Raw genomic sequence first — 48,552 nt, 5'->3', positions numbered from 1 at the left:
GCCCCAGCCTGCGCCGCCACCGCCCCCAGCCTGCGCCGCGCCCCGCGTCCAACCCACCCCGCCCTACCGCAGTATCGCCGCCCCCAGGGCGCCCAAGGTGATCGTGCAGGTGACCGCGGCCGCGGCCGCCCGCGGGGACAGGGCGGGCGGCCGGGGCGCGGGCATGGCCCGGATGCGGCGGTGGGCCAGGGCCAGGAAGGCCAGCCAGGTCAGCACCACCAGGGCCAAGGCCACCAGCGAGACCGGGCCGCCACCGCCGTACAGCGTCTGCCGACCCGCGAGCGACGCGGTCACCGCGCACGCCAGCGTCGTACGCCGCCACGCCAGCCGCGTCCGCTCCGGCTGGAGGCCGGGATCCCGGTCCCGGTCCCGGTCCCGCGTTCGGGACCCGTCGGTCCCTTTCCCGTCCGGCATCGCCTCACACCTCCCGGTTCACCCGCCCCACCCGAAGGCGGCCACGATCACCATCAGCAGTGCGACCACCGCGACCGCGAGCCCCAGCACGATCGGGAAGCGGGACGTCGGCAGGTCCTCGCCGCGCCGCATGGCCCGCTCGCAGCGGACCCAGTGGCTGATGGCCCGCAGGGCGCACAGCGCACCGCCCACCAGCAGGAGGAACGCCAGCGCGAGCCGCACCGGGCGGGCCGTGTCCGAGAGGAACTGGTCGACCGCGAATCCGCCGCCCACCAGCGCCATCGCGGTGCGCAGCCACGCCAAGAAGGTCCGTTCGTTGGCGAGCGAGAAGCGGTAGTCGGGGGTGCTTCCCTCCTCCCACAGCCGCTCGGGCACGAACCACAGCCGGATGTCCGCAACCGCTGAGCGGCGGCCACCGCCACCCGACTCGGTACGACCGGAAGGTTCCGACGGGCCGGAAGGTTCCGGGGGACCGGAAGGATCCGTCACCCTTCGACCTTCTCACGGCGCCACTCCGCCAGCCGCCGGTACGCCTCCCACCCGTCCGGCACCCACTCCCACTCCGGCAGCCGCCGCGTCAGCTCCTCCTCGGTGAGGAACGCGTGCCAGGCGACCTCCTCGGCCTGCGGATCGACCGGCAGCTCGCAGCGCACCTCGTAGATCCGGCTCCACCAGGTGTGCTCGGGCGTTTCGTAGAGGAACGAGAACCGCGGTACGGGCGCGGGCAGCCCCCGCACCCCCAGCTCCTCCTCCGCCTCGCGCAGCGCGGCCTCGTCATAGCCCTCGCCCGCGCCGACGACCCCGCCGACGAACATGTCGTACAGCGAGGGGAAGACCAGCTTCTCGGCGGTGCGGCGGTGGACGAAGATCCGGTCCTGGGCGTCCCGCGCCTGGATGAAGACGCAGCGGTGGCGGAGTCGGTGGGCCATGGCGTCTCCGCGGCGGGCCTGGCCCACCACGCGATCGCGCTCGTCCACGATGTCCAGCAGTTCGTCGGCGGAAAGCGGCTCCTGATCAGGCATACCGCCATACAAGCAGATCGGGGGCGCGGTCAGCGCCGGTGGCCGCCGCCGTAGCCGTAGCCATTGCCGTTGCCATGGCCGCCGCCGTAGCCGTGGCCGCTTCCGCCGCCGTTCCCGTTTCCGTACCCGGCGCCGTAGCCGCCTCCCTGCCCCTGCCCCTGCCCCTGCCCTTGCCCTTGCCCCTGCCCTTGGCCTTGCCGGTACGGCCCGGAGCCGCCGTCCTGGCCGCGCTGTCTTGCCTGCTGCTCGGCCCAGCTGTCGAACGCCTCCACCGCGTCCTGCCAGTCGTCGTACTGCCCCGGCCCCCGGGACGACGAGCCCGGCCAGGACGGGGTGGAGCGGCCCTCACCGGACGAGGACACCGCGGGCTTGTCCGGCGCGGAGTCGCCCGCCGGGGCCTGGGCCGTGGGCCGGGCGGCGGCCGGTGGCTGCGGCTCGGGCTTCTCGGTGCGGGCACCGCGCAGCGGGGTCTCGCCCTTCGCCGCCTCCGCGTACGGAACGGCACGGCCCTCGGGCTCGTCCGGCACGGCCGTCGAGCTGTCGTGGCCGGAGGCGGCCGTCGCCTGGCGGGCGTCCTTGCCCATGAGCATGAAGAGCGCGGTGGCCGCGCCGGTGGCCGACAGCAGGATCGCCCCGGCGGCCGCCTTGCGCCGGTGGTCCACCGGGCGGCGGCGGGCGTGCCGGGGCCCGATCACCTCGCCGCGGAGCACCTGAGCCTCGTCCGCGGGCGGCCCCGCTGCGAGGGGCTGTGGGCCGGGCGTGATGAGCGTCGGGTTCACCACACGACGTTCGACATCGGGCCTCGGCCCTGGGTGCTCAACGGAGCGGTCAGCCATGGTCGATGATGATGCCCGTTTGGCCGAACCCTGTCCAATGTCGGTGAACGAATGTGACCTTTTGTTCCACGCCCAGGTTGCGCGGCGGGAGTTGGCCCTCCGGCCAGATGGGCCGACGGTGGCCGGGGACCGCTCCCACACCCCGGGTTGACGCCGTACTGGCCGGTAGGCAGGATCGCGGACATGACGCCGTCGGCACACCGTCGGCACACCGGCAGCGCACCGGCGGCGGGCGTCGGCGGGCTCACGAGAACGGGACACCACACCATGGCGTACGACGCGGACGTGATCGTGATCGGCGCGGGCCTCGCGGGCCTCGCGGCCACCGCCGAACTGGCCGACGCCGGCCGCAAGGTGATCCTGCTCGACCAGGAGCCCGAGCAGTCGCTCGGCGGCCAGGCCCACTGGTCCTTCGGCGGCCTCTTCCTCGTCAATTCGCCCGAGCAGCGCCGGCTGCGCATCCGCGACAGCCATGAACTCGCCTGGCAGGACTGGCTGGGCACGGCCGGGTTCGACCGCGAGGAGGACCACTGGCCGCGCCGCTGGGCCGAGGCGTACGTGGACTTCGCGGCGGGCGAGAAGCGGTCCTGGCTGCACGCCCAGGGGCTGCGGCTGTTCCCGCTGGTCGGCTGGGCCGAGCGCGGCGGCTACGACGCGACGGGACACGGCAACTCCGTGCCCCGCTTCCACATTACCTGGGGCACCGGGCCCGGAATCGTCGCCCCCTTCGAGCGGCGGGTGCGGGCGGCCGTCGCCCGCGGCCTGGTCGAGCTGCGCTTCCGGCACCGGGTGACGGGCCTCGCCCGCAGCGCGGGCACGGTCGACACCGTCACCGGCGACGTCCTCGAGCCCAGCCGGGCCGAGCGCGGCACCTCCAGCAGCCGCGAGGTCACCGGCGCCTTCGAACTGCGCGCCCAAGCCGTGATCGTCACCTCCGGCGGCATCGGCGGCAACCACGACCTCGTCCGCGCCAACTGGCCCGAACGGCTCGGCTCCCCGCCCGAACGGATGATCTCCGGGGTCCCGGCCCATGTGGACGGCCATATGCTCGGCATCGCCGAGGGGGCCGGTGGACGGATCATCAACCGCGACCGGATGTGGCACTACACCGAGGGCATCCAGAACTGGAACCCCATCTGGCCCCGGCACGGCATCCGCATCCTGCCCGGCCCGTCGTCCCTGTGGTTCGACGCGCGCGGCAAGCGGTTGCCGGTGCCGCTGTTCCCCGGCTTCGACACCCTCGGCACCCTCGAGCACATCATGCGGACCGGCCATGACCACACCTGGTTCGTGCTCACCCGCAAGATCATCGAGAAGGAGTTCGCGCTCTCGGGCTCGGAGCAGAACCCGGACCTGACCGGCAAGAACGTCCGCGATGTGATCGGCCGCGGGCGGGCCGGGGTGCCGGGCCCGGTCCAGGCGTTCATGGACCACGGCGCGGACTTCATCGTCGAGCGCTCGCTGCCCGCGCTGGTCCGGCGGATGAACGGGCTCACCAAGGAGCCGCTCATCGACGAGGCCGAGCTGCGCCGGGAGATCGTCGCCCGTGACCGCGAGATCGCCAACCCCTACACCAAGGACCTCCAGGTCACCGCCCTGCGCGGAACCCGCAAGTACATCGCCGACCGGCTCATCCGCACCGCCGCCCCGCACCGCGTCCTCGACCCCAAGGCGGGCCCGCTGATCGCCGTACGGCTGCACATCCTGACCCGTAAGACGCTCGGCGGCCTGGAGACCGACCTCTCCTCCCGCGTCCTGACCGAGGGCGGCGACCCGCTGCCCGGCGTCTACGCGGCCGGGGAGGCGGCGGGCTTCGGCGGCGGGGGAGTGCACGGCTACCGCTCGCTGGAGGGCACCTTCCTGGGCGGCTGCCTCTTCTCGGGGCGCACGGCGGGCCGCGCGGCGGCCGAGGCGGTGGGATAGACGGCGGCGCGGTGGACAGAGACGCGCATCGACGTGCGGCTACGCACCGGGGCAGGGGCGGGGAACAGCCCGCCGTACGCGCCACACCCGCCGGACGCCGCTGACCCCCGCGCCCCGGCGGCACGCGGCGGGGCACGGACCCGGAGTCTTACCGAAGTCTGACGAATACCGGCGGGAGATGGCGCACCGCGCCCGCCCGGTGCTCTCATTCACACCATGGACCCCAACACCGGTGCCGGACCCGACGGCCACGGCGCGCCCGTCGGCCGGCGCCTCGTCCTCGGCATGCTCGGCCTCGGCGCGGGCGCGATGGCCGCCGCCCCCTGGCTCCAGGGCAAGCTGGAGACCGCCCTGGGCGCGGTGGCCGACAAGGACCCGACGGGGGTGACCGGACTCCTCCCCAACGGCGGCGGGTTCCGCTACTACTCCGTCACCTCCTCCGTGCCCCACAAGGACGCCGACAGCTACCGCCTCACCGTCGACGGCCTCGTCGACAAGCCCGGCGCGTACCGCCTCGCCGAGCTGCGGGCGCTGCCGCAGACCCGGCTGGTGCGCGACGTCCAGTGCGTCACCGGCTGGCGGGTGCCCGAGACGCCGTTCGAGGGGGTGCGGCTGTCGGCGCTGCTCGACGCCGCGGGGGTGCGCCGAGGGGCCAAGGCCGTCCGCTTCACCTGCTTCGACGGCGCGTACAGCGAGAGCCTGACCCTCGATCAGGCGCGCCGCCCCGATGTACTGGTCACGCTGAAGCTGCGGGACGAACCGCTCGGCCACTCCCACGGTGGCCCGGTGCGGCTGTATGTGGCGCCGATGTACTTCTACAAGTCGGCGAAGTGGCTCTCCGGCATCACCGTCACCGATGAGGTGCGGCCCGGCTATTGGGAGGAGCGGGGCTATGACGTCGACGCCTGGGTCGGCAGGTCGAACGGACGCGACGATGACCCCACCGACTGAGCGGACCACGGTCCCTCCGCCCCGGGGCGACGACGGGGACGGCGGCTCCCGGGTGCTCCGGTTCAGCCCCGCCGAGCGCTGGGTCCACCGCACCACGGCCCTGCTGCTGGGCGCGTGTGTGATCAGCGCGGCCTGTCTCTATCTGCCCGCGCTCGCCGAACTCGTCGGCCGCCGCGCGCTCGTCGTCACCGTCCACGAGTGGACCGGCGTCCTGACGCCGCTCCCGGCCCTGCTCGGCCTCGTCTCCCGCGCCTTCCGCGCCGATCTCACCCGCCTCAACCGCTTCGGCCCGCACGACCGCCGCTGGCTGCGCGCGGCGCTGCGGCGCGACCACCGGGCCCAGGAGCGTCCGGCGGGGAAGTTCAACGCCGGGCAGAAGCTGTACGCGGGGTACATCGCGGGCGCGGTGCTGGTGATGGCGGGCACCGGGCTGCTGATGTGGTTCACCGGTCTGGCCCCGCTGGTGTGGCGCACCAGCGCCACCTTCGTCCACGACTGGCTGGCGCTGGCCGTCGGCATCGTCCTGCTCGGCCACATCGGCAAGGCGCTCGCGGATCCGGAGGCCCGGCGCGGGATGCGCACGGGCCGGGTCGAGCGGGCGTGGGCGGCCCGGGAGCACTCCCTGTGGCGTACGGACGAGGACGCGCGGGAGCGCTGATTCCGCGCCCCCGCCGCCCTTGCCGCCACAACCGGGGCTCCGCAGGGCCCGACGCGACCCGGCCGTCGCTCACAGCGCACAGACCGGCGCCTTCTCCTTGTCCTTCGGCGTCACGCGGGGGCTGGCCGCGTCGCGCGCCGTCGGCACCGCGCCATGCGTCGGACGCCTGCGGTCGCGGTGCAGCAGCCCCGCCGACCAGATCGCCACCGGGGCCAGACACAGGGCCAGCGCGAGCACCGCCCAGATCCGCATCACCGCATGGGTGTGCCCCAGGAAGAACGAGCCGGCCAGCGAGCAGCCGAACACCCCCGCCCACAGCAGGTGGATGCGGAACGTGGCGATCCGGTCGGGGCTGGACGAGTCGCCCTTGGGCGTGACCACGAACCGGCTGGTGCGCCGCAGCACCGCGTCGCACAGCGACTTGGCGTAGATCGGGGCGGACAGCGCCGAGAGCAGCATCCCGGCGAGACCGCCGGAGCCCTCCGGCTCGTGCGGGGAGACGTTGTGCCGCCGGTTCCAGACGTACAGCCCGATCTGCAGCACCGCCGCGTCGCTGTAGAGCATCATCCACAACTCGGCCGGGATGTGGATCCCCGCGGCGCCCAGCATCAGGAACAGCGCGCAGGACAGCGCGGAGAGCAGCCAGTTGACCGCGGTCATCGGGTAGTACGCGATCATCAGCGTGTAGTTGAGCAGCTTGCCGGGCGACAGGGTGAACGGGCCCTTCCAGAACTGCTTGAGCACGGTCTCGTAGGTGCCGCGGCTCCACCGCATCTGCTGGGTGAAGAAGTCCGTCCAGGTGCTCGGCCCCTCGCCGACCGCGAGCACATCGGGGGTGTAGACCGAGCGCCACTTCCTCCCGGTCGCCGGGTTGCGGTGGCGGTGCAGCTCGAAACCGGTGGCCATGTCCTCGGTGATCGAGTCGTACAGCCCGCCGATCGAGCGCAGCGCGCTGATCCGCACCGCGTTGTTGGTGCCCACGAACATCGGGCCGCCATAGGCGTTTCCGGCCCGCTGGATCAGCGCGTGGAAAAGGAACTGCTGGCTTTCGGCGGCCTTGGTGACCGGGGTGTCGTAATTCCCGTAGACCTGCGGGCCGACCACGAAGGCGATATCCGGATCCCGGAAGTAACCCAGCATGCGCTCCAGGAAGTTGGGCAGCGGCACATGGTCGGTGTCCACACACGCCATGAACTCATACCCGTCGCCGTGCTCATCCAGCCAGGCGTTGTAATTCCCGTGCTTGGTCCTCGCCCGGAAGGCGCCCTTCGGCTGGTTCCACTTCTCGATGCCCTTGCGGGAGAAGTGCCGCACGCCCAGCCGTTCGCACAGCGCCTTGACCTCGTCGTCGTCCCCCTCGTCGAGCAGCCAGACGTCCAGCGGCCCGGTGTGCCGGATCCGCACCGCGCCCTCCAGCGTGGCCCGGACCATCGCGATCGGCTCCTTGCCGGGCACAAAGCTGGTCAGGAACGCCACGCGGGTCCCCGGCTGCGCCACCACCGGCACCGGATCCCGCGCCACCAGCGTGGCATGGGCGTTGGAGACGACCGTGAACAGGCGAAACCCCTCGATCAGCGCGATCGAGACCAGCATCGCCAGGTCCGCCGCCCGCTGCCACCCCGGCGCATAGCCGCGCTCCACCCAGTGGCCGGGCTGCAGCAGCCACACCAGCAGCACCGCCGAGCACACCGGCGCCGCGCACAGCAGCAGCGCGGCCCGGAACCGGTGCGGCTCCTGCGCCAGCAGGCTGCGGCAGCGCACCCGGTAGGGGCGGTCCGCGGGGGCCTTGGTCAGCGGGCCCGCCAATTCGCTGTACCGCTTGTAGTCGTACACCGGGGCGGGATGGTCGTGCGGAACGCGGGAATGCGACGCGGTACGCGCGGGCGGCGGCCCGGCTACGGCGCGTGCGGAGGTTTTCCGGGGGGAATCTCTGACGGGGGTCGGTGCAGACATCTGGGCACTCCCGCGGGGCTGGCTCGAACCGAATGTCGCGCCGCGATGACCCATACGGGCGATATTCATCAGGTCATCGCGCGAGATGAGAAGGTAACAATCCCATGGGGCAGGAGCGCGCACATCGGATATTCGGCGCGCCTTTGTTGACGGCCCGTAAGGCATCCACCCCGACGGCGCAGCGGCGCGCGTCTTACGTGATTTACATCCCGCCGTCTGGCAGGGTCGGCACCGATCGAAGCCCATCGGAATACGGAGGATGGGGCGCAGTCGCCCGATGAGAGTCCTGCACATCATCTCCCGCCTCGGGGCCGGAGGAGCCGAACAGCAACTGCGGCTGCTGCTGCGCCATATGCCGGTGCGCTGTGACGTCATCGCCCTCTCGGGCCCCGGCGCCACCGCGCACGGCATCCGCGCGGACGGCGTTCCGGTCATCCAGCTGCCCCTGGACGGCGGGCGCGAGCGGCAGCTCACCACCGTGCCCAGGCTGGTGCGGCTCATCCGGTCCGGCGGCTACGACCTGGTGCACACCCATCTGTACCGGGCGGCTGTGCTCGGCCGGATCGCCGCCCGGCTGGCCGGGGTGGGTGCGGTCATCGCCACCGAACACAGCCTGGGCGAACGGCGGATCGACGGCCGCCCGCTCACCGCCGCCCTCCGCGCCCGCTATCTCGCCGCCGAGCGGCTGGGCTCGGCCACCGTCGCCGTCTCGGCCGCCGTGGCCGACCGGCTGCGCGACTGGGGCGTGCCCAACCGCCGGATCCATCTGGTGCCCAACGGGATCGACGCCCGCCACTTCCGCTTCGAGCCGACCGCCCGGGCGGCCGCCCGCGCCCGGCTCGGCATCCCCGACCGGGCCTTCGTGGTGGGCGGGGTGGGGCGCCTGGTGGCGGACAAGCGGTTCGACACGGCGGTACGGGCCGTCGCCGGGGTGCCGGACGCCCGGCTGCTGCTGGTCGGCGAGGGCCCCGAACGCCCCGCCCTGGAGGACCTGGCCGCCCGGCTCGGCGTGGCCGACCGGGTCCGGCTGCTGGGGGAGCGCGAGGGCGCGGTGGGCCCGGCCGACGACCGGCCCGCGGGGCTGCCCGCGCTGCTGGCCGCCATGGACGTCCTGGTCTCGCCGTCCGCCGAGGAGGCGTTCGGCCTCGCGGCGCTCGAGGGGCTGGCGGCCGGGCTGCCGGTGCTGCACACCGTCTGCCCCGCCCTCGACGAACTCCCCCACGGCGCCGCGCCCGCCGCCCGCCGCATCGCCCCCGGCCCGGCCGCCCTCACCGCCGCCCTGCGCGCCCAGGCCGCCCAGGGCCCCCTGCGCTTCCCGGTCCCGGACGCCGTGGACCGCTACGACATCACCCGCGGCGCCCGCCGCCTGATGGACCTCTACGACCGCACCACCACCTGCGGCCCGGACGGCTGCCTACGGGTGCCCCCCGCCAACCGCATGCCCCGCCGCGGCGCCCCCGCGGGCTGAGACGGCCGGGGCGAAGGGACATCAGCCGCGCGGTGTCTGCCCTTCGCGGGGTGGTCGGCCTTCACGGGGCGTCAGGGGAGTGGCTGTTCGGTCCAGATGCACTTGCCGGTGGGGGTGTAGCGGGTGCCCCAGCGGTGGGAGAGGGCCGAGACCAGTTGGAGGCCGCGGCCGCCCTCGTCGGTTTCCGAGGCGTGGCGGATCCGGGGGGTGGTCAGCGAGCCGTCGGTCACCTCGCAGATCAGGCCCTCGCCGCGCAGCAACCGTAGCTCTATCGGGCCCCTGCCGTGCCGGATCGCATTGGCGACCAGCTCGCTGACCAGCAGCTCCGCGGTGGGGGTGAGCGGAGCCAGCTCCCAGTGGATCAGCTGGTCCCGGACGTGATCGCGTGCCTCGCCCGCGGCGATCGGCCCCTCGGACAGCGGCCACGCGGCGATGTCGCCGGGGGCGAGCGTATGGGTGCGGGCGATGAGCAGGGCCGCGTCATCGGCGGTGAGCTGCTTCTCCGGCAGCAACTCGGCCAGCACCGCGTCGCACAGCCGCTCCAGCGACGCGTCCTCAGCTCTGTCTCCGGCCCGCCGGGCGTGCTCCGGGCCGGGGGCGCGGGCCGCGCTGGACAGCGCGCTCGCCAGCTGACACAGCCCGCGGTCGATGTCCCGGTCGGCGGATTCCACCAGACCGTCGGTGTACAGCACCAGCAGACTGCCCTCCTCCAGGCTCACCTCGGTGGTCTCGAACGGCGGCCGGGCAGCGCCCAGCGGTGGATCGGGGCAGCTCCAGGCGAAGCGGACCGGGTGGCCGGGGCGTACGACGGCCGGTGGCGGATGTCCGGCGCTGGAGAAGACGCAGGTGGCGGCGACCGGGTCGTACACGGCGTACAGGCAGGTCGCGTAGAGGTTGTCCCCGAGGTCGCTCACCACGTCGTTGAGCCGGGTGAGCAACTCGGCGGGCGGGAACTCCAATTCGGCCAGGGTGTTCACGGCGGTGCGCAGCTGGCCCATGGTGGCCGCCTCGGACAGCCCGTGACCCATCACATCGCCGATGACCAGGGCCACCCGGGCGCCGGACAGCGGGATCACGTCGTACCAGTCACCGCCCACGTCGATGCCCTCGCTGGCGGGCAGATAGCGGGCGGCGGTGGCGACCGAGGCCAGCGACGGCAGGGCACGGGGCAGCAGCCCCCGCTGGAGTTCCTTGGCCCGGTTGTGCTCCATGTCGTACAGCCGGGCGCGCTCGATGGCCTGCCCCATTAGCCCGCTGAGCGCGGTGAGCAGGGCCCGCTCCTCCGCGTCGAGGCGGCGCGGCTCGGCGAAGGCGATCACCGAGCAGCCGATGTTCCGGCCGGAGACGATCAGTGGCAGAAAGGCCCAGGCCTGCTTCCGCGCCGCGGCGGGCCGTCCCTCCATGCGGGGATAGCGCGCGGTGTACTCCTCGACCGACTCGATGAAGGCCGGTGCCCCGGTCCGGTACACCTCCGAGACCGGCGACACCTCATGGATCGAGTACCCGTCGATCGACTCCAGGAAGGTCTGCGGATAGCCGACGGCCCCGGCGATCCGGATCACGTCGCCCTCGATGAGCTGCACCACCACCCCCGAGGCGCCGAACGGCGGCAGCACCCGGTCGGCGATGGCGTTCACCACGTCGCACATCGTCAGCGCCTGGGCGAGGGCGTCGGTCAGTTCGCCGATCCGCGCGGTGCGCTCGGCGGCCGTGTGCTCGGCCGCGGCCCGCTCCGCCTCCCGCGCCCGGCTCGCGGTGATATCGGCGGCGTAGACCGTGAGCCCGTTCGGCACCGGGACCAGCCGCATGGCGTACCAGCGCCGATTGGTGGGCCAGCGCACCTCGAACCCGACCGGGGTGCCGCTCTCGGCGGCCCGCCGGTAGCGGTCCCGCAGGTCCGGCTCGGCCTCGTCGACGCGCAGCCGCGCGAAGGCGTCCCACAGCGTCCGGCCGAGCGTCTTCCGGGCGGCGCCGAGCAGGCGCTCCGCCTCGCCGTTGACGAAGGTGATGCGCCAGTCGCCGTCGACCGCGAAGAACGCGTCGCTCATATGCCAGAGCGCCCGGCACACCTGGTCGTCGGCCAGCGAGGTGCCCGTGTGGCCCAGGCCCAGGCTCCGGTCCCGGTCCTGGTCCTGGTCCCGGTCTTGGTCCTGGTCCTGGTCCTGGTCCTGGTCCTGGTCGGGAGGGGCCTCCCACAGCCGCCGCGCGGCCCACGCCGACAGCGCCTCGACGGCCGCCCACCGCTCCGGTGCGGGCCGTTCGGCCGGGACCACCAGCACCGACAGCGCACCGGTGACCCCGTCCGGAGTGATCAGCGGAACCGCCAGCAGCCCGCTTCCGGCGGGCAGCGCCGGGCCCGCGCCGCCCCCCTCGGCAACGCTCGGCGCCCACACCGGTGCCCCCTGGGCCATCGCGCGGGCCGGGGCGCTGACACCGGCCGGTTCGACCTCCGCCCAGTCCCGGGCCACCGTACGGATCAGCCCGTGCACCGCCGTGAGCAGCAGCGGCCGGGCGCCGGGGCCGCGCAGATGCACCATGCCGCCGAGACCTCCGGTCTCCGTCACGGCGTGGTCGAGCGCGAATCCGAGCAGATCGGGGCCGCTCAGCCCGTCACCCGCCTCGGTGATCACGCGTATCCGTGCGGCGATGGCCTCGTCCGTGCCCATGGGGAAAATTTACTCCCTTGGGGTGGTATTCCAGGATGTGGCGCCGAGGAGGGGAGTCCCGGCACGGATGTCATGCCGTGAATATCCCGGGGTGCTCGCGGACGTACTCCCGCACCCCGGTCGCGGGCCTTCCGGTGATCGTCTCGATGTCGTCCGTCCGGCGGTCGTAGCGGTTCTCCGCGTGCAGCCGCGCCATCGTGGCGAGGTGGTCGGCGAGGTGTCCTGGCAGCCCCAGCGCCTTCAGGTCGTGGTTGACCCAGGCCTCGTAGGAGACGTCCACATAGGCGACCGGGCGGCCGAGCTCCTCGGCCAACTCCTCGGCCAGGGTGGTCATGTCGACCGAGGCCGGGCCGGTCAGGTGGTAGGTCCTGCCGATGTGCGAGGAGGGGTCCGCCAGGATCGTCGCCACCACCGCGGCGACGTCCCGCGCCGCGACCGGGGAGGTGCGCCCGGTGCCGAACGGCAGCCGGATCGTGCCCTCTTCCGCGATGGAGCGGTAGACGAAGGCCGTGAAGAGCGGATTCTCCAGGAAGATGGTGGGCCGCAGATGGGTGACGGGCAGCCCGGACCAGTTGAGCGCCTGCTCGGCCAGCCAGTGCTCCCGCTGCTGCGCGGACTCCGAGGTGCTGGTGAGATCCATCTGGGAGACCGTCATCTGCGACATGTTGACCAGCGCGTCCAGCCGGGCGTAGTCGCGGGCGACCGCCGCCGTGGTCATCGTGGCCTCCAGGTACGCCGGCGAGACGCTCATGCCGAAGTACATCCGCCCGCAGCCGTCCAGCGCGCGGGCCACGTCCGGGGCGCGGGTCAGATCGCCCGCCACCACCGCCGCGCCCGTCGCGCGCAGCGCCTCGGCCCGCTCGTCCTCGCGGTGCACCATGGCGCGCACGGGCAGTCCGCGGCGGCGCAGCTTCTCCACCACGGTACGGCCCACGGCCCCGACGCCGCCCGCGGCGCCGGTCACCAGGATCGGTGGAGCGGGCATGGCTAGGACACCAACTTGTCGACCGTGATGGGCAGTTCGCGGATCCGGACACCGGTGGCGTGGTACACGGCGTTGGCGATGGCCGCGGCGGTGCCGGTGATGCCCACCTCGCCGAGGCCCTTGGCCCCCATGGGGTTGGTGTACGGATCGGACTCGTCCAGCCAGTGGGCCTCGACCGTGTGCACATCGGCGGCGGAGGCGATGTGGTACTGGGCGAAGTCCTGGTTGACCACATGGCCGAACCGCGGGTCCAGCACGCTGTGTTCGTACAGCGCCATCGAGATCCCCTGGGTCATTCCGCCGATCAGCTGGGAGCGGGCCGTCTTGGGGTTGATCACCCGGCCCACGTCGAACATCCCCAGCAGCCGTGCCACCCGCACCTCACCGGTGTCCTCGTCCACCCGCACCTCGGCGAACTGGGCACCGAAGCTGTGCATCGCATAGCGCTCGGCCTCCGGATTGCCGCCGGGCAGCTCCGCGGTGACCTCCAGACCCTCCGCCGGTGCGATGCCGCCGTGCTCGGCCCGCAGCCGGGCCCGCAGCCGGTCCGCCGCCTCCCAGATCGCGGTGCCCCAGCTGTTGATGCCCGCCGAGAACCCGGCGACCGACGCGGACGGCAGCGCCGTGTCCCCGATCCGCATCTCCACCTGTCTGACCGGGACGCTCAGCGCGTCCGCGGCGATCTGGGTGAGCGCCGTCCAGGTGCCGGTGCCCAGGTCGGCGGCGGCGATCCGCACCGTGTAGTGGCCGTCCCCGGCGAGCCGGATGGTGGCCGCGTTGCCGGGGAAGCGGGGGGAGGGATACGTCGAGGCGGCCACGCCGGTGCCCACCAGCCAGCGCCCCTCGCGCCGGAAACGGGGCGCCGGGTCCCGCCGGTCCCATCCGGCCCGGCGGGCGCCCTCACGCAGACAGCCCGTCAGATGGCGGCTGGAGAACGGCAGCCCGGACTCCGGATGCACCTGGGGCTCATTGCGGATCCGGAACTCCACCGGGTCGATGCCGCAGGCGATCGCCATCTCGTCCATCGCGGACTCCAGCGCGAACATCCCCTGCGCCTCGCCCGGCGCCCGCATGATCGTCGGCACCGGGAGATCCAGCGGGGCCAGCCGGTGGGTGGTGCGCCGGTGCGGCGCCGCGTACATCGTCCGGGAGCAGACGGCCACCTGTTCCGCGTACCCCTTGGCCCTGGCGGTCTGCTCGATCACCTCGTGGGAGAGCGCGGTCAGCCTGCCGTCCCGTCCGGCGCCCAGCCGGATCCGCTGGATCGACGCCGGGCGGTAGCCGACCAGGGCGAACATCTGCTGCCTGGTCAGTGAGAACTTCACCGGCCGCCGGACCATCCGGGCCGCCATCGCGGCGAGCACGGCGTACGCATGGGGGTAGACCTTCGAGCCGAACCCGCCCCCGACATGCGGGGAGATCACCCGCACCCGCCCCGGTTCAAGACCCAGCACCCCGGAGATCAGGGCCTGGCTCATGGTGGCGCCCTGGGTGGAGCAGCGCACGATCAGCTCACCGTCCAGCCAGGTGACCACGGCTGTGTGCGGCTCCATCGGGTTGTTGTGGTACATCGGCGTGGCGTACGTGGCGTTCACCATGGCCGGTGAGAGCGCCAGCGCCGTATCGACGTCCCCCAGCACACTGTCGGCGGGCGAGCCGTCCTGGAGCTCTCCGTCGCCCGAGCCGAACACCGCGGCGTGCACCGGGGAGTAGAGGTCGCCGCGGTCGGCGCGCAGCACCACGTCGGGGGGACGGCTCTCGTAGTCCACGCGGACGAGCCCCGCCGCGCGGCGCGCGGTCTCCAGGCTCTCGGCCACCACCGCCCCGATGAACTGGCCGCGCCAGGCGACCTCGTCGGACTGGAGCACTGCGAGCTCCGGATCCTCGGGCCGGGTCAGGGTGGGGGCGTTGAGGTGGCTGAGCACCGCCAGCACCCCCGGCTCCGCCTCCGCGAGCGCGCTGTCCACTCCGGTGACCCGCCCGGCGGCGATCGTGGACTGGAGCGGATAGAGATAGACGGGCTGGTCGAGGGGCCATTCATAGGCGTAGGTGGCGGTGCCGGTGACCTTCTGCACACCGTCGATGCGGTCCATCGGCATGCCGATGGCACGGGGGCGTGCCGTGACGTCGCTCATCGCACCTCCTCCAGCAGCTCCAGCAGGGTGCCGACCATCGTGTTGCGGGCGAGCGGGATCTTGAAGGCGTTGCCCGCCAGCGGCCGCGCCCCGGCCAGCTCGGCGGCGGCCGCGTCCACGAAGCTCTCCCGCGTGGCGGGCGCGCCGCGCAGCATCGCCTCGGCCGTGGTGGCCCGCCAGGGCTTGTGCGCCACTCCGCCCAGTGCGATCGCTACGTCCCGTACCGCCCCGTCGGTGACCTCCAGCGCGGCGGCGACCGAGACCAGTGCGAAGGCGTACGAGGCGCGGTCGCGCACCTTGCGGTAGCGGGAGCGGGCCGCGGCGTGCGGGGGCGGCAGCTCAACCGCGGTGATCAGCTCACCGTGCTCCAGGACGGTGTCGCGCTCGGGGGTGTCCTCCGGCAGCCGGTGCAGCCCGGTCAGCGGGATCCGCCGCTCGGCGGCCGGGCCGACCACCGTGACCACCGCGTCCAGCGCGGCCAGTGCGACGGCCATGTCGGAGGGGTGGGTGGCCACACAGGCGGGGGAGGCGCCCAGGACCGCCATATCGCGCTGATAGCCCTCCACCGCGGAACAGCCCGAGCCGGGGACGCGCTTGTTGCAGGGGGTGGTGACGTTCTGGAAGTACGGGCAGCGGGTGCGCTGGAGCAGATTGCCGCCGGTGGTGGCGAGGTTGCGCAGCTGGCCCGAGGCGCCAGAGAGCAGTGCCTGGGAGAGCACCGGATAGCGCCGCCGGACCCGCAGGTCGGCGGCGAGATCGCTGTTGGGCACGGCCGCCCCGATCCGCAGGCCCCCGTCGGGCAGCTCCTCGATCCGGTCCGAGGTCAGCCGCCGGACGTCGATCAGCAGCTCCGGGGTCGTCACCTCGAGGCGCATCAGATCGACCAGATTGGTGCCCCCGGCCAGATAGGCCGCGTCGGCCTCGCGCACCAGGGTGGCGACGGCCGCCGGTATCTCGTCGGCGCGTTCGTAGCGAAAGGGCCTCATCGGTGCGCCACCTCCGCGATCGCCGGGACGATGTTCGCGTACGCCGCGCAGCGGCACAGGTTGCCGCTCATCCGCTCGGCGATCTCCTCGTCGTCGAGCACCACATCGGTGGCGCCCGGGTCCCTGCTCACGGCGCTGGGCCAGCCCTTCCCGGCCTCCTGCAGCATGCCGGCCGCCGAGACGATCTGCCCGGGTGTGCAGTAGCCGCACTGGAAGGCGTCATGGGCGATGAACGACCGCTGGAGCGGATGCAGCTCGCCGTCGGTGAGCCCGGCCGCCGTGACGATGTCCGCGCCCTGGTGGGCGACGGCCAGTGCGAGGCAGCCGAGGATGCGGCGGCCGTCGAGCAGCAGGGTGCAGGCGCCGCACTGTCCGTGGTCGCAGCCCTTCTTGGGGCTGGTGTTCCCCAGTCGTTCGCGCAGGGCGTCCAGCAGCGTCGTACGGGTGTCGACGGTGAGGTGGTGCTCGGTCCCGTCCACCCGGAGCTCGATCTCGAGATCCATGATCCCTACCCTTGATCGTCATCCTTCGGAACGTCACGCGGCACCCCCATTCTCGGACATATAGGGACTGATCGCCCGTTCGGCGGTATGGTCACGCCGGGGCGCCGTAGCGATACGGGCCGCGGCCCGTGCCCGGCCGACACCGGTGGACCAGGCCGCGGCCCGGGGCCGGGACCTCCTTCAGGTGTGCTGGATCACGGCTTCCAGATGGGGCAGATAGTGGTCCATGCGGTCCCGCTTGGTGAGCAGATACGGGAGGTTCTCCTTGTGCGGTGTCATCAGCAGCGGCACCTGCTCGCTGACCCGGACGCCGTGCCGCAGCAGCGCGTCCCGCTTCTGGGGGTTGTTGGACAGCAGCCGTACGGAGCGCACCTCGAGGTCGTGCAGCACATCCGCCGCCACCGTGTAGTCACGGGCGTCGGCCGGCAGGCCGAGGGCGAGGTTGGCCTCGACCGTGTCCAGCCCCTCGGACTGCAGCTTCATCGCCTCCAGCTTGGCGAGCAGCCCGATGCCGCGCCCCTCATGGCCTCTCAGATACACCAGCACGCCCCGGCCTTCGGCCACGATCGCCTTCAGCGCGGCGGACAGCTGGTCGCCGCACTCGCAGTGACGGGAGCCGAACGCGTCCCCGGTCAGGCACTCGGAATGCAACCGGGTCAGCGCCTCCTCCCCGCCGACATCGCCGTACACCAGCGCTATTTGTTCATCGCCGCGCACCAGGTCCCGATAGCCGATCGCGAGAAAGTCGCCATGCTTCGTGGCCAGCCGGACATTCACCACTCGTTCGACACCCGAGGTGCGGGTGCCGACATCGAACACGCCATCACTTTCTGTCATGTGCGGATCTTATCTGGAAAACCACCACCCTTGTACAGGAGAATGAGAAAGCCGCAGCAACAAGCTGTCAGGACGCCACATGAAAGGTCCACGATATGAGCGGTTCGGGAACGCACCCGCAGACCGGCATGGTGTTGCCGACGCGGACGACGGAGGAAGTGCGGGCCGACCGGGCCGACGTCGCCGTTCTCCCGGTAGGCAGCTTCGAGCAGCACGGCGCATTTCTCCCGCTGGTGACCGACACGGTCATCGCCTGCACGGTCGCAGCGGAGGTCGCGGCCGCGTATCCGGTGCTCCAGCTGCCCCCGGTGACGGTCTCCTGCTCCCATGAACACGCCGCCTGGCCAGGGACGGTGTCCATTTCGGCGGCCACCCTCTACGCCGTCGTCCGCGATATCGCGGACTCCCTCAGGCGCTCAGGCATACGCGGTCTGATTCTGGTGAACGGACACGGCGGCAATTACGTACTGCGCAACATCGTTCAGGAATCCGCGGGCAGCGGCTTCCGTATGGCGCTATTCCCCGGATCGGCCGACTGGGAGATCGCCAGGACACGCGCCGGAGTGCGCACCCCGGCCAACAGCGATATGCACGCCGGTGAACTGGAGACCTCGATCCTCCTGCATGCGCATCCGGAACTCGTACGGCCCGGTCATGAAACCTCCGACTGGATATCCGACGATCGGAAGCATCTGCTCACTCTCGGTTTGTCCGCCTATACGGAATCCGGGGTCGTCGGCCGTCCCTCCAGGGCGACGGCGGATAAGGGAAAGGAACTGCTGGCCGGGCTCGTCGACTGCTTCGCCGAGTATCTTTCCCTGGTCGGTGCCGAGAAGGAGGCGCGATGACCTTCCTGGAGACGGAAGAGGCATGGGAGCGGCTGCGCCCGGTCCGTACCGGGGCGGACGCGGAGGCCGCCGGTCTGGTCCGGGGCCCGGACGGTCGGTGGCGGTGGAGCGGGGCCGCCTCGCCGGAGGCCCGGCTCCTGGTCGACCGCTACCTCCCGCTGTGCCTGGCCGGGCCGCGGCTGACCATCGCCCAGCTCGGCCAGAGCCTGGACGGCTTCATCGCCACCCGCACCGGCGACGCCGACTACGTCACCGGGGAGGAGGACCGCCGCCATCTCCACCGGCTGCGCGCCCTCGCCGACGCGGTGGTCGTCGGGGCAGGCACCGCCGTCGCGGACGACCCCCAGCTGACCGTGCGCGCCTGCGCGGGCGCCCACCCGGTGCGGGTCGTTCTCGATCCGCGCGGACGGGTGCCGCTGGACCGACGGGTGTTCACCGATGGCTCAGCCCCCACCCTGTGGGTGGTGGGCACCACCGGTGAGCACCGGACGCCGCCGGACGGCGTGGACGTGCTGACGCTCAGCGACCCGGACGCCTTCGCCCCCCACCACCTGGTGCGGGCGCTTCGGCGGCGCGGGCTCGGCCGGATACTCGTCGAGGGCGGCGGGGTCACCGTGTCGCGCTTCCTGCACGCTGCGGCGCTGCACCGGCTCTACGTCACCGTGGCCCCGGTCCTGCTCGGCGACGGAATCCCCGGGCTGCGCTTCGACGGCACGACGGTCATGCGGGACGCGCTCCGCCCGCCCGTCCGCCGCGACACCCTCGGCGAGGACACCCTCTTCGAGCTCGACCTGTCGGCCGCGCGGCCGACCCCACCACTGGACGGCCAGCACCACCACACCGGGGAGGCTCGCGGCGAAGGTGAGCACCCCGTAGACCACGGCGACGGTCAGCCCCTGGCCGGCGCCCAGGCCCGCGGCGCCGAAGGCCCAGGCGGTCACGCCCTCGCGGGGGCCCCAGCCGCCGACGTTCAGCGGCAGGGCCATGGCGATCAGGGCGAGCACCATCAGGGGCACCAGCTCGGTCAGCGGGGCGTCTGACCCCGCCACCCGCGCGGCCAGCACGAACGTCGTCAGATGCCCGGCCAGCACCACCACCGAGGAGAGCACCACCCCCGGCCAGCTGCCCCGGGACAGCAGCCCGCGGCGCGCCTCGAGGAGCGCGCCGCGGACCGCGCCCCGCCGCCGCCCGGCCACCGGCGCCGCACCCCCGCGGCGCCGGACGGCCACCACCGCGAGGAGCGCCAGGACACCCCCCGCGGCCACCGCCCAGGCCGTGGCCGAACCGCCGAGCAGCCGACCGGTGTGCTCCACGGCCACGGAGGGGTGGGCCAGCAGGATCGCCGCCCCCACCGCGATCAGCACCACCTGGCCCGCGACCCGCTCCAGCACCACCGCGCGCACGCCCCGCCCGACGTCCCCCGCGTCCCGCCCGTGCCGCACCGCGCGGTGCACATCGCCCAGCACCCCGCCGGGCAGCGCCGCGTTGAGGAACAGCGCGCGGTAGTAGTCGGCGACGGCCGGGCCCAGCGGCAGCCGGATCCGCAGCCCCCGCGCCACCAGACACCAGCGCCAGGCGCTGAAGACCGTGGTGAGCAGGCCGAGGCCGACCGCCGCCAGCAGGGTGAGCCCGTCGACGGTGCGCAGGCCCTCCACGAAGGCCCCGGTGCCCAGCCGCCACAGCACCACCCCGAGGATCGCGACGCCCGCGGCCGCCCCGAGCCGGGCCCGCAGCGCGGCGGTCACGCGGCCGCCCCCAGGGTCCGGGGCGCGGGCAGCGCCAGCAGATCGTGGTGGTGCACCACCACCCGCAGCGCGCCCGCAGCGGCCGTCGCCAGCCGGCGGTGGAGATACGCCTCGGCGCGCGCGCCGAGCTCCGGCCGGTGCTCCACGGCCGCGCCCACCCAGCCCCGCAGCCACTCGGCCGTCAGCGCGGAGTGCCCGGCGCCCAGCACCCAGGGGCTGGCATGGGTGCGTACCGTCGCGCCGTGCCGGGCGAACGCCTCGGAGGCCACCGCCATCGCGTCGGGGCCCACCAGACCGCCGCGCCGCTGATGGGCGTTGAACGCCCCGGTGATCTCGGCGTCCATCGGGTCGGCCGGGGTGAGCTCGACCCGGCCCACCACGGACAGCGCCAGCAGCGCCGGGCACTCCGCCCCGGCGCAGGCCGCGGCGATCCCGTCCACCTCCTCGGGGGTGAGCACGTCCAGCAGCGCGGACGCCGTCACCAGCGAGGCGCCGTCCAGCGTGGCCGCGGTCAGCCGGGAGAGGTCGCCGCGCGCCGTCGCGATGGTGACGCGGCTGCCGTCACGGGCCGTCCGGGGCATCCGCACCGCCGCCCGGTCCAGCAGCTCGGGGTCGCGGTCGTGCAGGATCCACAGCTGCGGGCCGCCCAGCCGGGGCGCCAGCCAGCGCCCCATGGAGCCGGTGCCGCAGCCCAGGTCGTGGATCACCAGCGGCGGGCCGGACAGCCGGGGGACCAGCGCCTCGAGGAGTTCGGCGGAGCGGGCCGCCGCGTCGGCGCCCTCCCGCAGCTCCAGCCAGTCGGGGGTGTAACGCGGTACGTCGGACGTCTTCACGCGGCCCTCCGCGGTTCGTCTCGGAGCTCTTCCAGCGCACCGGCCAGATTGCGGGTGGTGTTCTGCCACCCGGCCAGCGCGGTGCGCCGCTCGTGCGCGGCGGCGATCAGCCGGCGCCGCGCACCGGGGTCGCCCAGCCAGCGGCGCAGCGCCGCGGTGAGCGCGTCGGGGTCGTCCGGGTCGACGAGGATGCCCGGCACCCTGCCGTCGGGCGCCTGCCCCAGCGCCTCAGGGATCCCGCCGACGGCCGTGGCCAGCACCGGGACCCCCCGGGCCAGCGCCTCGGTCACCGCCATGCCGTAGGTCTCGGCGTACGAGGCGAGCACCATCGCGTCGGCGGAGGCGTACCCGGCGTCCAGCTCGGCGCCGGTCCTCGGGCCGAGCAGATGCACCCGGTCGGCCACGCCCAGCTTCCCGACCAGCTTCCGGAGTCTGGCGGCGTACTCCGGGTCCTGCTCCAGGGACCCCACACAGTCGCACGACCAGGGCAGGTCGCCGATCCGCGCGAGCGATTCGACCAGCCGCAGCTGCCCCTTGCGCGGGGTCACCGAGGCCACGCACAGCAGCCGCGAGCCGTCGCCGCCGGAGGAGGCGAGCGGCGCGATATCGGCGCCGGGCGCCGCCACATGGACCCGGTCGGGGACCAGCCCGTGCAGCTCCACCAGCCGCCCGGCCGCCCAGGCGCTGGTGGCCACCACCGTCCGCACCGCGCGCAGCGTCCGGCCCTCCAGCGCCTTCAGATCCTCGGCCCGGCCGGGGGCCAGCCCCGTCTCGTCGCTCAGCGGCAGATGCACAAGCACCGACAGCCGCAGCCGCTCGGCCTGCGGAACGACGATGTACGGAAGCGCACCGGCCACCAGACCGTCGAGCAGGACGAGTGTGCCGTCCGCCAGCGCGGTCAGCAGCCGGGCCAGCTCGGCGCGGGCGGCCGGGCCCGGCTGGGGCCAGTCGCCCGCGATGGCGTGCTCCTCGACCCGCCAGCCCGAGCCGGGCAGATCCCGGCAGATCCGCCGGTCGTAGACGTTGCCGCCGCTCGGCGCGGCCGGGTCGGCCACACCGCCGGGCATCACGAAGTGCACCGTGCGCGGTGCGGCCCCGCTCATAGGTCACGCTCGTAACTCGCCCAGGCGATGTGCGACTCATGCAGGGTGACGGCGATCCCGGCCAGGCCCCGGGCACCCTCGCCCAGCGCCCCCGAGCGCACCCGCGCCGCGAGGCGGTCGGCGATCACCTTGGCCAGGAATTCGGTGGAGGTGTTGACCCCCTCGAAGTCGGGTTCGTCATCGAGGTTGCGATAGCTGAGCGCGCCGCACACCTCCCCCAGCTCACGGGTGGCCAGGCCGATGTCGACGACGATGTTGTCATCGTCCAGCTCGGCACGGCGGAAGGTGGCGTCCACGAGGAACGTCGCCCCGTGCAACCGCTGCGCGGGTCCGAAGACCTCGCCGCGAAAACTGTGAGCGACCATGATGTGATCGCGAACGGTGATGCTGAACAACGGATGACCCTCCAGATACGGCGCGTCGGGCCCTCGGCCGGGGCACGCCCTCTAGTACGGCCGTCGCGTTCCCCGTGTTCAGCCGGGCGACACCGCGGATTCCGCGTCGTAGCGAACCCGGTGGCACAGCCCCGGGAGCTCGCCCGAGGCCAGCCTGGGAAGCACCTCGGGAAGCTCCTCGAAACCGCACTCGCCGGAGATGAGGGCGTCGAAGGCGGGGTTGGCGAGCAGTTCGAGCGCCAGCGCCATCCGGTCCCCGTAGGAGCGGCGGGTGCCCCGGGCCGGGGACACCGTCCCCACCTGGCTGCTGCGCACCGTCAGCCGCCGGGAGTGGAACGCCTCGCCCAGCGGCAGACCGATCCGCCGGTCCCCGTACCAGCTCAGCTCCAGCACGGTGCCCTCCGGGGCGAGGAGCTCAAGCGAGCGGGCCAGCCCCTGCTCGGTGGCGCTGGCGTGCACCACCAGATCGAGGCCGCCCGCCGCCTCCCCGGGGAGCGCGAAGTCCACCCCGAGCGCCCGCGCGACCTCCGCGCGCGCCGGGTCGGCGTCCACCAGCTGCACCCGTACGGCCGGGAACCGGGACAGCACCGCCGCCACGGAGGCACCCACCATCCCCGCCCCCACCACCGCGATCCGGTCGCCCAGCAGCGGCGCGGCGTCCCACGCGGCGTTCACCGCGGTCTCCACCGTGCCCGCCAGCACCGCGCGCGGCGCGGGCACGCCCTCAGGCACCGGGGTCACCGCGCTCGCCGGGACCACATAGCGGGTCTGATGCGGATACAGACAGAAGACGGTGCGCCCCAGCAGGGCCGCGGGCCCCTCCTCGACCAGACCCACATTGAGATAGCCGTACTTCACCGGCCCCGGGAACTCGCCCTCCTGGAACGGCGCGCGCATCGCGGTGTGCTGACTCTCCGGTACGCCACCGCGGAAGACCAGGGTCTCCGTACCGCGGCTCACCCCCGAGCACAGCGTGCGCACCACCACGTCCCCGGGCCCGGGCTCGGCCAGGTCCACCTGCCGTATCTCGCCGCGGCCGGGGGAGCGGAGCCAGAAGGCACGGGCGGTGCGCGTCATACGGCGTTCTCCTGAGGGGCTGAACAATCGGACGGTGGCCCACGTACGGATGACCATGAAGCCGCGAACACGGTACGCGGCACCCATTCACTCCGCCACACAGCCCGGAGGGTGCACGGTGGCCCTGAACAATCCCTACAACACGACGCTGTTGCGCAACGAGACGGCCGCGGGCGCGGCCGCGCAACTGCTGCTGCTCGTCCTGCTCGGCACGGCGATCGACCTGGGACCCGCGGGCTGGCTGACCGGCCTGGCCTTCGCCGTCGCCACCTGGGCGGTGCTCACCCGCGCCCTGCAGCGGTCCTGGCTCGCCTCCTTCGGCCCGGCCAACCGCGTCACCCTGGCGCGGGCCACGCTCGTCGGCGGGGTGACCGCGCTGGTCGCCGACTCCTTCGAGAGCCCGACACCGGTCACCGCCCTGGTGTCCCTCACCGCCGTCGCGCTGATCCTCGACGCGGTCGACGGACAGGTGGCACGCCGCACCGGCACCTCGTCCTCCCTGGGCGCGCGGTTCGACATGGAGGTCGACGCCGTCCTCATCCTGGTACTCAGCGTCTATGTGGCCACCTCCCTCGGCCCCTGGGTGCTGCTGATCGGCGCCATGCGCTACGCCTTCGTCGCCGCGGCCCGGGTGCTGCCCTGGCTGAACGGCCAGCTGCCCCCGAGCACGGCCCGCAAGACGGTGGCCGCGCTCCAGGGCGTGCTGCTGCTGGTCGTCGGCGCCGATGTGCTCCCGTACCCGGTGGCCTTCGGCGCCGCCCTGCTGGCCCTGACCCTGCTGAGCTGGTCCTTCGCCCGGGACATCAGGTGGCTGTGGCGCACCCGGGCGGCCCGGGCGCGGTGAGCGAGCCCGCGGTGCCCTACCAGGGGAGGGTGCCCTCGATGTCGAAGTAGCCCCCCGTCGGGCCGTCCGGGCCCACCGTCGCCATACGGACGATGATCTCGGCGCCCTCCTCGACGGTCTGGTGGCCGGCGTGCGCATTGAGGTCCGTCGCGGTGTAGCCGGGCTCCACGGCGTTGATCCGCATCTCCGGGAGCGCCTTCGCGTACTGCACGGTGACCATGTTGACCGTGGCCTTCGACGCCGGATAGGCGATCCCCGGATAGGCGTGGGCGGGGTCCCCCGGGGTGGAGACCCGCTCCAGCGAGGCCAGCCCGCTGCTGACATTGACCACGACCGGGGCGGCGGACCGCCGCAGCAGCGGCAGGAAGGCGTGGGTCACCCGCACCACGCCGAAGACGTTCGTCTCGAACACCTCCTTCAACAGATCGGCGGTGGCCTCCGCGGCGCCGAGCACCCCGCCGTCCGGCGTCCGCGCCTCGATACCGGCGTTGTTGATCAGTACGTCCAGTCCGCCGCCGTCCGCCTCGACGGACTTGGCTGCGGCAGCCACGGACGCGTCATCGGTGACATCGAGGACGACCGGCCGCGCCCCCAACCGCTCGGCCGCGCGGCGGCCGCGGTCGGCGTCCCGGCTGCCCAGGTAGACGGTGTGGCCCGCGGCGATCAGACGGCGGGCGGTCTCGAAGCCGAGACCCTTGTTGGCTCCGGTGATGAGTGTTGTCGTCATGTCCCCAGGCTGCGCCCGGTCCGGCCGGGCAGCCAGGTTTCCTGTCTTCCTGGGACCGCGAGTACCAGGTTCGTCCCCCGGCCGGGGTGCAGACTGGTGACCATGGCGACCACGGAGTTCGGGCAGGCGGTACGGCGCTGGCGGGACCGGGTCCCCCCGGAGGCCGCCGGGCTGCCGGCCGGCGGGCAGCGGCGCGCGGCGGGGCTGCGCCGCGAGGAGCTGGCCCTGCTCGCCGGGATCTCCGTCGACTACATCACCCGCCTCGAACAGGGCCGGGCGTCCCACCCCTCGACCCAGGTCGTCGAGGCCCTGGCCAGGGCGCTGCGGCTGTCGGCGGCCGAGCGCGCCCACCTCTTCCGGCTGGCCGGGCTGGTCCCACCCGGCCCGGAGACGGTCCCCGCGTACATCACCCCGAGCGTCCAGCGGCTGCTGGACCGGCTGACCGGAACGCCCGTGGCCGTGAGCGACGCGTCCTGGACGCTGCTCATGGCCAATCCGCCGTATGTGGCCCTGAGGGGGGATCCGTCCCGGTGGCAGGGCAACGAACGCAATGGGGTCTGGCGCCATTTCATCAGCGAGGACACCGGGTCCCGGCAGACGCATGAGGCCCGGATCGAGTTCCAGGCCGCGCTGGTCGCCGACCTCCGCACCGCCGCCACCCGCTACCCGGCCGACCAGCGGCTGCGCCGGCTGGTCGCGGAGCTGCGCGCGAACAGCGAGCGCTTCGCCGAGCTGTGGGACTCCGGCACGGTCGGCCACCACGAGGCATCGCGCAAGACCATCGACCACCCACGGGTGGGCCAGCTGACGCTGGACTGCGATGTGCTCACCGTGGCGGGCAGCGATCTGCGTATCGTGGTCTACACCGCCGAGCCCCACACCGAGGACGCCGAACGCCTCGCCCTGCTCACGGTGCTGGGCACCCAGTCCCTCACCGGCTAGGCCCCCGCCCCGGCGCACCGCTCCTGTAGCGGGAGGGGCGGACGTGGGCCGTACCTCCGAATCTGGCGATGAGTTCTTAATATTTGCGTAATTGGATCGCTGCGTTCCGTAAGATTTTAGGCTCATCCGATGCACAAACCGGCGTTGGTGCGCGCTATCTGAACAGAGGGCGCAACACAGCGCACTCGCGGGGCGTGTGGGGGCCACCCCCGTACGACGAACAGAAGGACAGCGAAGTCCGGTGAATCTTCAAACCGTGGTGAACGTCGTCACCGCCGTACTCGTCACCCGAGTATTCGGCAGTGACGCCATCGCCCTCCTGCGCCGCGCGGCCGCGATGGGAGTCCGCGTCGGCGTATCGGAACTGCATCGCAACAACCAGGAGGGAGGGGAGCGGTGACCAACGACCTCCCGCGCTCGCGCGAGATCACCTCGATGACCACCGGACTCCCCGCCGACTTCCGCGCCTTCCACCAGCTCCACCGGAAGGCGTACATCGACCGGGCCATGGTCTACCTCGGCAACCACGCGGACGCGGAAGAGGCCGTCGACGCCGCCTTCGAACAACTCCTGCGCTGCTGGGCCAAGGTGCTGACCATGGAGAACCCGGCCGCCTACGCCTGGAAGGTCATGAAGAACCGGGTCATCGACCTCGCCAGAGCCCGCAACCGCGGCCCCGCCCTCCTGGACAACGCGACCTTCGAGACCGCGATCCTCAAGGACGCCGTCGACCCCATCGCCGCCCTGGAGGAGAGCCTGAACCTCTATCAGGCGATCAAGAAACTCCCCGAGCGTCAGCAGGACGTGGTCATCCTGCTCCACTGCCGCGGCTACAGGGTCGCCGAGACCGCCACCCACCTCGGCATAACCGAGGCCGGTGTCCGCTCCACCGCCCGCTACGCCCGCCGCCGTCTGCAACAACTCCTGGCCAAGGACGACCGATGACCCCATCCATTGACCGCATCCTCGCGCGGGCCCTGCTCAACCCGACCCCTCCCATCGACTTCGAGGCCGCCGAGGCCCGGCTCGCCGCCCGCCTCGCGGGCCCCGGCGGAACCCCGCCCCAGGAGCGCCCCCCACAACAGGGCCCGGGGACCGCCGGAGCCGCGGCGCCCGGCGCGGACGAGCGGATGGCGCAGGACCTGCACACCCTGTGCGAGGCGATCATCGCCCGCCCCAATGCCCTGACCCAGCTGCGGGACTTCCTCACCCGCCGGATCCTCGAACCGCCGGGCTCCCGGGTCCTGGGGTGTGTGCTCCAGCTGGCCGGTCATGAGGACCACGCCCAGTTCTGGTGGCAGTTCGCCGCCGGGGCCGGCGACCCCGCCGCCGCGTACTGCCTCTACCTCCACCACATGGCGCTGGGCGAGGGCGGCCAGGCGCACGCATGGCTCGAGTGGTGGCACGAGCAGGCGGGCAACGACATCCCGCCGGTCACCGACACCGTGGAGGGCTGGACCGCCACCGACCATGAGATGGCCGCCGCCCTCCGCATCCTGCACGGCCTGAAGAGGGGACGGGAGGTCCCGCCCGCCACCAGGGCCGTCATCCACTACGTCGCCGAGGCCGTCGACTTCACCGACGACCCCGATATCGACCTCCCGCTGCCGGAGCCGGGCTTCGCCGACCGCATCGAGGACCTCACCACCACCAGGACCGCCAAGGCCGCCAAGACCACCGGGGCCACCGCGGACGCCGCGCCTCCGTCCGGCCGGGCCGTGCTGCCGGAGCGCCCGCGCAGCGGTTCCCCCGCCTAGCGGCACACAGGGGCTGAGCGACGCGGGGTCGCTCAGCCCCTGGTGTCCCATCCTCCGGTGGTCAGCCGCCGGAGGTGACGTCGATGTTGGTCAGCCCCTTGCCCCCGCTGGAGCGGTTGGAGGCGTAGACGACATTGGGGTCGCTTCCGCACTTGCTTGAGCTGTTGTTGGTGACGTTGATGCCGTAACCGCCGGCCGCCTCGATGGTGAAGGAGTTGTCGGCGAAGGTGTTTCCGCAGCCGTACGGCTTCTGCGCGGTGTGCGTCTGGAAGCCGTCCAGGTAGGGCGCGGTGACGGTGTTCCCGTCGATGCGGTAGTCATCGCCCTTGGCATCGATCGCGGAGTCGGCGGAGTTCTCGTTCTGCGAGCCGACGCCGTCGAAGGTGTTGCCGCTGACGACGCCGTTCTTGGTGCCCTCCTTGATGTCGAGCCCTTCGGCGGCGACGTTGGGACCGATCTGGTTGTCGAGCACCTGCACCGTGTCGGAGGCGTCCACTCCGGTCGGCCCCGCGTAGCAGTCCCAGTTGCTCTTGGCCGAGCCGATGTAGACGCCCTCCCCGTAGCCGGGCTGGTTCTGGCCGGTGTCATGGACGTAGGAGTTCTGGATGACCCCCTCCGCGCTGCCCTTGCGGAAGTGCACCCCCTCGTCGCCGGTGTTGCGCACCTCGACCTTGTCGATGGTCACATGCGGCGATGCGTCCATGACGATTCCCTTGGACGCGGTGTCGACGGTGAAGCCGGTCAGCCGCCAGTAGGGCGCTTCGTTCAGCCACAGCCCGTATCCGACGCCGCCGCTCGGGCACGCGGCCGGTGCGGTGCCCGCCGCCGGGTGCCGCGAGCCGTCCGGCCCGGTGTACTCCGAGCTGTGGAGTACGGCCTTGGCGCTTCCGGTCAGGGTGATCGGCTGGGCGGAGGTGCCCGGTGTCGCCGCGACGAACTTGCCGGTGTAGGAGCCGTCGGCGAGCTGGATGGTCTCGCCCGGCTTGGCGGCGGCGAGTGCCGAGGTCAGCTCGGCGGCCGTGGAGACGGGGATCACCGCCCTGGTGCGGCGGGAGGCGGCGCCGGTGGAGCTGGTGACACTGGTGGCCGCTGCCGGGACGGCGGCGGTCGGGATGCCCGGGTTGACCAGCCCCTTGCCGCCCTTGACGGTGTTGCCCGAGCCGATGGTGACGGGGCACTTGGCGGCGTCGTAGTTGGTGACGTCGATGGCGAACTGATGGGGGCCGTTCGAGCCGGACAGATCCGAGGCGTTGCCGGTGAAGACGGTTCCGCAGCCCCAGCCGCTCTTGACGGTGTGGGTCTGGTAGCCGTCGTTGTTGGTGTTCTTGCCGGTGTTGTTCTTGATCGTGTAGTCGTTGCCCTTGATGTCGACCCAGGAGTCGTCGTAGTTGTTGTTGGTCAGTCCGCTGCCGTCGAAGGTGTTGCCGGAGACCACGCCATTCTTGGTGCCCTCCTTGATGTCGATGTTCTCGCCGCCGATGTCGGGGCCGATGGTGTTGTCGAGGATCTGGACGTTGTCGCTGGCGTCCGAACCACCGGCGCTTCCGACGTAAACGCCCTCGCCCATGCCGCTGTTGTCATTGCCGGTGTCATAGATCTTCGAGTTCCGGATGATCCCGTCGTCGCTGTCCTTGCGGAAGTGCACGCCCTCCATGTCGAGGTCGTGCACGGTGACGCCGTCGATGACCGCGTAGTCGGCCCCGTCGAGCATGATGCCCTTCTGGCCGCCGGTCACGGTGAGGCCCTTGACGGTCCAGTAGTTGGAGCCGTCCAGGTGCAGTCCATAGCCGCCGGAGGCCTTGAGAACGGCCTTGGCGGAGCCTGTCAGCGTGATCCGCTTGGACGAGGTGCCGTCCGCCGTGGCGTCGAAGTTGCCGGTGTAGGTGCCGTCGGCGAGCTGAATGGTGTCTCCGGCCTTGGCGTCGGCGAGTGCGGTCTTGAGCTCCTTCGCCGTGGAGACGGGGATGGTCGCGGTGGGTGCCGGAGGAGCCGCTGAGGCGGCTCCCACGGCCACGAGCCCGCTCGCGGTCACCAGGGTGGCCAGCAGGGCAAGCACAGGAGGGCGGTACATGACATCTTCCTCCAGTTCACATATAAGACTCACGGATGTGTTTGCGAACGCTTGATGGCCGAAGAAGCTAGGAGGAGTCCATGTGACCGTCAAGCATCGGCGTAAAATCCCGTACATATTTATGTGAGCTGTTCCCATATGTGAATCGGCGTTCTATGAGGCTCCGGCGTCGCGCCCCCGCTCGAAGCCCCCCTGCGCGGCGGCCTTTAGGTCTGCGACAACTCCGCCAGCCTGCCCAGGACCACATCGAGTTCCTGGTAGGTGAGGGGAACCAGTTCGAGGGTCAGCTCGCCCTTGTCCTGGTCGTGGGCCATGACCCAGATCGACGGAGTGCCGCTCTGGAGGGCCTTCGCCAGGGTGGCGGCGTTCAATCCCGCTGCGGCCGGATCGACGCTGAGCCGTGCGCGCGGGAACGGCAGCCCGGTCGGGTCCGGGACGACCGCCGCGCTGATGCCGCGGAGGCCGCTCGCCCTCTCGACGAAGCGCGCGACCTTGTGGTGCTGCTCCTTCTCCCACGCCTGCTGGTGGGTCTCGTGCCGGGCCCGGAGCGCGGCGACCACGCCGAAGATCGCTTCCTTGCTCGGCTTCATCGCCCGGCCGATCCCCTTCTCCTGCGCCCGGACGGCACGGACCAGGTCACCCCGGCCGATGACCAGTCCGGCGGTGGGGGAGCCCAGGTACTTCTGGCCGCTGACGGTCACGAGGTCGGCACCGGTGCCCAGCAGCTCCTTGACCCGGAAGTCCTGGGCCGCGCCATCGATGATCGCGGGAACGCCGTGCCGGTGCGCCAGTGCCACCGCCTCCGCGAGGGGGACGTCGTCCCCCCGGGTCAGCCGGGAGGACACGAGCAGCAGGCACGCCACATCCGGGCGCGCGAAGCCCTCCTCCAGTTCGTCAAGGGTGAATCCGGCGTCCGACCCCACCAGTACCGGTGTCGCTCCGGTCAGCCGGACGTCCTGCACGATCGGATGTCCGTAGTCCACGGCGTGCCCGGCCGGGAGCAGCACCGTCTTGGGCATTCCCCGGGTGTCGGGCAAGGCCGCGACCCGCGACTGCGACGCGCCGGTCATCGACGCCGCGACCGACAGGGTGATGCCCGCGGACGTGCAGTGCACGACGGTCCCGGCCTCCGCTCCCGTGGCCTCGGCGATGGTGCGGTCGGCGAGGTCCTTCAGCTCCTCCATGACGAAGAAGCCGGACAGCGCCTCGGCCGTGACCGAAGCGACCCCGTCCGTGCTCCGCGAGACGCCGAGCGGGGTGAACGGCCCCCGCGCGTTGATGACCCGCGTCAGGCCGTACTGATCGTGTAGTCCCATGTTTCCCATCTCCCGGGGCCGACCGCACCGCGTCCGCCGCGGGCGTCGGCGTCGATCCTTCGGCTGTTCTCAGCCTTCTGCGTCCACGAGTGTTCTCAGCCCTCTGCGTCCACGAGCCGTGCCTCAAGCGCGTCATCGGATCCGGCGCCTGCGTGCTCCCGCACCCGGCGGCGCACCACGAACCAGCCGGCGGAGATCAACGAGGCGAGGACCGGGATACCGAGCACGACGACGATGAAGTCCTTCTTCTCCCAGAAGTACGGGGAGCTCTGCCAACCGGATATCGCCATGCCGACGAGTACGAACAGCAGGAACACCAGCCCGATGTAGCTCGACCACGGTGCCAGCGGTGCCCGGAACGGCTTCACCGGAAGCGACCCGCGGTCGGTCAGCTGCCGCAACCGGATCTGACACACGAAGATCGAGGCCCAGATGAAGACGATGGCGATGGACGACGCCTCGATCGCGATCTCGAACGCCTCGCCGGGGAACAGGTAGTTCAGCAGCGCGCCCAGCAGGCACACCGTGGTGGTCCCCAGGATGCCCACCCACGGGACACCGGCCTTGCTCATCCGGATGGTCAGCCGCGGTGCCGCCTTGCTCATGCCGAGGCTGCGCAGGACCCGGCCGGTGGTGTACAGACCCGAGTTCAACCCCGACATCGCGGCGATGATGATGATCACCTGGATGACGTCGGCCATCCAGCCGAGTCCCATCTTTCCGAAGACCGTGACGAACGGGGAGACAGCGGCCCCGTTCACCTTCTCGCCGTACACGCTGGTGGGCAGCATGCACACCAGCAGCAGGATCGTGCCGCAGTAGAACACCGCGATCCGGAAGATCACCGAGTTGATCGCCCTGGGCACCTCGCGCGCCGGGTCCTCCATTTCGCCCGCCGCGACGCCGAGCAGTTCGATCCCGGAATAGGCGAACACCACGCCCGACATCACGAGGATCGGCCCGTACCAGTGGAAGTCGCCACCGCTGGGCCAGAACCCGCCCGGATTGCTCCACAGATTGGAGATCCCCGCCTCATGCGCACCGGGGCCGGAGCCGATCGTGACGGATCCGATCACCATGACGATACCGACCGCCAGGAACACCACGATCGCGCCGACCTTGAGAACCGAGGCCCAGAATTCGAATTCACCGAACGCCCGCGCGGACAGCAGGTTGATGCACAGCACGACGGCGAGCGCGATGAGCACGGTGATCCAGGACGGCATGTCCTTCCACCAGTGCTTCATATAGACCGCGACGGCCGACGGCTCGGCTATGCCCGTCAGCGTCCAGTGCAGCCAGTAGACCCACCCGGTGATGAACGCGGCCTTCTCGCCGAAGAACTCACGCGCGTAGGAGACGAAGGCGCCGGAGGCGGCACGGTGCAGAACGAGTTCACCGAGGGCACGCATCAGGAAGAACGCGATGACGCCGACGACGATGTAACTGAGGAGAAGAGCGGGCCCGGTGCTCCCCAGCCGGGGGGCGGAGCCGAGGAAGAGGCCGGTACCGATGGTGCCGCCGATGGCGATCATCTGTACCTGGCGGCGGCCGAGGGATTTCTTGTACCCCTCCTGCTCGGCAGCGAACTTGTCGACGTGTCTCATGGCGGATCACTTTCTGCGCGAGTCCGTACCGTGCTGGAATGCCAAGCCGAGACGGTCGCATCACAACGGTCCACGGAGGATTCCGCGGACGCTTTTCTAGAGATCGAGATCGAGTTTCATTCCGGCGTGTGAGTGGGTCATGCCGAGGCTCTGATAGAAGCGGATGGCGTCGGTCCGTTGCAGATCCGAGGTCAGCTGCAGAAGCCCGGCCCCACGGCGCCGGGCCTCGTCCGCGGCCCACCGCAGCAGCAGGGTGCCCAGACCGCAGCCGCGCATCGAACTCGCCACCCGGACCCCCTCGATCTGTGCCCGCCGAACGGCGTGCCTGCTCAGACCGGGGATGATCGTCAGTTGCAGGGTCCCGACCAGGTCCTGCCCGTGGCGGGCGGCCACCAGAAGCTGGCGGGGGTCCGCATCTAGTTCGGCGAACGCCTCCTGGTACGGGGCCAACGCGCTGGGGTCCTCGCGGTCGGCCCCCAACGCGTCGTCCGCCAGCAGCCTCACGAGGGCGGGCACGTCATCGGCCGTCGCACGGTGCAGGTGCACCACCCCGGCGGTGGTGTCCAGCGCCCCGATCGGGCCACCCCCGCTGCGGCCGACCGCGGCCACCGCCTCGAGCTCCAGCAGGAGGCCGTCCCGTAGCGGCGGCGACGGCAGAACGATCCGAGCGGGCGCATGACCAGCGCACCATTGCCCGAACAACTCGTCGAACTCGGCCCAGTGGCTCATATCGGCGAGGAACACCCGCACCGATACCAGCCCCTCCCGGCCGCTGCCCGCTTCCGCCAGGCACAGGTCGAGACGGTCGAGGACCGAGCCCACCTGGTCGCGGAAGGATGCGCCGCCGCCCGTCGTGGGCATCTGGCCGCTGATCCACGCCAATCCGGATGCCGTGGCGATGTGGGAATAGTGGCCCCGGGGGGTCGGCAGCTGCGGGGAGTTGACGGTGGTGACGCTCAAGAGTCGGCTCCGAGGTCCTTGTACACGGTGGCGCGCGCAACGCCGAGAACAGCCGCGATGCGCGGCACCGCGCGCTTCTGATCCAGGAACCCCTCGCGGGACAGGGTCTGCACCACGCGCCGCCGGTCCTGCGGATCAAGGGCGGTCGGCTGCCTGCCGGTCTGCAGCGCCAGCTCCTCGGCGCGTTCTTCGAGCGTCCCCGGCGAATGCGGAGCGAGCGAGTCCAGCAGCGGCGCGGAGTCTTCGAAGCTGAGCATCTGGTCCATCAAGGTGCGCAGCGGCGCCAGGAGCGAGGTGTCGAGGTTCAGACACAGCGCGGCGATGTACTCCCCCGACTCACCGCGGATGCCGATCGACGTGGACACCGCCGCCCGTCCGTCCGGAAACGCGCTGGGGTATTTCGAGACCACCTCCGGGAGACTCGGATCCGCCGAGCGCGCCCAGCCGAGCGTCGAGGTGGCGTCGCCGACGGTGCGGCCACTCTGCGGATTGTGGATCGCGAGCACCGCCCGCGCAGGGGTGGTCAGATCGTGCACGACCACCTCGCACAGGGGAAACATCTGCCCCAGTGCCTTGGCTATCTGCATGACCGTATCGACGGTCCGTTGTTCACACTCACTGCGGCGCTGCGCCACTCGGTCCACCTCCCGCTCCGGAACGACGGGAACAGTACCGGCATGGAGACAGTCTGTCTATCGCGGGAGGCAAACTGTCTCGCAGGTGTCGCGTTCGTTGCGACCGTGGACGTTGATCGTCGGGTGCCCTATGCCAGGGTCGGTCCTGGTACGGGACCGTCGGCGACGAAGGCAGAGGCGCATGCTTCGGAAGCCAGCAGCCGCTCCGCGATACGTTCCGCTTCCGGCCGGTCTGTCGCGAGGAAGGCCATGGTCGCCCCCGTGCCGCACAGCATGCCAGCCAGTGCTCCGGCGGCCTGGCCGGCCTTGAGGGTCCTGGTCAGCTCCGGCCGCAGGGCTGTGGCGGTAGCCTCCAAATCATTGCTGATGGAGGCGGCCAGCCCGGCCGTATCGCCTTGGGCCAGTGCCTCGAGGAGAGCGGCGGAAGGCTGTGGTGTCGGCATGTCCGCCGCGGCGAACGGCAATCCCGCCTCCCGGCGTCGCCGTTCGTGTGCCCCGTAGACCTCGGGGGTGGACAGCCCGAAGCCGGCGATGGCGAATACCCAGTGACACGTCCTGGGACAGGGGAGTCGCGTCAGGCTTTCGCCGCGCCCGATCCCGAGAGCGGTGCCACCGAGGAGGTTGAAGGGAACATCGCTTCCGAGCTCAGCAGCCAAGGACATGAGGACGTGCTGTTCCGTCCCGAGTCCCCAGAGGGCGTCACAGGCGACTAGGGCGCCAGCGGCGTCCGCGCTTCCGCCAGCCATGCCGCCCGCCACCGGGAGCCGTTTGTCTATGTGGATGTGCACGCCAGGTTCGACGCCCGCGTGCTTGCCGAGCAACGTGGCCGCCTGGGCGGCGAGATTGGAGTCGTTGGTGGGGACGCGCTCCTTCCCGGGTCCCGACACGGTGATCCGCAGCCGGTCAGCCGGAGAGACCGTTATGTCGTCATAGCTGGACACGGCCATGAAGACGTTGGCGAGTTCGTGGAAGCCGTCCGTACGTCGCCCACCGACGACGAGCTGCACATTGACCTTGCCCGGTGCACGGACGGTCACTGATCCCGCATTGGACATGTGAACCACCTTCTGGCCGCGTTCAGTTCTCGGACACGATGCTGCGCATGCTCCACAGCAGTGTTCTCAGGGAAGTCGGCTGTCTCAGCGCGTAGGTGATGGCGTCGGCGACGTCGTCCGCCCGCATCATGGTTTCCAGCTGCGGCATCTCGGGGGTGCGTCCCCTGCCCATGGCGAACTCAGTGTCCGTGGCACCCGGGCACATCGCCGTGACACGGATCCCGTGCGGACGCAGTTCACGGTCCAGCGATCCTGCGAGGCCGACGACGGCATGCTTGGTGGCCGCGTAGACAGCCTCGTCATGACGTCCTCTCAGGCCGGCAACCGAGCTGACCAATACGATGTCGCCACCGCCGCGCGCGATGAGCAACGGCACTGCCTGCCTGACGGTCCACACCGTCCCCGCCACATTGGTGTCGATGAGTTCCCGGACATCGCCGTCCGACAGGTCGAGGATGCCGCCGTACGCTCCGACACCCGCGTTGGCGACCAAGCAGTCGACACCCCCGAAGGTGTCCACCGCGCAGGAGAAGAGACCCTCCACCTGCTCGGGTATGCGAATGTCCACCTCCGCCCAGGCAACCCGCTCGTTGCCGAGTTCATCGGCGATCTCCTTGAGGCGGTGGTTCCGCCGGCCACCGAGGACCACTTGGGCGCCAAGCTCGTGGAGCTGCCGAGCGGTGGCCGCGCCGATGCCCGATGTGGCGCCTGTGACGACGGTCACTGTGTCACGGAGGTCCCTCATAGCGCGTGCTCCTGAGGCTGATGAATCGATTCTGTCTGGCTGTAGGCGTGCACGGCCCGAGCCAGCATCAGATCGTGTTCAAAGGTGATCTTGAAGTTCGAGGCATTTCCCGAGGTGGTGATCACCGTCGCGCCGGTGCTGTTGACCATTCCCGCCTCATCGGTGTGTGTCGCCCCCTTGTCGAGCGCCACCTCGAAAGCGGAGCTGAGACATTCGCGGTGATAGACCTGCGGGGTCTGGGCCGCCCAGAGGCGATCACGGTCGAACGGCTCCGCGAGCAGCGACTTCTCCGCGGCCAGATGGAGGCTGTCCACCAGCGGGAGCACGGGAACTACCCCGCAGGGGCGCACTCGGCCTTCTGAACGCTCAGCCGTACGACGAAGATGGTCCAGCAATTGGTCCACCGTACCGTGGGGTGTGAAAGGGCGCGCGATATCGGTGACGGCGAGCCATTCCAGGTCCGCCGCCAGCGCGGTGATCCCTGCGTGAGTACTGGCCTGGCGGGTTGCGCCGCCGGGGACGACGAGCACTGGCACACTCAGGTTCGCCGAGCTGACGATCTCTTCGAAGGCGTACTGCATGTCTGTCGGTGCCGTGACGGCAATAGCGGAAACCATCTGATTGGAGGCCATGGCTTCCAGAGCGTGCAAAAGGAGTGTCTTGCCGCCCAGTTCGATGAGGGCTTTGGGTCCGTGGCCGAGTCGTTCCCCCTGTCCTGCGCCCAGGAGCACTGCCCCGGCTGACCATGATGTGTCGAGCGAGTAGGGGTGATGGTGCGGCGTCCTCATGGTGTCCTCGAATATAAAGAGCTCTTTCGCTGTCATGTCTAGCTATTTCTCGGGTCCGGTAAGGTATGCCAGCACCCTGTTCATGAGCTCTGCCACTGTCTCGTGGGCGAGCCTCGCAGTGGAGTAACCGGCCTGCAAAACCATGCATTCGCCGTCGATATCGAGGTCCACACTGATCCAGGGAAGATCCTTGAAGGCCGTTGCCTCCTGAGGCCAGAACGAACGAACCTGCAATCCCGGGAAGGTGGGCGGCGGCTGTGTCGTCGCGACGTTCAGATGAACGTAGGGATCCTTGGGACTGCGGTCGGGTACCTGCGGCGCCAGCCGTTCCAGGAGGACCTCGAACGGCATCATGTCGTGCTCCAGCGACTCCAGCATGGCCGTGCGGGTCCGGTCAGCGATCTTCGGAAAGTCGTCTGTGGCGGGAGTTTCCACTCGGAGGAGAACACGGTTGTTGAGATAGCCGATCATCCGCTCGCTGCCCTCGAAGTACCGTCGGCTCGACGGGTAGAGCAGACCTGACTCGTGCTGGCCTGTGACGTCGCGAAGAGCAGTGACCACCGCCGAGGCGGCCAATGCCGACAGGGACAGGTGCCCATGGGGAAAACTCCGCTGCCGCTCACGGACCTGCTGTGCGGGGAAGACCGCCTTCCACTCGGCGCCCACGCCGGTCCGGCCCGACTGCACGGGCAGTCGGGTGGCAGGGAACGGGCCGAAGTCCGTCCAGATGTTCTTCCAGTAGTCGAAGGCAGCTGCCGCTTCCGGTCCGGCCAGCCATTCATGCTCGTATTCGGAGAATTCCGATTGATCGTAAATCTGCGCAACATGGGTATCGGCGGGCTCAACGATCAGTCGCCAGTAGGCGTCCGCCAGGTCTTCCAGGAACACCTGTACCGATGCCCCGTCGAAGATCGCATGATCGACGGAGACGGCCAGTTCCCAGTCGTCGGTTTCTTCACGGATCAAGTGTCCTCGGAACAGTGGGAACTGCTCCGGGTCGAATGGCTTGTGCAGCGAACGGTTCGCATGTTCGCGTGCTGCCCAGCGCTCCTTCTCCGGTATTTCGCACATGTCCAGGACTTCGACGGTCCAAGCAACGTGCTCTTTGTCGACACATTGCGCCCAGCCGTACGCGGAAGTCGACGGGAAATATGTCCGGAGCGCAGCGTGTTGACGGGCGACCTCGGTAAGTGCTCGCTGAATGAGCTTGGGGTCGGGGTGTCCCTTCAACTGCAGACCGAATGTGACGGGACGCCTCCGGCGACCCTTTTGGGAGGCCCTGGCGATTGCCAGTCGACCTATCTGATTGCGGCTCATTCGGATCTTGCGCACCGCACCGGCAGGGGGCGAAGCTAGTACCATACGGACCTCTTGTTGTCTAACCGGTTGTGGAAGCGCTATCAGCGACGTGGTCATTGAGGTGCGCGCCGACCCGTTGAATCACATGTTCCGTCGCGTCATCCAGGAAGAAGTGGTCGCCTTTGATGGGTTCGAGTGAGAAGGAACCACTGGTGTACGCGTCCCACGCACTCATCGCCGATTTATCCGCGTCGGAATCGGCATCCCCGTACAGGCCGAGGATCGGGCAGTTCACATCCTGTACCGGATCGCGACGATAGTTGTCGAGTATGGTGTAGTCGGCGCGAATCACCGGGATGTAAAGTTCCATCAGCTCGTCGTTCTCAAGAAGCTCTTCAGGCGTGCCACCCACTTTGCGCAGCCCTCGTTTGAAATCCTCGTCGGAGCGGTCGAAGATGGCCTCCTCCGGTGTTGCAAGATGGGGAGCCCGGCACGCGGAGACGATAAGGGACTGAGGGCCGGGGTAGCCCTGGGAGACCACATATCTGGTCAGCTCGTAGGCGATTATGGCCCCGAAGCTGTGCCCGAATACCGCATAGGGCGCCCGAGCCTCCGCGTTGACGCCGCGGGTCAGGTCCCGGAGCAGCTCAGGCAGCGTGTCCAGCGGAGGGTCGGTACACCGCGATCCGCGCCCGGGGAGCTCCAGTGGAACAACGTTGATCGAGTCCGGCAAGCCGGCCTGCCAGACGTCGTAGACACGTGCGGAACATCCCGCGTAGGGGAGGCAGTAGAGGTTCAACGCCTGGTTCGAGGCATGGCCCGTGACGGGCGGACACCCTTTGGCCGCCAAGGCGGCGATCCGCCCGGAGAGCCCGGCGACGGTCGGATCGCGGAATATTTCACGCAACGGGATTTTGAAGTCGAGTTCATCCGAGATGCGCCGTTGGAACTCGACAAGCAGGATGGAGTTTCCGCCGGCGTCGAAGAAGTTCTCCTCGTCAGAGACGGGATCGGCCTCCAGCGTCTGCTGCCAAGCCCTGACGACAATCTCCCGGGGAAGCTGCATGTTGTTGCTGGAAATGTTCACGGTAGAGCCTCCTCGTCACCGCGAGCCGGCATGTGCCAGAAGGACGCGGTCCACTTTCCCGGCGGTGGTTCGGGGAAGGGAGGGAAGAATGGTGACCTCAGCAGGGCAATGGCTGGCAGGCAGCCTTGTGCGTAGCCACTTCTTGATGTCTGCCGCGGTCGCATGACGGGCGACTACATAGGCCGAGATGAACGCGCGTTCGGGCCGCTCGACGTCGCGGAGCAGGGCCACCGTCTCGGAGACATCCGGGTGCTCTTCCAGGACGGACTCAATCTCGCCCAGTTCGATGCGGTGGCCCCGGAGCTTGATCTGACCATCTGCTCGCCCCAGGAACTCCAGTGTTCCGTCAGCGCGTTGCCGCGCTCGGTCCCCAGTTCGGTAGACCATCTGGCGCCCGTGCGGGGTGTCGCGACGGCAGAAGCGCTGTGCCGTCAGCTCCACCTGGCCGAGATATCCGAGCGCCAGACCACTCCCGTAGAGCAGGATCTCCCCCTCTCCGGATGGGTCGTCCGGCGAGTTGTCCAAGCAGGCGCCACTATCGGGCAGCGCCGAACCCAGGGTGATCGGGCCGGTCCCATCGATCAGGGCGGCCATGGCCCAGATCGTGGCCTCAGTGGGCCCGTACAGATTCCACAGTTGCTTGCACGCCGACGTGAGCTCTTGTGCGAGGGCGGGAGTGAGTGCCTCGCCACCGCACCAGATGCGGCTGGTCGGCAGTTCGATCCGATTACCGGCGGCCACCATCCGCCAAAAGCTGGGAGTGGCCTGTACGACGTCCGGGGCGTTGTCGGCGACGAACTCACAGAAGACGTCCGGGTCGAATCGTGCCTCTGCCGGTGCGGCGATGAGAGAGGCCCCTACTGAGAGTGGCAGAAGCATTTCCGCCATGGCGATGTCGAATGACAGGGCCGTCATGGCGACCATGGACTCACCCGCTGCCAGGCCCGGGACGTGGGACAGCCCTGATAGCCGTGCGAGCAGCGCGTCATGGGACACCATGACGCCCTTGGGCGCTCCCGTGGATCCCGAGGTGTACATCACGTAGGCGACGTGCCGCAGGTCGGCGCTATCACTGCTCGGTGGCTCCGTGAATCCCGTGCGCTCAACAGTGAAAGCGCATTCGGATTCCGCCCGAATCAGCAAGGGGGGACGGGCGTCCGCAAGGATCCGGTCTCGGTGTGGGGCCGGGCTCTGCCTGTTCAGCGGGAGGACGCCACAACCGGCTTGATGCGCCGCCAGGATTCCGACGGCACCACTCACGGGACCGTCAACGTCGAGGGCAACCAGCCGGCCCTGAAGTCCATATCGCTCAATGGCGGTTGCCAGAGCGTTCACGTGCCCGACGATGTCCCCGTATGTGTACCGCCGACGGCTTTGGACCGCCAAGGCCGCGGGCGACCGCTGAGTCTGGGCGAACACGGCGTCCCAGATTGTCCGCATCGCCTACTCCTCACCGCGTATGAGCTCGTCCAACCGCTGGGCGTAATGGGAGAGAATCGGGTTGTCGAAGATGACCCGAATGCCAATTGATACGTCGAATGTCCTGCGGATCTGCCCGGTAGCCTTGGCGGCCCTGATCGAGGTGCCCCCGATACGGAAGAAGTCGTCATGGGCCTGCGGGGTGCGCCCGAGGACCTCGGCCCAGATCTGCGCGATCCTGTGAATCGTGGATTGTGCTTCCGCGGTGTCGGGCTGAGCAACCTGCGGCCTGGGTAGGACCGTGAGCAGGGCATCCCGGTCGATCTTGCCGCTGGCGTTCAACGGCATCGACTCGAGGCGGTGGAAGACCGTCGGCAGCATGTACCGCGGGAACTGGTGAACGAGGGCCTCGTGGATGGCGTCTTCGGTAGCCGCCCCGACGAAGTGGCCAACCAGAACTCCGTCGTGCCCGGCCGTCATGATGGCCGCGGCCTGCCTGACACCGGCTACGTTGAGCATCGCGTGCTCAATCTCCGAGAGCTCGATCCGGTGGCCGTGCATACTCACCTGCGTGTCACGGCGTCCGATGAACTCGAGGTCCCCGTCCGCGGTCCAGCGGCAGATATCACCGGAGTAATACCAGACGGACCCGTCCTCCTCCCGCAGGAAGGACTTGTAGGTCAACGGGGCGTCGTGGAGGTAGCCGAATGCCAAGGCCGCGCCACCGATGACCAGTTCCCCCTGCACGCCTGGCGCACTGACAGTTGCCCCATCGCTGTCGACCAGGCGTACCTCCGTTCCTTTGATCGGGCTGCCGATCGTGGGAAGAGCGGTCCGTTCACTTGACCGCAAATCGGCGCTCGCGGTTGTCACCACGGTTGCCTCGGTCGGACCGTAGTGATTGAAGACGGCTGCCGGGAACTCAGCTGGGGGATAAAGCCGAAGCCGGTCACCCCCAGTGCGCAGCACCTTCAGCGATGTCGGCGGTTCGGCAAGGCTGAACAGCTGTTCCGCGAGTGGAGTGCTGAGAAAGCACTGCTCGACCGAGTCGTTCTGGAGGAAGCGGGAGACGGCATCTATGTCGGCCGGGTCAAGATCGCTGGGCAGCACCAGGGTCCCGCCATTGGCCAGCGTCGACCAGATTTCCCACACCGATGCGTCGAAACCGAGGCCGGCGAGGGCTCCTACCCGCACCCCGGGGCGCGTTCCATAGGTCTGTCCGTGCCAGCACACCAGGTTGAGCAGGCTGTGGTGTCCAACCGCCACCCCCTTGGGGATGCCCGTGGACCCCGACGTATAGATGACATAAGCCATCGAGTCCCGGCTGGTGTCGTGCTCGACAACCTCACCAGGTACCGCACCGGAGGCGGCTCCTACCAGAGGCACATCGGCGGGTAGCAATTCCTGAAGGTCGCCTTGGGCCAGCACGGCGCGGGGCTTCGCGTTGTCCAGGATCACGCTGATACGGCCACGGGGGAGCGCCGGGTCCAACGGCAGGTAGGCACCCCCGGCGAGCCACACGCCCAGCTGTGCCACGACACCGGCCACACCCCGGGTGAACAGTGTCGCCACCAGGTCGCCCGGCGTGAACCCCGCGGTGCCGCACACCCGGGCCCTGACATCGAGTGAGGCCGCCCAGAGCTCACCGAAGGTGAGGCTCTCCTTGCCGCACTCGACGGCCAGAGCATCGGGGGTGCGCGAGGCCACCTCTTCCACCATCTGCCACACGGTCATGCGGTGGGCCGTCTCCGCCATGTCCACTACCCTCCTGTGCGCCTGTCCGGCGCGGCGACATTTCCTCAGATCTCGAATGCTGTTCCGGCAACGTGCCGGGCGATATTCGTTATGGGCATACGTGGAGCCTCGGCACCCGCGCGGACTGGCTTCGCGCGTCGGGTACGTGGACTCTCATCCCACGGATACTGGACTCATATGGCCTGGACGCTGTTGCAGCGCCCAGCGCACAACCCAGGGCGTGGCAGTGCCTGCGCACAGGAAAACGGCCCCCACGATCACCCAGCCTGCTGTGCCGGTCCCCAGCACCAGCGCGGTCGACACCAGCGGTGCGGCAGTCAGGCCTACGGTGGTGCCGGTACCGAACATGGCCTGGTACTGGGCGTGTTCGCCTTCCGGAGCAAGCCCGAACGACAGTTCCCAGCCGGCAGCGGCATGGAGCATCTCGCCCCATACGAAGACGAGAGCGGCGCCCACTAGCAGGAAGGCTGCGAGGGACACATACTGCCCCGCAAGGCCGAAAAGCACACAGGCTCCGAACAACAACACCCCAGCGCGACGATTGGCGATTCCGGCACTGCCCAGGTCCGTCACGCCCCGGCTCGCGCGTGCCTGGAGGAACACCACCATCACGGTGTTCAGTCCGAAGAGCACGCCTCCCATCCACCGGGGGGCTCCCGTGTGCTCCGCGACCCACAGGGGCAAGATTTCCAGCAGGCCCATCTGCAGGGTGAACAGCGCATCGATCACCGTCAGTGCGATGAACGGCCTGTCGCGCAGGACACCGAGTCGGGAGGCGTCAGCAGGACGCTCAGGCCGGCTGGTGTGTGGCAGGAGCGCACTGACATACGCCGCGAACAAGAAGATCGAAGCGGAGCAACCTATCGCCACCAGGTATGCCCAATGCTCATTCACATGGAGCACCCAAGCGCCCGAGCCCGCTGCCAGTACTGCGGCGGCGTTGGACCAGGACCTGATCCTGGATCGATTCACGGTTCTTTCCTCGCCGACCAGAACCGCGCCCATGACGGCTCCCTTGGCCGCGTGCGCCGCCCGGCCGCATACGGTCACCACGATGGTGATGGTCGCGTATGCGATCAAGTTCTTCGCCACGACGTACGCCGCGGTCCCAAGTGACTGACCCAACATGGCGGCTACGAGAACAGGTCGGCTGCCGAACAGATCGGACAGCCGGGCCACCGGTACCCCGACCACGATGCTGATGCCGCCGGCAAATGTGAGTACCGCACCCACTTGGACAGCTGGAATCCCCACGCTCACGGTGAAATAGATCAGCCCGATGGTCACGAAGAGAACGCGTCCGGCCATTGCCGAGGAAGATACGTACGCCAAGCGCCCGACGTCTCCGGTCAGAAAGAGACGCCGTCTCGCACGTAACCGTGGAACGTTCAACATCAACCTATCCCCCGTCATGTCAATGGCGCCGCGTCATGCGCAGTCGACGCCCCCTGCTGTGTTCGACAGTTGCCCCGGGGTACTTTCCTCTCGTCTGTCAAAATGGACAGAACGCCTGCATCGGATCTGAATCCGACCGAGGGAAGTGTCCTGCGCTCCAAGTGCAGGCCGATGCGTCCCGGTTAATCGATGGGCAGCAGGATACATGTCCAGCTTCTCCTCGCAAGGGCTTGCGAGATTCGGGCATAATGCCTGATCGCCGCATGTCGCCATTTCTTTCTATCAAGCTTTCACCGCAACTCCTTGGCGTAAATGTGATCTGACTCACAGTGTTCAAACATTGGCATATCGTCGGCCGGTGAGGTTTTCTCTGCGGAGATCGCTTTCCAGGTTCCGTTGAGTAGTAAGGCGGCGCGGGCGATGCCGTCGCCTTGAGTTCGGCGGCTGCGCCCTCACCGAGGACCGGACATGGCGAGGATCTACGGGGAAGGAAATCGGGCATGACGACCCTGATCATCAGCAATCAGCGCACCGAGGAGATGGTGGGCGATCTGGATATTCTGGACGCCGATTACCGACTGTACACAGGAAACCAAGCACAGCGGATGGCCTGGTGTCTTCGCGAGGGTGACGTACTCGTGCTTCCCATGGGGATGAAGGAAGGGTTTCTTGAGTATGTCGTCAGTCACCTCCGATTCAGCCCTCATTCTGTGAGGGTGCTTACGCCTCCTCCGGGCAGCATGGGCGACGGGATTTTATCCCGGGACCGGCTCCTGGAGAAAGATTTCCTCGCCGAGCTGCGCGAGGTTGTTCGCCTCGCCGGTGTTGACAGAGTCCTTCCCTTTCACTTCGAAAGCGTTGTGGCCGTGCTGGCGAGGGAGTTGGGGCTGGATGTCACTACGCCGGGGTTCGGACTGCTGGACCAAGGCGGGGGGCGACTACTGAACAGCAAGTCGACTTTCCGGGCACTGGCCGGTGGTGCCGATATACCTGTACCCGACGGAATTGTCTGTTCCGCTGTGGAGGCAGCTGCTGAGTTCCTGTGGGAAAAGCTTTTGTCTCAAGGGCGTTCGGGCATCTTGAAGCGGGATCTTCACGTCGCCGGTTACGGAAACGAGATTGTTAGCCCCAGGGCGGATTTCGAGCCGGTAGGTGCTCAGCGGGCTGTGGTGGTCTCGGATCGAGGGGCGCTGGACAAGTATTTGAAGGAGCGATGGCCGTGGCTCACCGACAACGGGCGCAACCCGGTCGTCATCGAGCGGTACTTTGCCGGATCAGACCCGATCTGTGTCGAGTTCAACATCTCCGAGCACGGCATAGAGCTGGTGGGTCACGGCGAGATGCGCGTCAATGGCCACGTTTGGCCTGCCTCCTCGGCACGGAACGACACCTTCCCGCACCTTCTGGAAATGGCCGAGCGTCTGTGTGAGTCGGTCCGTGTGATGGGTTATCGAGGTGTCGCCAGCGTCGATGCGATCGTAGTGCCGGATGGAAAAATCTTGGTGAATGAGATCAACTGCCGGGTAAGCGGCTCCACTCATATCTATCAGATCCGGGACCGGGTTGTTGGATCCGAATACCAGAATCAGCGCGTTCTTGCCGAACGCCGTCGGTGCTCCTTCCCCTCTTTCTCCCGCACCCTCGATGCCTTGACGGCAAGTGGATTGGCCTACGATCCGCAGGCGCGGACCGGTGTACTGCTGACGGTCGATGACAGCAGCCCCTCCGGCGGTCATGGCGAATACTGTGTCGTTGCCGAAACCACGACACAGGCGCAGCAACTCGAACAGGAATTCTCCAGTCTTCTCCGTTTGCTCTGACTCGGTGGGGGCCAAGCGGTCGTGGTTGCCGCCGATACGGATCAGCTGAGTAATCGAAGTCAGAATGCAAGATGGGCTGAATGGCGAGGAAATGCAGAGAGTTGCAGTAATTTATGACCTTGGTGCTGCCAGTGCGGTTGACATCTTAACAGCATTGGACGGATTTGCCGTTCCGATTTTCGTGTGCCCAGACTCCGATCGCGAAGAATGCCCCTTCGAAATTATGTCGGAATTCGGGATCCTATGCGATGTCAGAGGTCTCGATTTCGATGAGGCGGTGCTCCGCCTGCGTGACTTGCGGCCCGCTGGGATCATGACTTTCACCGACTACCAACTGGGCTTCACCGCCCGGCTGGCGGCCGCACTTGGACTGCCATTCCATACCTTGGAAACTGTTGAGGCTCTGACCCGCAAGTATGTGCAGCGGAGGCTCCTGAATTCCTGCGGAGCATCCCATGTGGCGACACGGCTCATCCAAGACGAGTCATCACTTCGCAGCGCGTTCGCCGAGCTCGGATGCCCCGGGGTGCTAAAGCCGGACATGGGTACGGGTAGTCGGAGTACATATCGGATTGTTGATGCCGGCGACGTGGAAGAGTTCAGTGCCAGAAATTTCGCGGGTGACGCGAAGTCGGAGAGCCCCGAGCAGTTCGTTCTGGAAACAGAAATCCCATGTGCTGTGCCGGACGGCCCCTGGGGTGACTATGTGTCGGTAGAGTCCCTGATCCTCGGTGACCGGATCGAGCACCTGGGTATCTGTGGCAAATTCCCCCTGTCGAAACCATATCGTGAAACAGGGTCGTGCTTCCCCGCGGCGCTATCGCCGACGGATGTAGCCGCGATCACTGATCTCGTTACTCGGGCGATCAGGGCATTGGGTGTGCGACACGGGATCTGTCATACCGAAGTCAAGTTTTCGGCCACGGGTCTTCAGATCATCGAGGTCAACGGACGGTTGGGAGGACGAGTCAATGAGCTGGTCAGACAGACAGGCGGCCCCAGCGTGATCGAGATTGCCGCACGTCTGGCCCTGTCGGACAGCAGCGCCTTCACGATGGCGCGCGAGTGGGCGCCACAAGGTGTTTCCTTCCTGTATGCCAAGGTGCCTCCATTTGAGGCCACTCGCCTGCTGGACATTCGTGGAGTGGATGATCTGCACGACATGACCGGAATTTCGCGTGCGATTGCCCAGCAGGAGCCGGGAGCGGCTATTGACTGGCGTAGGGGCAGACTGGAGCATGCTTATATCTGTTTTGGTGCGGCCGGCAGTCACGAAGGCGTTCTTCGCCTCGTGTCAGAAATCGAGGAGACCGTGTCGGTGACATATGAAGTCGTTCGCAGCGACGCTGTCGGGCCAGAAATCTGTGAGAAGTAGGCAGTCGAAAGACAGCGGGGGAGTTTCTGTCGTGCTGATTCAATGCCCTTATGCTTCGGATGATAATCTGCAGCCTGATCCTTGCGCCGATTACCTGTTCCTCAAGGAGGAGCCTCCGATCCGTAAGGACGAGGATCTCGGAGTTTGGCTGGTGACCGGTTTCGAGGAAGTCGGCGCTCTGCTGCGTCACCCGGCCCTCTCCTCGGCCTGGCCTGAGCGGGGAAAGACGGTGCTGCACAGTACGGCGGCACGGGCCGGCGGCACAGCCCGGACGTCCGACACCGTCCGTCGCTGGTTCATGTTCAACGACGGTGCGCGGCACAGAAGACTGCGGCAGTTGATGGCACCGTTGTTCGGCACAGATCAGCTGGCCCAGTTGCGCCCGTTCATTGAAGAGCAGGTGGACGAACTGGTCGACGCCCGTCGTGACCGGGTCGACGTCATGTCGGATCTCGCCGTACCTCTGTCCAGTAGGGTGATCTGCCGCCTCTTGGGGGTGCCCGCCGATGTCGCCCCTCACCTCGAGGGCTGGGCCCAGGACATTGCTGCCCTGCTTGTTGCCGACTACCTCCCCGAAGTCGCTGAACGCGGACATCGTGCACTGGAGCAGGTCGAGGACGTCGTGCGCAGAAGCGCAGAGAGCACCACCCTCCCCGAAGAAAGCGGACTGGCGCTCCTCTTCCGCGCTGGTTGTGCCGGTGTGATCGAAGACGCCGATATGGCGGCAATAGCCAGTCTCATCATCTATGCGGGTTTCGAGACCACATCAACCTTTATCGGTAAGGCAGTGCGCTCCGCATTGCACGCGAACGCATGGTGTGAACTGGCGGGCGCGGACGCCGAGTCAAGCGTCGAGGAGTTGTTGAGATTCGACACCTCGGTCCGGCAAGTAGCTCGTGTCGCGACGGCGGCCGTCGACCTGTCCGGCCAGCGTATTGAAGCGGGTGACCTGGTCCTGCTCATGCTGGGTGCGGCGAACCGTGATCCTCGTGAGTTCACGACCCCCGACGGTCTGGATCTTCGGCGCAAGGGGCGGAGACACCTGGGATTCGGCTATGGCTCCCACTACTGCCTCGGTGCTGGGCTCGCGCGCCTCGAGGTTCAGATTCTGCTGCGGAAGCTCGCGGCTAGGTGGCAGACGGCGGAGCTCGTGGCCCAGCCGACCATCAGGTACCACTACGGAATCACGGTGCTGGAACAGCTTGAGATCAAGGTCCACTCGCCACATGAGTCGGCTCACGATCTGCGTGCAGGGTCGCACTCGCTTCAAGCGTCGCGGCCGAGTGGTCTTCTGTGATCTAAGGGTTGTCCCGTAACTGGACGGTGTCCCTTTGCCAGCCCGGATCGGACCGTGTCAGTGGCTGGTGACAGGATCGAGGGGTGCTGATCAAGGGATACGACGTCGGCCCGCTGGTGCCGGGCGAGTCACTGCTGCTCCACCCGGGCTTCTGGTCGAACTACCTCTTGGTGATGGGCAGCGACGGGGGGTGTGCCGAGCGCCCGGTTCCGGAGTGGTTCGGTGAGGACGGCGCCGATGCCGATGCCCTGTCCGAGGTCCTCTTCGATCCTGAGCACTGGCCCGCGTTCAGGGTGCCGGCAGAAGACGGACCTGGAGCC

At 69.4% G+C, this 48,552-nt stretch carries 41 protein-coding genes and 5 pseudogenes; 15 read left to right on the top strand and 31 right to left on the bottom strand.

What is annotated here, in order from left to right; all coding sequences use genetic code 11:
* Window positions 1–63 precede the first annotated feature (63 nt).
* From VT50_RS29055 to VT50_RS29040, 4 genes are all read right to left on the bottom strand, one after another.
* The gene (locus VT50_RS29055; RefSeq protein ID WP_079343922.1) at window positions 64–414 is read right to left on the bottom strand and encodes a DUF202 domain-containing protein; all 351 of its coding nucleotides are present in this window, start codon (window positions 412–414) and stop codon (window positions 64–66) included.
* An 18-nt stretch (window positions 415–432) separates the two neighbouring features.
* Window positions 433–804, bottom strand: a complete 372-nt coding sequence (locus VT50_RS29050) for a YidH family protein (RefSeq protein WP_046084380.1) — start codon at window positions 802–804, stop codon at window positions 433–435.
* A 95-nt stretch (window positions 805–899) separates the two neighbouring features.
* Window positions 900–1,436, bottom strand: coding sequence for an NUDIX domain-containing protein (locus VT50_RS29045; RefSeq protein ID WP_046084367.1), 537 nt, complete (start codon window positions 1,434–1,436; stop codon window positions 900–902).
* 29 nt (window positions 1,437–1,465) lie between these two features.
* On the bottom strand, window positions 1,466–2,215 hold the full coding sequence (locus VT50_RS29040; protein ID WP_143645293.1) for a hypothetical protein: 750 nt from the start codon (window positions 2,213–2,215) through the stop codon (window positions 1,466–1,468).
* A gap of 324 nt (window positions 2,216–2,539) precedes the next feature.
* On the opposite strand from VT50_RS29040, the gene VT50_RS29035 reads away from it, so the two are divergent.
* The 3 genes from VT50_RS29035 to VT50_RS29025 all read left to right on the top strand — a co-directional run bounded on the left by VT50_RS29035 (window position 2,540) and on the right by VT50_RS29025 (window position 5,804).
* Window positions 2,540–4,195, top strand: a complete 1,656-nt coding sequence (locus tag VT50_RS29035; protein WP_046084366.1) for an FAD-binding dehydrogenase — start codon at window positions 2,540–2,542, stop codon at window positions 4,193–4,195.
* Between the two features lie 216 nt (window positions 4,196–4,411).
* Window positions 4,412–5,146: a molybdopterin-dependent oxidoreductase gene (locus tag VT50_RS29030; protein ID WP_046084365.1), complete on the top strand. Its 735-nt coding sequence runs from the start codon at window positions 4,412–4,414 to the stop codon at window positions 5,144–5,146.
* Complete coding sequence (locus tag VT50_RS29025) at window positions 5,130–5,804, top strand: cytochrome b/b6 domain-containing protein (protein ID WP_078840546.1); 675 nt, start codon at window positions 5,130–5,132, stop codon at window positions 5,802–5,804. The genes VT50_RS29030 and VT50_RS29025 overlap by 17 nt, the downstream gene beginning before the upstream one ends.
* Window positions 5,805–5,873: 69 nt before the next feature.
* On the opposite strand, the gene VT50_RS29020 is transcribed toward VT50_RS29025, so the two are convergent.
* Window positions 5,874–7,757, bottom strand: coding sequence for a glycosyltransferase family 2 protein (locus tag VT50_RS29020; RefSeq protein WP_046084364.1), 1,884 nt, complete (start codon window positions 7,755–7,757; stop codon window positions 5,874–5,876).
* Between the two features lie 277 nt (window positions 7,758–8,034).
* On the opposite strand from VT50_RS29020, the gene VT50_RS29015 reads away from it, so the two are divergent.
* On the top strand, window positions 8,035–9,225 hold the full coding sequence (locus tag VT50_RS29015; protein WP_046084363.1) for a glycosyltransferase: 1,191 nt from the start codon (window positions 8,035–8,037) through the stop codon (window positions 9,223–9,225).
* Between the two features lie 71 nt (window positions 9,226–9,296).
* Here the strand turns inward: VT50_RS29015 and VT50_RS29010 are convergent, their stop codons facing one another.
* The 6 genes from VT50_RS29010 to ribA all read right to left on the bottom strand — a co-directional run bounded on the left by VT50_RS29010 (window position 9,297) and on the right by ribA (window position 17,337).
* Window positions 9,297–11,891 (bottom strand): SpoIIE family protein phosphatase, encoded by a 2,595-nt coding sequence (locus VT50_RS29010; RefSeq protein WP_046084362.1) that lies wholly within the window; start codon window positions 11,889–11,891, stop codon window positions 9,297–9,299.
* 70 nt (window positions 11,892–11,961) lie between these two features.
* The gene (locus VT50_RS29005; RefSeq protein ID WP_046084361.1) at window positions 11,962–12,876 is read right to left on the bottom strand and encodes an NAD(P)H-binding protein; all 915 of its coding nucleotides are present in this window, start codon (window positions 12,874–12,876) and stop codon (window positions 11,962–11,964) included.
* Between the two features lie 2 nt (window positions 12,877–12,878).
* Complete coding sequence (locus tag VT50_RS29000) at window positions 12,879–15,011, bottom strand: xanthine dehydrogenase family protein molybdopterin-binding subunit (RefSeq protein WP_046084360.1); 2,133 nt, start codon at window positions 15,009–15,011, stop codon at window positions 12,879–12,881.
* Window positions 15,008–15,997, bottom strand: a complete 990-nt coding sequence (locus tag VT50_RS28995) for an FAD binding domain-containing protein (RefSeq protein WP_046084359.1) — start codon at window positions 15,995–15,997, stop codon at window positions 15,008–15,010. The genes VT50_RS29000 and VT50_RS28995 overlap by 4 nt, the downstream gene beginning before the upstream one ends.
* Window positions 15,994–16,500 carry a (2Fe-2S)-binding protein gene (locus VT50_RS28990; protein ID WP_046084358.1) on the bottom strand — a complete coding sequence of 169 codons (507 nt, stop codon included), beginning with the start codon at window positions 16,498–16,500 and terminating at the stop codon, window positions 15,994–15,996. Before VT50_RS28990 ends, VT50_RS28995 begins: the two co-directional genes overlap by 4 nt.
* Window positions 16,501–16,680: 180 nt before the next feature.
* A complete protein-coding gene (gene ribA / locus VT50_RS28985; protein ID WP_046084357.1) occupies window positions 16,681–17,337 on the bottom strand; it encodes a GTP cyclohydrolase II in 657 nt (218 codons plus the stop codon).
* 95 nt (window positions 17,338–17,432) lie between these two features.
* Here ribA and VT50_RS28980 point away from each other — a divergent pair, with 95 nt between their 5' ends.
* A complete protein-coding gene (locus tag VT50_RS28980) occupies window positions 17,433–18,185 on the top strand; it encodes a creatininase family protein (protein ID WP_046084356.1) in 753 nt (250 codons plus the stop codon).
* Window positions 18,182–18,814, top strand: a pseudogene (locus tag VT50_RS40670) (RibD family protein); the annotation flags it as partial. The gene VT50_RS28980 and the pseudogene VT50_RS40670, both read left to right, overlap by 4 nt.
* A gap of 279 nt (window positions 18,815–19,093) precedes the next feature.
* Here VT50_RS40670 and VT50_RS40055 read toward each other — a convergent pair.
* The 5 genes and pseudogenes from VT50_RS40055 to VT50_RS28955 all read right to left on the bottom strand — a co-directional run.
* Window positions 19,094–19,840 (bottom strand): annotated as a pseudogene (locus tag VT50_RS40055) (lysylphosphatidylglycerol synthase transmembrane domain-containing protein); the annotation flags it as partial.
* Between the two features lie 86 nt (window positions 19,841–19,926).
* Window positions 19,927–20,763 carry a class I SAM-dependent methyltransferase gene (locus VT50_RS28970; protein WP_046084354.1) on the bottom strand — a complete coding sequence of 279 codons (837 nt, stop codon included), beginning with the start codon at window positions 20,761–20,763 and terminating at the stop codon, window positions 19,927–19,929.
* Entirely contained in the window at window positions 20,760–21,866 is a 1,107-nt protein-coding gene (locus tag VT50_RS28965; RefSeq protein ID WP_046084353.1) for a glycosyltransferase family 4 protein, read from the bottom strand. Before VT50_RS28965 ends, VT50_RS28970 begins: the two co-directional genes overlap by 4 nt.
* Window positions 21,863–22,261 carry a 6-pyruvoyl trahydropterin synthase family protein gene (locus tag VT50_RS28960; RefSeq protein WP_046084352.1) on the bottom strand — a complete coding sequence of 133 codons (399 nt, stop codon included), beginning with the start codon at window positions 22,259–22,261 and terminating at the stop codon, window positions 21,863–21,865. Before VT50_RS28960 ends, VT50_RS28965 begins: the two co-directional genes overlap by 4 nt.
* Before the next feature lie 78 nt (window positions 22,262–22,339).
* Entirely contained in the window at window positions 22,340–23,338 is a 999-nt protein-coding gene (locus VT50_RS28955) for a zinc-dependent alcohol dehydrogenase (protein WP_046084351.1), read from the bottom strand.
* Window positions 23,339–23,456: 118 nt separating this feature from the next.
* Here VT50_RS28955 and VT50_RS28950 point away from each other — a divergent pair, with 118 nt between their 5' ends.
* Complete coding sequence (locus VT50_RS28950; protein WP_046084350.1) at window positions 23,457–24,182, top strand: CDP-alcohol phosphatidyltransferase family protein; 726 nt, start codon at window positions 23,457–23,459, stop codon at window positions 24,180–24,182.
* A 16-nt stretch (window positions 24,183–24,198) separates the two neighbouring features.
* On the opposite strand, the gene VT50_RS28945 is transcribed toward VT50_RS28950, so the two are convergent.
* Window positions 24,199–24,909 carry an SDR family NAD(P)-dependent oxidoreductase gene (locus VT50_RS28945; RefSeq protein ID WP_046084349.1) on the bottom strand — a complete coding sequence of 237 codons (711 nt, stop codon included), beginning with the start codon at window positions 24,907–24,909 and terminating at the stop codon, window positions 24,199–24,201.
* Window positions 24,910–25,011: 102 nt separating this feature from the next.
* Here VT50_RS28945 and VT50_RS28940 point away from each other — a divergent pair, with 102 nt between their 5' ends.
* The 4 genes from VT50_RS28940 to VT50_RS28930 all read left to right on the top strand — a co-directional run bounded on the left by VT50_RS28940 (window position 25,012) and on the right by VT50_RS28930 (window position 27,608).
* Window positions 25,012–25,851 (top strand): helix-turn-helix transcriptional regulator, encoded by an 840-nt coding sequence (locus VT50_RS28940; protein ID WP_079343921.1) that lies wholly within the window; start codon window positions 25,012–25,014, stop codon window positions 25,849–25,851.
* Window positions 25,852–26,092: 241 nt separating this feature from the next.
* Window positions 26,093–26,251 (top strand): hypothetical protein, encoded by a 159-nt coding sequence (locus VT50_RS39775; RefSeq protein ID WP_167396636.1) that lies wholly within the window; start codon window positions 26,093–26,095, stop codon window positions 26,249–26,251.
* Window positions 26,248–26,796, top strand: a complete 549-nt coding sequence (locus VT50_RS28935) for a sigma-70 family RNA polymerase sigma factor (protein WP_078840916.1) — start codon at window positions 26,248–26,250, stop codon at window positions 26,794–26,796. The genes VT50_RS39775 and VT50_RS28935 overlap by 4 nt, the downstream gene beginning before the upstream one ends.
* The gene (locus tag VT50_RS28930; protein ID WP_046089165.1) at window positions 26,793–27,608 is read left to right on the top strand and encodes a hypothetical protein; all 816 of its coding nucleotides are present in this window, start codon (window positions 26,793–26,795) and stop codon (window positions 27,606–27,608) included. Before VT50_RS28935 ends, VT50_RS28930 begins: the two co-directional genes overlap by 4 nt.
* A 61-nt stretch (window positions 27,609–27,669) precedes the next feature.
* Here the strand turns inward: VT50_RS28930 and VT50_RS40050 are convergent.
* The 14 genes and pseudogenes from VT50_RS40050 to VT50_RS28865 form a co-directional block, all read right to left on the bottom strand.
* Window positions 27,670–28,374: pseudogene (locus VT50_RS40050) on the bottom strand (right-handed parallel beta-helix repeat-containing protein); the annotation flags it as partial.
* A gap of 354 nt (window positions 28,375–28,728) precedes the next feature.
* Window positions 28,729–29,679, bottom strand: a pseudogene (locus tag VT50_RS40045) (chondroitinase-B domain-containing protein); the annotation flags it as partial.
* Between the two features lie 206 nt (window positions 29,680–29,885).
* Window positions 29,886–30,995, bottom strand: a complete 1,110-nt coding sequence (locus tag VT50_RS28920; RefSeq protein ID WP_046089164.1) for an aminotransferase class V-fold PLP-dependent enzyme — start codon at window positions 30,993–30,995, stop codon at window positions 29,886–29,888.
* Window positions 30,996–31,090: 95 nt separating this feature from the next.
* Window positions 31,091–32,602: an amino acid permease gene (locus tag VT50_RS28915; protein ID WP_046089163.1), complete on the bottom strand. Its 1,512-nt coding sequence runs from the start codon at window positions 32,600–32,602 to the stop codon at window positions 31,091–31,093.
* A gap of 96 nt (window positions 32,603–32,698) precedes the next feature.
* A complete protein-coding gene (locus VT50_RS41455) occupies window positions 32,699–33,562 on the bottom strand; it encodes a GNAT family N-acetyltransferase (protein ID WP_078840915.1) in 864 nt (287 codons plus the stop codon).
* On the bottom strand, window positions 33,559–34,197 hold the full coding sequence (locus VT50_RS28905) for a helix-turn-helix transcriptional regulator (RefSeq protein ID WP_240529350.1): 639 nt from the start codon (window positions 34,195–34,197) through the stop codon (window positions 33,559–33,561). The genes VT50_RS41455 and VT50_RS28905 overlap by 4 nt, the downstream gene beginning before the upstream one ends.
* A 128-nt stretch (window positions 34,198–34,325) precedes the next feature.
* Window positions 34,326–35,252 (bottom strand): 4-(cytidine 5'-diphospho)-2-C-methyl-D-erythritol kinase, encoded by a 927-nt coding sequence (locus VT50_RS28900; RefSeq protein WP_046089161.1) that lies wholly within the window; start codon window positions 35,250–35,252, stop codon window positions 34,326–34,328.
* A gap of 22 nt (window positions 35,253–35,274) precedes the next feature.
* Window positions 35,275–35,976 (bottom strand): SDR family oxidoreductase, encoded by a 702-nt coding sequence (locus VT50_RS28895; RefSeq protein ID WP_206269500.1) that lies wholly within the window; start codon window positions 35,974–35,976, stop codon window positions 35,275–35,277.
* A gap of 17 nt (window positions 35,977–35,993) precedes the next feature.
* On the bottom strand, window positions 35,994–36,821 hold the full coding sequence (locus VT50_RS28890; protein WP_053048754.1) for an IspD/TarI family cytidylyltransferase: 828 nt from the start codon (window positions 36,819–36,821) through the stop codon (window positions 35,994–35,996).
* Window positions 36,822–36,827: 6 nt separating this feature from the next.
* Window positions 36,828–38,102, bottom strand: coding sequence for a condensation domain-containing protein (locus VT50_RS28885; RefSeq protein WP_075200490.1), 1,275 nt, complete (start codon window positions 38,100–38,102; stop codon window positions 36,828–36,830).
* Between the two features lie 61 nt (window positions 38,103–38,163).
* Entirely contained in the window at window positions 38,164–39,171 is a 1,008-nt protein-coding gene (locus VT50_RS28880) for an alpha/beta fold hydrolase (RefSeq protein ID WP_143645291.1), read from the bottom strand.
* 15 nt (window positions 39,172–39,186) lie between these two features.
* Window positions 39,187–40,611 (bottom strand): amino acid adenylation domain-containing protein, encoded by a 1,425-nt coding sequence (locus VT50_RS28875; RefSeq protein ID WP_046089158.1) that lies wholly within the window; start codon window positions 40,609–40,611, stop codon window positions 39,187–39,189.
* A 3-nt stretch (window positions 40,612–40,614) separates the two neighbouring features.
* Window positions 40,615–42,324, bottom strand: coding sequence for a non-ribosomal peptide synthetase (locus VT50_RS28870; RefSeq protein WP_158083232.1), 1,710 nt, complete (start codon window positions 42,322–42,324; stop codon window positions 40,615–40,617).
* Between the two features lie 174 nt (window positions 42,325–42,498).
* On the bottom strand, window positions 42,499–43,653 hold the full coding sequence (locus VT50_RS28865; protein WP_046089156.1) for an MFS transporter: 1,155 nt from the start codon (window positions 43,651–43,653) through the stop codon (window positions 42,499–42,501).
* A 587-nt stretch (window positions 43,654–44,240) separates the two neighbouring features.
* On the opposite strand from VT50_RS28865, the gene VT50_RS28860 reads away from it, so the two are divergent.
* The 4 genes and pseudogenes from VT50_RS28860 to VT50_RS28845 form a co-directional block, all read left to right on the top strand.
* Complete coding sequence (locus VT50_RS28860; protein WP_053048752.1) at window positions 44,241–45,560, top strand: preATP grasp domain-containing protein; 1,320 nt, start codon at window positions 44,241–44,243, stop codon at window positions 45,558–45,560.
* Between the two features lie 64 nt (window positions 45,561–45,624).
* Window positions 45,625–46,935, top strand: coding sequence for an ATP-grasp domain-containing protein (locus VT50_RS28855; RefSeq protein ID WP_078840912.1), 1,311 nt, complete (start codon window positions 45,625–45,627; stop codon window positions 46,933–46,935).
* Window positions 46,936–46,966: 31 nt separating this feature from the next.
* The gene (locus VT50_RS28850) at window positions 46,967–48,232 is read left to right on the top strand and encodes a cytochrome P450 (RefSeq protein WP_063893260.1); all 1,266 of its coding nucleotides are present in this window, start codon (window positions 46,967–46,969) and stop codon (window positions 48,230–48,232) included.
* An 83-nt stretch (window positions 48,233–48,315) separates the two neighbouring features.
* A pseudogene (locus tag VT50_RS28845) lies at window positions 48,316–48,552 on the top strand (hypothetical protein); the annotation flags it as partial.

The sequence above is a fragment of the Streptomyces antioxidans genome, assembly GCF_000968685.2.
In the GTDB taxonomy this organism is placed as follows: domain Bacteria; phylum Actinomycetota; class Actinomycetes; order Streptomycetales; family Streptomycetaceae; genus Streptomyces; species Streptomyces antioxidans.
The sequence above is the reverse complement of the archived record's forward strand: the minus strand, read 5'-3'. Positions and strand labels throughout refer to the sequence as shown.

Bases quoted from the DNA above. Each gene is read 5' to 3' on its own strand.
- VT50_RS29035 (WP_046084366.1), top strand. From the start codon at position 2,540: ATGGCGTACGACGCGGACGTGATCGTGATCGGCGCGGGCCTCGCGGGC.
- VT50_RS28920 (WP_046089164.1), bottom strand. From the start codon at position 30,995: ATGGGACTACACGATCAGTACGGCCTGACGCGGGTCATCAACGCGCGG.
- VT50_RS28915 (WP_046089163.1), bottom strand. From the start codon at position 32,602: ATGAGACACGTCGACAAGTTCGCTGCCGAGCAGGAGGGGTACAAGAAA.
- VT50_RS29005 (WP_046084361.1), bottom strand. From the start codon at position 12,876: ATGCCCGCTCCACCGATCCTGGTGACCGGCGCCGCGGGCGGCGTCGGG.
- VT50_RS28870 (WP_158083232.1), bottom strand. From the start codon at position 42,324: ATGACCGTGTGGCAGATGGTGGAAGAGGTGGCCTCGCGCACCCCCGAT.
- VT50_RS29020 (WP_046084364.1), bottom strand. From the start codon at position 7,757: ATGTCTGCACCGACCCCCGTCAGAGATTCCCCCCGGAAAACCTCCGCA.
- VT50_RS29010 (WP_046084362.1), bottom strand. From the start codon at position 11,891: ATGGGCACGGACGAGGCCATCGCCGCACGGATACGCGTGATCACCGAG.
- ribA (WP_046084357.1), bottom strand. From the start codon at position 17,337: ATGACAGAAAGTGATGGCGTGTTCGATGTCGGCACCCGCACCTCGGGT.
- VT50_RS29015 (WP_046084363.1), top strand. From the start codon at position 8,035: ATGAGAGTCCTGCACATCATCTCCCGCCTCGGGGCCGGAGGAGCCGAA.
- VT50_RS28860 (WP_053048752.1), top strand. From the start codon at position 44,241: ATGACGACCCTGATCATCAGCAATCAGCGCACCGAGGAGATGGTGGGC.
- VT50_RS28875 (WP_046089158.1), bottom strand. From the start codon at position 40,611: ATGCGGACAATCTGGGACGCCGTGTTCGCCCAGACTCAGCGGTCGCCC.
- VT50_RS28940 (WP_079343921.1), top strand. From the start codon at position 25,012: ATGGCGACCACGGAGTTCGGGCAGGCGGTACGGCGCTGGCGGGACCGG.
- VT50_RS28855 (WP_078840912.1), top strand. From the start codon at position 45,625: ATGCAAGATGGGCTGAATGGCGAGGAAATGCAGAGAGTTGCAGTAATT.
- VT50_RS28980 (WP_046084356.1), top strand. From the start codon at position 17,433: ATGAGCGGTTCGGGAACGCACCCGCAGACCGGCATGGTGTTGCCGACG.
- VT50_RS28995 (WP_046084359.1), bottom strand. From the start codon at position 15,997: ATGAGGCCCTTTCGCTACGAACGCGCCGACGAGATACCGGCGGCCGTC.
- VT50_RS29025 (WP_078840546.1), top strand. From the start codon at position 5,130: ATGACCCCACCGACTGAGCGGACCACGGTCCCTCCGCCCCGGGGCGAC.
- VT50_RS29030 (WP_046084365.1), top strand. From the start codon at position 4,412: ATGGACCCCAACACCGGTGCCGGACCCGACGGCCACGGCGCGCCCGTC.
- VT50_RS28965 (WP_046084353.1), bottom strand. From the start codon at position 21,866: ATGAGCGGGGCCGCACCGCGCACGGTGCACTTCGTGATGCCCGGCGGT.
- VT50_RS28990 (WP_046084358.1), bottom strand. From the start codon at position 16,500: ATGGATCTCGAGATCGAGCTCCGGGTGGACGGGACCGAGCACCACCTC.
- VT50_RS28930 (WP_046089165.1), top strand. From the start codon at position 26,793: ATGACCCCATCCATTGACCGCATCCTCGCGCGGGCCCTGCTCAACCCG.
- VT50_RS28900 (WP_046089161.1), bottom strand. From the start codon at position 35,252: ATGTCCAATGCGGGATCAGTGACCGTCCGTGCACCGGGCAAGGTCAAT.
- VT50_RS28885 (WP_075200490.1), bottom strand. From the start codon at position 38,102: ATGAGCCGCAATCAGATAGGTCGACTGGCAATCGCCAGGGCCTCCCAA.
- VT50_RS28955 (WP_046084351.1), bottom strand. From the start codon at position 23,338: ATGACGCGCACCGCCCGTGCCTTCTGGCTCCGCTCCCCCGGCCGCGGC.
- VT50_RS28865 (WP_046089156.1), bottom strand. From the start codon at position 43,653: ATGGCCGGACGCGTTCTCTTCGTGACCATCGGGCTGATCTATTTCACC.
- VT50_RS29045 (WP_046084367.1), bottom strand. From the start codon at position 1,436: ATGCCTGATCAGGAGCCGCTTTCCGCCGACGAACTGCTGGACATCGTG.
- VT50_RS29055 (WP_079343922.1), bottom strand. From the start codon at position 414: ATGCCGGACGGGAAAGGGACCGACGGGTCCCGAACGCGGGACCGGGAC.
- VT50_RS29000 (WP_046084360.1), bottom strand. From the start codon at position 15,011: ATGAGCGACGTCACGGCACGCCCCCGTGCCATCGGCATGCCGATGGAC.
- VT50_RS28945 (WP_046084349.1), bottom strand. From the start codon at position 24,909: ATGACGACAACACTCATCACCGGAGCCAACAAGGGTCTCGGCTTCGAG.
- VT50_RS28890 (WP_053048754.1), bottom strand. From the start codon at position 36,821: ATGACAGCGAAAGAGCTCTTTATATTCGAGGACACCATGAGGACGCCG.